At 31.8% G+C, this 40,439-nt stretch carries 44 protein-coding genes and 1 other RNA gene (1 of these 45 only partly in view); 13 read left to right on the top strand and 32 right to left on the bottom strand.

What is annotated here, in order from left to right; translation table 11 throughout:
* The first annotated feature begins 249 nt into the window (after positions 1–249).
* Positions 250–1,197, top strand: a complete 948-nt coding sequence (locus KA468_RS01655; protein WP_291241212.1) for a GSCFA domain-containing protein — start codon at positions 250–252, stop codon at positions 1,195–1,197.
* A gap of 5 nt (positions 1,198–1,202) precedes the next feature.
* Here KA468_RS01655 and KA468_RS01650 read toward each other — a convergent pair whose 3' ends face one another.
* From KA468_RS01650 to KA468_RS01630, 5 genes are all read right to left on the bottom strand, one after another.
* Complete coding sequence (locus KA468_RS01650; protein WP_291241211.1) at positions 1,203–1,514, bottom strand: rhodanese-like domain-containing protein; 312 nt, start codon at positions 1,512–1,514, stop codon at positions 1,203–1,205.
* 58 nt (positions 1,515–1,572) lie between these two features.
* Positions 1,573–3,330 (bottom strand): aromatic amino acid hydroxylase, encoded by a 1,758-nt coding sequence (locus KA468_RS01645; RefSeq protein WP_291241210.1) that lies wholly within the window; start codon positions 3,328–3,330, stop codon positions 1,573–1,575.
* Between the two features lie 128 nt (positions 3,331–3,458).
* Complete coding sequence (locus tag KA468_RS01640) at positions 3,459–3,989, bottom strand: DUF4136 domain-containing protein (RefSeq protein WP_291241209.1); 531 nt, start codon at positions 3,987–3,989, stop codon at positions 3,459–3,461.
* 10 nt (positions 3,990–3,999) lie between these two features.
* Positions 4,000–5,979 (bottom strand): urocanate hydratase, encoded by a 1,980-nt coding sequence (locus tag KA468_RS01635; RefSeq protein WP_291241208.1) that lies wholly within the window; start codon positions 5,977–5,979, stop codon positions 4,000–4,002.
* A gap of 69 nt (positions 5,980–6,048) precedes the next feature.
* Positions 6,049–6,225 (bottom strand): DUF5522 domain-containing protein, encoded by a 177-nt coding sequence (locus tag KA468_RS01630; protein ID WP_291241207.1) that lies wholly within the window; start codon positions 6,223–6,225, stop codon positions 6,049–6,051.
* An 82-nt stretch (positions 6,226–6,307) separates the two neighbouring features.
* Between KA468_RS01630 and KA468_RS01625 the strand changes: the two genes are divergently transcribed.
* Genes KA468_RS01625 through hemL form a run of 3 tightly spaced genes read left to right on the top strand, consistent with a single transcriptional unit; the run spans position 6,308 to position 9,341 of the window.
* Complete coding sequence (locus KA468_RS01625; protein WP_291241206.1) at positions 6,308–7,207, top strand: 1-aminocyclopropane-1-carboxylate deaminase/D-cysteine desulfhydrase; 900 nt, start codon at positions 6,308–6,310, stop codon at positions 7,205–7,207.
* Positions 7,204–8,055: a glucosaminidase domain-containing protein gene (locus tag KA468_RS01620; protein WP_291241205.1), complete on the top strand. Its 852-nt coding sequence runs from the start codon at positions 7,204–7,206 to the stop codon at positions 8,053–8,055. Before KA468_RS01625 ends, KA468_RS01620 begins: the two co-directional genes overlap by 4 nt.
* Positions 8,055–9,341: a glutamate-1-semialdehyde 2,1-aminomutase gene (hemL, locus tag KA468_RS01615; protein WP_291241204.1), complete on the top strand. Its 1,287-nt coding sequence runs from the start codon at positions 8,055–8,057 to the stop codon at positions 9,339–9,341. Before KA468_RS01620 ends, hemL begins: the two co-directional genes overlap by 1 nt.
* 51 nt (positions 9,342–9,392) lie before the next feature.
* On the opposite strand, the gene KA468_RS01610 is transcribed toward hemL, so the two are convergent.
* On the bottom strand, positions 9,393–9,722 hold the full coding sequence (locus tag KA468_RS01610; RefSeq protein ID WP_291241203.1) for a hypothetical protein: 330 nt from the start codon (positions 9,720–9,722) through the stop codon (positions 9,393–9,395).
* A 143-nt stretch (positions 9,723–9,865) separates the two neighbouring features.
* Between KA468_RS01610 and KA468_RS01605 the strand changes: the two genes are divergently transcribed.
* The 4 genes from KA468_RS01605 to KA468_RS01590 all read left to right on the top strand — a co-directional run bounded on the left by KA468_RS01605 (position 9,866) and on the right by KA468_RS01590 (position 13,309).
* Complete coding sequence (locus tag KA468_RS01605; RefSeq protein ID WP_291241202.1) at positions 9,866–10,288, top strand: hypothetical protein; 423 nt, start codon at positions 9,866–9,868, stop codon at positions 10,286–10,288.
* A 108-nt stretch (positions 10,289–10,396) separates the two neighbouring features.
* The gene (locus KA468_RS01600; RefSeq protein WP_291241201.1) at positions 10,397–11,200 is read left to right on the top strand and encodes an MbnP family protein; all 804 of its coding nucleotides are present in this window, start codon (positions 10,397–10,399) and stop codon (positions 11,198–11,200) included.
* A gap of 60 nt (positions 11,201–11,260) precedes the next feature.
* Positions 11,261–12,304, top strand: coding sequence for a cytochrome c peroxidase (locus KA468_RS01595; protein ID WP_291241200.1), 1,044 nt, complete (start codon positions 11,261–11,263; stop codon positions 12,302–12,304).
* A gap of 12 nt (positions 12,305–12,316) precedes the next feature.
* Positions 12,317–13,309 (top strand): transporter, encoded by a 993-nt coding sequence (locus KA468_RS01590; protein WP_291241199.1) that lies wholly within the window; start codon positions 12,317–12,319, stop codon positions 13,307–13,309.
* Between the two features lie 53 nt (positions 13,310–13,362).
* Here KA468_RS01590 and KA468_RS01585 read toward each other — a convergent pair whose 3' ends face one another.
* From KA468_RS01585 to KA468_RS01460, 26 genes are all read right to left on the bottom strand, one after another.
* Positions 13,363–14,400, bottom strand: a complete 1,038-nt coding sequence (locus tag KA468_RS01585; RefSeq protein WP_291241198.1) for a PLP-dependent cysteine synthase family protein — start codon at positions 14,398–14,400, stop codon at positions 13,363–13,365.
* A 37-nt stretch (positions 14,401–14,437) separates the two neighbouring features.
* The gene (locus KA468_RS01580; protein ID WP_291241197.1) at positions 14,438–16,570 is read right to left on the bottom strand and encodes a S9 family peptidase; all 2,133 of its coding nucleotides are present in this window, start codon (positions 16,568–16,570) and stop codon (positions 14,438–14,440) included.
* Between the two features lie 133 nt (positions 16,571–16,703).
* The gene (locus KA468_RS01575; RefSeq protein WP_291241214.1) at positions 16,704–17,408 is read right to left on the bottom strand and encodes a DUF2490 domain-containing protein; all 705 of its coding nucleotides are present in this window, start codon (positions 17,406–17,408) and stop codon (positions 16,704–16,706) included.
* A gap of 26 nt (positions 17,409–17,434) precedes the next feature.
* Positions 17,435–18,856, bottom strand: a complete 1,422-nt coding sequence (locus KA468_RS01570) for an OprD family outer membrane porin (protein WP_291241196.1) — start codon at positions 18,854–18,856, stop codon at positions 17,435–17,437.
* A gap of 142 nt (positions 18,857–18,998) precedes the next feature.
* Positions 18,999–20,696 (bottom strand): 5'-nucleotidase C-terminal domain-containing protein, encoded by a 1,698-nt coding sequence (locus tag KA468_RS01565; protein WP_291241195.1) that lies wholly within the window; start codon positions 20,694–20,696, stop codon positions 18,999–19,001.
* A gap of 28 nt (positions 20,697–20,724) precedes the next feature.
* Positions 20,725–21,144: a DsrE family protein gene (locus KA468_RS01560; protein WP_291241194.1), complete on the bottom strand. Its 420-nt coding sequence runs from the start codon at positions 21,142–21,144 to the stop codon at positions 20,725–20,727.
* 3 nt (positions 21,145–21,147) lie between these two features.
* Positions 21,148–22,188 (bottom strand): c-type cytochrome, encoded by a 1,041-nt coding sequence (locus KA468_RS01555; RefSeq protein ID WP_291241193.1) that lies wholly within the window; start codon positions 22,186–22,188, stop codon positions 21,148–21,150.
* Between the two features lie 81 nt (positions 22,189–22,269).
* Positions 22,270–22,767, bottom strand: a complete 498-nt coding sequence (locus KA468_RS01550) for a DUF6691 family protein (protein WP_291241192.1) — start codon at positions 22,765–22,767, stop codon at positions 22,270–22,272.
* Between the two features lie 10 nt (positions 22,768–22,777).
* Positions 22,778–23,341, bottom strand: coding sequence for a YeeE/YedE thiosulfate transporter family protein (locus KA468_RS01545; protein WP_291241213.1), 564 nt, complete (start codon positions 23,339–23,341; stop codon positions 22,778–22,780).
* 110 nt (positions 23,342–23,451) lie between these two features.
* Positions 23,452–23,712 carry a heavy-metal-associated domain-containing protein gene (locus tag KA468_RS01540; RefSeq protein ID WP_291241191.1) on the bottom strand — a complete coding sequence of 87 codons (261 nt, stop codon included), beginning with the start codon at positions 23,710–23,712 and terminating at the stop codon, positions 23,452–23,454.
* Positions 23,709–24,542, bottom strand: a complete 834-nt coding sequence (locus tag KA468_RS01535; RefSeq protein WP_291241190.1) for a methyltransferase domain-containing protein — start codon at positions 24,540–24,542, stop codon at positions 23,709–23,711. The genes KA468_RS01540 and KA468_RS01535 overlap by 4 nt, the downstream gene beginning before the upstream one ends.
* On the bottom strand, positions 24,535–24,840 hold the full coding sequence (locus KA468_RS01530) for a DUF202 domain-containing protein (RefSeq protein WP_291241189.1): 306 nt from the start codon (positions 24,838–24,840) through the stop codon (positions 24,535–24,537). The genes KA468_RS01535 and KA468_RS01530 overlap by 8 nt, the downstream gene beginning before the upstream one ends.
* A gap of 3 nt (positions 24,841–24,843) precedes the next feature.
* Positions 24,844–25,143: a thioredoxin gene (trxA, locus tag KA468_RS01525; RefSeq protein ID WP_291241188.1), complete on the bottom strand. Its 300-nt coding sequence runs from the start codon at positions 25,141–25,143 to the stop codon at positions 24,844–24,846.
* Between the two features lie 218 nt (positions 25,144–25,361).
* Positions 25,362–25,817 carry a DinB family protein gene (locus KA468_RS01520; RefSeq protein ID WP_291241187.1) on the bottom strand — a complete coding sequence of 152 codons (456 nt, stop codon included), beginning with the start codon at positions 25,815–25,817 and terminating at the stop codon, positions 25,362–25,364.
* A gap of 86 nt (positions 25,818–25,903) precedes the next feature.
* Complete coding sequence (locus KA468_RS01515) at positions 25,904–26,284, bottom strand: rhodanese-like domain-containing protein (protein ID WP_291241186.1); 381 nt, start codon at positions 26,282–26,284, stop codon at positions 25,904–25,906.
* A 3-nt stretch (positions 26,285–26,287) separates the two neighbouring features.
* Positions 26,288–26,602 carry a rhodanese-like domain-containing protein gene (locus KA468_RS01510; protein WP_291241185.1) on the bottom strand — a complete coding sequence of 105 codons (315 nt, stop codon included), beginning with the start codon at positions 26,600–26,602 and terminating at the stop codon, positions 26,288–26,290.
* A gap of 25 nt (positions 26,603–26,627) precedes the next feature.
* A complete protein-coding gene (locus tag KA468_RS01505) occupies positions 26,628–28,046 on the bottom strand; it encodes an MBL fold metallo-hydrolase (RefSeq protein WP_291241184.1) in 1,419 nt (472 codons plus the stop codon).
* Positions 28,047–28,136: 90 nt separating this feature from the next.
* Complete coding sequence (locus KA468_RS01500) at positions 28,137–28,799, bottom strand: carbonic anhydrase (RefSeq protein WP_291241183.1); 663 nt, start codon at positions 28,797–28,799, stop codon at positions 28,137–28,139.
* A gap of 127 nt (positions 28,800–28,926) precedes the next feature.
* The gene (locus KA468_RS01495; RefSeq protein WP_291241182.1) at positions 28,927–30,342 is read right to left on the bottom strand and encodes an MBL fold metallo-hydrolase; all 1,416 of its coding nucleotides are present in this window, start codon (positions 30,340–30,342) and stop codon (positions 28,927–28,929) included.
* Between the two features lie 226 nt (positions 30,343–30,568).
* Positions 30,569–31,213, bottom strand: a complete 645-nt coding sequence (locus KA468_RS01490) for a peroxiredoxin (protein ID WP_291241181.1) — start codon at positions 31,211–31,213, stop codon at positions 30,569–30,571.
* Between the two features lie 131 nt (positions 31,214–31,344).
* Positions 31,345–32,382: a cytochrome d ubiquinol oxidase subunit II gene (gene cydB / locus KA468_RS01485; RefSeq protein WP_291241180.1), complete on the bottom strand. Its 1,038-nt coding sequence runs from the start codon at positions 32,380–32,382 to the stop codon at positions 31,345–31,347.
* Positions 32,383–32,403: 21 nt separating this feature from the next.
* Positions 32,404–33,756, bottom strand: coding sequence for a cytochrome ubiquinol oxidase subunit I (locus KA468_RS01480; RefSeq protein WP_291241179.1), 1,353 nt, complete (start codon positions 33,754–33,756; stop codon positions 32,404–32,406).
* A gap of 114 nt (positions 33,757–33,870) precedes the next feature.
* Positions 33,871–35,142, bottom strand: coding sequence for an FAD/NAD(P)-binding oxidoreductase (locus KA468_RS01475; protein ID WP_291241178.1), 1,272 nt, complete (start codon positions 35,140–35,142; stop codon positions 33,871–33,873).
* A gap of 88 nt (positions 35,143–35,230) precedes the next feature.
* The gene (locus KA468_RS01470) at positions 35,231–36,028 is read right to left on the bottom strand and encodes a sulfite exporter TauE/SafE family protein (RefSeq protein WP_291241177.1); all 798 of its coding nucleotides are present in this window, start codon (positions 36,026–36,028) and stop codon (positions 35,231–35,233) included.
* A gap of 73 nt (positions 36,029–36,101) precedes the next feature.
* The gene (locus KA468_RS01465) at positions 36,102–36,728 is read right to left on the bottom strand and encodes a Crp/Fnr family transcriptional regulator (RefSeq protein WP_291241176.1); all 627 of its coding nucleotides are present in this window, start codon (positions 36,726–36,728) and stop codon (positions 36,102–36,104) included.
* Positions 36,729–36,763: 35 nt separating this feature from the next.
* Entirely contained in the window at positions 36,764–37,816 is a 1,053-nt protein-coding gene (locus KA468_RS01460) for a glutaminyl-peptide cyclotransferase (RefSeq protein ID WP_291241175.1), read from the bottom strand.
* Between the two features lie 87 nt (positions 37,817–37,903).
* Here KA468_RS01460 and ffs point away from each other — a divergent pair.
* The 5 genes from ffs to KA468_RS01435 all read left to right on the top strand — a co-directional run.
* Positions 37,904–38,002: signal recognition particle sRNA small type (gene ffs, locus KA468_RS01455), an RNA gene on the top strand.
* A gap of 85 nt (positions 38,003–38,087) precedes the next feature.
* Complete coding sequence (locus tag KA468_RS01450) at positions 38,088–39,128, top strand: M28 family metallopeptidase (RefSeq protein WP_291241174.1); 1,041 nt, start codon at positions 38,088–38,090, stop codon at positions 39,126–39,128.
* The gene (gene aroQ, locus KA468_RS01445) at positions 39,128–39,541 is read left to right on the top strand and encodes a type II 3-dehydroquinate dehydratase (protein WP_291241173.1); all 414 of its coding nucleotides are present in this window, start codon (positions 39,128–39,130) and stop codon (positions 39,539–39,541) included. The genes KA468_RS01450 and aroQ overlap by 1 nt, the downstream gene beginning before the upstream one ends.
* Positions 39,542–39,605: 64 nt before the next feature.
* Positions 39,606–40,358 (top strand): head GIN domain-containing protein, encoded by a 753-nt coding sequence (locus KA468_RS01440; RefSeq protein WP_291241172.1) that lies wholly within the window; start codon positions 39,606–39,608, stop codon positions 40,356–40,358.
* Positions 40,359–40,364: 6 nt separating this feature from the next.
* Positions 40,365–40,439: the 5' end (the start) of a DUF5686 and carboxypeptidase regulatory-like domain-containing protein gene (locus tag KA468_RS01435; RefSeq protein ID WP_291241171.1), read on the top strand. The gene runs 2,391 nt beyond the window's last position; the window shows 75 of its 2,466 coding nt (coding positions 1–75); its start codon is at positions 40,365–40,367; its stop codon lies beyond the right edge, outside the window.

The following is a 40,439-nucleotide window of genomic DNA, read 5'->3' as shown; positions in this document are numbered from 1 at the left end:
TCGCAATTCCCACACCACAATCCTGCATTAATTTCCCTGTAATAATCGAATCCGATAAACTAAAACATATGTTTATGGTTGCCATTAAAAGCGCAAAAAAGAGTAGTAATTTGTGTTTTTGTAAATACTTATAAAGCAATTTCATTTGTAAAAATTTAAGAGGCAAAAGTAGACAATAAAAAGACTTTATAAATTATTTTGTAACTATTTAACTTGTTTTTGTACTTTTGGTTGACGATAAATAAAGTTATGAAATTTCAAACCACCATTCCCATAAAAAAATCTGATTTTTTAATTGATTATTCTTCAAAATTAGTTTCTTTAGGTTCTTGTTTTGCTGAAAATATGGGTGATAAATTTGACTATTTTAAATTTTCAACGATTACCAATCCGTTTGGAATTATTTTTAATCCAATTTCATTAGAAAAAATAATTATTAGAAGTATTCATAAAAAATATTTTACAGAGAAAGATATATTTTTTCATAACGAAGCGTGGCATTGTTTTGAAGTACATTCCGAACTTTCGAATCCTAATAAAACGGAATTTCTTACTACATTAAATCAATTAATTGATACCACAAATTGGCACATTGAAAAAGCGACACATTGTCTAATTACTTTAGGAACTTCTTGGTTGTACAAGCATATTGAAAGCGATGCGCTTGTTGCGAATTGTCATAAAGTTTCACAAAAACAATTTGTAAAAGAGTTGCTTTCTGTTGCTGATTTAGAAGCGAGTTTGAAAAGAATTGTTTCAGAAATTCAAGTTGTAAATCCAAATTGTAAATTTATATTTACCATTTCTCCTGTTCGTCATAATAAAGACGGTTTTGTTGAAAATAACGTAAGTAAATCGCATTTAATTACTGCGCTATATCAATTTTTATCAAATACTACTTCAAGTATTTATTTTCCGAGTTATGAAATTATGATGGACGAGTTACGTGATTACCGATTTTATGCGGAAGATATGTTGCATCCAAATCAAACCGCAATTGATTATATTTGGATGAAATTTTCTGAAAATTATATAAATGAAACCGAATTTGAAACGATGCAACACGTTTCAGAAATTCAAAAAGCATTGAATCACAGACCTTTTAATCCTAATTCTGAAAGTCATTTAAAATTTCAGGATAATTTAAAACAGAAAATTAATGACATTGTAACTAAATATCCCGAAATGAAATTTTAAAGCCACTATTGTAATTTGCTTTGTAAGCTTTGCCAGCTACCGCCATTTATGCATTCAATTCCGTTTCGTTTTAGTATGTTTGTTGCCATTCCGCTTCTGTTTCCACTTCTGCAACAAGCAATTACTGGTTTGTTTAGTTTTTTTATGTCGTTAATTTTCGATTCGATAATTTGTAAAGGAATGTTTTTGGAGTTTTGAATGTGTCCTCCAGCAAATTCTTCATATGTTCTAACATCAATGATTATTGCATTTTTTTCTTTAAATGCTGCAATTTGAGCGGATTTATCACCAAATCCTAAAAAATCTAAAATTCCCATGTTGTTTTGTTTTTAGCAAATATATGGGAATCTTATAATTTTTATGTAACAAATGTTACTATGTAGTTTGTTTTTCGAAAATTAAAGCCAAACCGCCGTCAATTAAATGTGCAATTTCTTGACGTTTTGTTTTAACTTTTTCTAAATGATTTAACACTTTATCAATTAAATCCGAATGATTTTCTTTTTTAGCTAATTCGGCAATTTCAACTGAAAGTAACCAATCGTTTTCATGATTTGCAGTTACAGCACCAAAGGCTTCTTTCAGCGTAATTTCAGCAGGTTTTCCTTCTCTTAATTTTCTAATATTTAGGTATAAATTTTCAAGTTCTTCTCGTTTGCTTGATTTTTTTTGTTTTATAGTATGCGATGTTGGAACGTGGGTAATCATATCAAAACTTGAAACATCTGCAGGTCCTGAAAAAGCGGATGTTATTTTTTTACCCACAGCCATATCATAAATCCCCCATTCTGGAGCAAATAATACCGTTTCGCCGTGAGTTACAGTACAGTTTTTGAATTTAATTAGTAAAATTTCACCTTGTAAATTTCGTGTACCTGTAATAATTTCACCTGAAACTTTAATATTTCCTTCAAATTCTAATGTAATTTGTTCGCCTTCGTAAATATCATAGGCGCGTAAATCTCTTGGACCCATATCTTCTATGGCCAAGTTAATGCCTTTTAGCATTCCAATTGGTGAACCAAATCCATCTGGATGCGATGCTGTTCCGTGTCCTACTAATTCTTTTTCTCTATATGATAAAGCTGTTTTTCCTGTGGTTTGAATGTATACTGGTTTTCCTTCGTTTTCAATAACGTTAGTAAAAACACCTGAAATTTGTAAGCCAGTACTTAACTCTGCAGTACCCATAGCTTTTGAAGTAATTAATTTTTGAATTCCAGATAAACCTCCTGTTCGCAATGCCATTTTATTTGCAAATTCTTCTAAAACAGAATTTAATTTGGCGAAATCTGGCGTTACATAAAGTTGTGGTTGTGGTTTTGTGATATCAAAACTTTGGTCTGCTGCTGAAATATCGTATGGAAGTTTTTTGACTTCATCTGTCATACACCAAGCACTTTCGCCAATAGATGATAGCAAACCTGCACCATATATTTTTGGGTTTTCCACTGTTCCAATTAAGCCATATTCTACTGTCCACCAATGTAAATTTCTAATTTTTGACATTTCAGACAATTCACCCATATTGTTTTGTAATAATTCAACTTGGTCTTCTACAGCTTTAATTTCAGCTTTCGGAGTGTCTTCGGCTTCTTTTACAATAGATAATAATCGAACGGCTTCGTATAATTCGTAATCTCTTGAAGATGAAATGGCCTTGCAACCAATTTCGCCAAAACGACGTAAATATTCTGCATATTCTGGATTGGCAATAATAGGAGCGTGTCCAGCACCTTCATGAATAATATCTGGAGCGGGAGTGTATTCAATATGTTCTAATTGTCTAATATCACAAGCAATTACTAAAACATTATACGCTTGAAATTCCATAAAAGCACTTGGAGGAATAAATCCGTCAACCGCTACAGCAGCCCAACCAATTTCTTTCAAAATTCGGTTCATACCATACATGTTAGGAATATTATCAATTTCTAACCCGGTTTTTTCTAACCCTTCTAAATAAGAATTATGTGCCACTTTAGATAAATAATTTACGTTTTTACGCATTACATATCTCCAAACCGCTTGATTAATTGGCGTATAATCAGAATAATCCTGTGGAATTATAAACTGTTTTAAATGTTTAGGTAACCTGTCTATCAATGGGTTACTTTCAAAATTAGTTTCCATAATGGTATTTATGATGTTTCAGTAAAATTACGATAAATTTTATATCAAATTATGATTTTTATCATGCAAATAAAAATCCTGACAAGAATTAAAAAAACGTATCAGGATTACTATATTTGTTTGAAGTATTATTTTATTACTGGCGGGTATTTCTCTAAAATTTTAGCTACAAATTCTGCAATTCTTTCGTCTTTTTTTTCTGTATTTGTGGTTAAATAGCCCGTTCCAATACCTTGCCAAACTAACTCTTTAGTTTTTGCATCAACAATATCAATATATAACGTGCCTTCTGGAGTGGTAGTGGTTCTTGAATAGCCCATTCCCCAGTTCGGACCCCAGCCCCAGCCAAAACCGTAACCCCAGCCCATGTTGTTGTATACATCAACACGTTCACGCTCTTTGGTGAAAATATTGATTAAAACATCGGGATTTTCTGATTTTGAAAATTGTTTAGTAGGCATTACAGCATCAATTGCATATAAAATACGCTTTTTGTCTAAATCTGAAATTTCTAATTTATCTATGCTGCTTTTATTATAGGCATAGGTTTTGTAAGCTGCAAAATTTGCTTTTTTGTCATAATCTGTATTTACATATACAGACGAACAAGAAGTAAGGATTAAAAATCCTAAAACCGGAAGAAGTTTAATTAATTTCATATAATATTGTTTAAGTTAATAAATTTTCGTCAACTAAGTTCGGAAGTGTTACTTTTAATAAAGGTTGTGCTTCCATGGCGCGTTTTATTGCAAAAATTGCACCTTCATTTCTGGCCCAATTCCTTCTTGATATTCCATTATTTACATCCCAAAACAACATCATTTCCAAACGTTTAGATGCTTCTTTTGTACCATCAAGAAGCATGCCAAAACCTCCGTTTATAACTTCGCCCCAACCAACGCCTCCTCCATTATGAATAGAAACCCAAGTAGCACCACGGAAACTGTCGCCAATTACATTTTGAATAGCCATATCTGCCGTAAATCTCGAACCGTCATAAATATTAGACGTTTCTCTGTATGGCGAATCGGTACCAGAAACATCATGATGGTCTCTGCCTAAAATTACCATTCCAATTTCGCCTCGAGCTATAGCTTGATTGAATGCTTCTGCAATTTTAATTCGTCCTTCGGCATCAGCATATAAAATTCGAGCTTGTGATCCTACAACTAATTTGTTCTCTTGAGCGCCTTTAATCCACTGAATATTGTCTGCCATTTGTTGTTGAATTTCAACTGGCGAATTTTTCATCATTTCTTCCAAAACTTCACATGCTATTTGATCTGTTTTGGCTAAATCTTCAGGATTTCCTGAGGCACAAACCCAACGAAATGGTCCAAAACCATAATCAAAACACATCGGACCCATAATGTCTTGTACGTAACTATTGTATTTAAAATCGATATGATTTTCTGCAAACACATCAGCACCAGCTCTTGAAGCTTCTAATAAAAACGCATTTCCATAGTCGAAGAAATAGGTGCCTTTATCCGTATGTTTATTAATTGCCACTGCATGTCGACGCAACGTTTTTTGTACTTCTTCTTTAAATTTTTCCGGATTATTTGCCATCATTTCATTAGACTCTTCAAATGTAAATCCAATAGGGTAGTAGCCACCAGCCCAAGGATTATGAAGTGACGTTTGGTCAGAACCTAAATCGATATGTAAATTTACTTCATCAAATCGTTCCCAAACATCTACTACATTTCCTAAATAAGCAATAGAAACTACTTCATTGGTTTCCATTGCTTTTCTAACTCTCGCTACTAAAAGTGTAATGTCTTCAATTACTTCATTTATCCAACCTTGCGAATGGCGAATATGTGTAATTTTAGGATTCACTTCGGCACAAACGGTTACACAACCCGCAATATTTCCTGCTTTTGGTTGTGCACCAGACATTCCACCTAGTCCAGAGGTTACAAATAAACCGCCTTTTGGTGATTTTATTATTTTTCGAAAACCGTTTAAAACAGTAATTGTAGTGCCATGAACAATACCTTGAGGTCCAATATACATATAACTTCCTGCGGTCATTTGTCCGTATTGCGACACGCCCAAGGCATTCATTTTTTCCCAATCATCAGGTTTAGAGTAATTTGGAATTACCATTCCGTTGGTAACCACGACTCTTGGTGCTTCTTTATGAGAAGGAAATAATCCCATCGGATGACCAGAATACATTGATAACGTTTGTTCATCTGTCATTTCAGACAAATATTTCATAGTAAGTAAATATTGTGCCCAATTTTGAAAAACCGCACCATTTCCTCCATATGTAATTAATTCATGAGGATGTTGTGCAACTGCATAATCTAAATTATTTTGTATCATCAACATAATGGCTTTTGCTTGTTCAGAATTTCCTGGATATTCAGAAATTGGTCTGGCTTTCATTTCGTAATCTGGACGAAATCTATACATATAAATTCGACCATATTTTTCTAATTCGGCTTTAAATTCTGGAAGTAACGCGGCATGATGTTTGGCATCAAAATAGCGTAAAGCGTTTTTTAAAGCTAATTTTTTTTCTTCATCTGAAAGAATTTCTTTTCGTTTTGGTGCATGATTTATTGCGGCATCATAAGGTTTATGTTGCGGTAAAACATCTGGAATTCCTTGTTGTATTTGCTCTTTAAAAGTCATTTTTTTAGATTTTGGATTTTTAGATTTTGGATTTTCAGAAATTTATGTTTGAAAATCGATTGTCTAAAACTATTTTTTATTTCTTCCTGTTTTTTTGTCGAAACCATATGGGCAATGTCTACAGCCACTTTTACAGCAATATCCTCGCTTTAAATGATGTTTTTCTGTAAAACATTTATATCCTTCAGGAGTAAAATAAAAATCTTCTCCTTCTATTAAATTTTTTGGATTTATTTCATTGTTCATATTCGCAAATTTAGGAACTTTGCAGCAAATGATTGTATTAGTTTTTTAAATATTTAACTAATGAAACAATTATTTCTTTTTTATGAAATCAGAAAACCAGAAAATACCTATTCATTTTCCTAACGGAATTGAACTTTTTATCAAAAGAGAAGATTTATTGCATCCTGTAATTTCTGGAAATAAATTCAGAAAATTAAAATATAATATACGAGCTGCCAAAGACCAAAATAAAAAGAAATTATTGACCTTTGGCGGGGCATTTTCTAATCATATTGTAGCTGTTGCAGGTGCTGGAAAAGAGTTTGGTTTTGAAACTATTGGAATAATTAGAGGAGAAGAATTAGAAGAAAAGATAAATGAAAACCCAAGTTTAGCAGTGGCACAACAGTTTGGAATGAAATTTGTTTTTGTTTCAAGAGATGCATATAGGTTAAAAGTAACGCCCGAATTTTTAGAAGAAATGCAGTCTCAATTTGGTGATTTTTATTTACTACCCGAAGGCGGCACAAATGAATTAGCTATAAAAGGATGTGAAGAAATTTTAATTGAACCCGATTCGGAATTTTCATATGTCTGTACTTCTGTAGGAACTGGCGGTACTGTTTCAGGAATTATTAATAGTGCTGCTTCTCATCAAAATATTATTGGATTTTCTTCCTTAAAAGGTGATTTTTTACAAAAGGATATTGCTAAATTTGCAAATCAAAATAATTGGACTATTAATTGTAAGTATCATTTTGGAGGTTATGGAAAAGTAACAAACGAGTTAATTGAATTTATGAATTCCTTTTACATTCAATATGAAATTCCATTGGATCCAATTTATACCGGAAAAATGATGTTTGGTATTTTAGATTTAATACAAAATGATTTTTTTCCACCAAATTCAAAAATTTTAGCTATTCATACCGGTGGCTTACAGGGTATTGCAGGTATGAATTTAAAATTAGAAAAATCTGGAAAAACAAAGATAATGATATGATGAATAAAATTTTAATACTATTTTTTGCGCTGCTTTTAACAAGTTGTGGAGGTTCTAAAATCACTACTACTAAAGGAAAAAAGTATTCTAAAACATATCCTGCTTCAAAAAAGCCTGCTGCAAAACCAACACCAGTAGCAAAATCTCCAACGAAGGAAAATCCTTCTGGTAGCGAAATATTAGTAGCAACATCTAAAGTAAAAGCTACAACAGAAGATGTAAAAAAATACATTGAAAATTTTAAAGAAACGGCAAAAAATAACATGAAGGTTCACGGAATTCCTGCAAGTATTACTATGGCACAGGGTATTTTAGAATCGGGTGCAGGTTTTGGTTCTTTAGCTAAAGAAGCGAACAATCATTTTGGTATAAAATGCCATACAGGATGGACAGGTGAGTCTGTAAAATACGATGATGATGCCGAACAAGAGTGTTTTAGAAAATATAAAGACCCAACTGAATCGTACAAAGATCATTCTGCTTTTTTATCTTCAAGAAAACGATATGAAAGTTTGTTTAAATTAGATAAAGGCGATTATGAATCGTGGGCAAATGGTTTAAAACAAGCGGGTTACGCAACAGATACGTTATATCCTTCTAAATTAATTGGTATTATAGAACGGTACGAATTATATAAAATTGACAATGAAGTATTAGGAAGAAATTTTATTCCAAAACCAAGAGTTGTTACTCAAGTACAAGTTATTGGAGAGCATACCGTTGAAAAAGGAGATACATTATACTCGTTATCAAAAAAATACAATATATCTGTTGAGGAATTAAAAAGTTTAAATACTATTTTAGAATCCGGAATTTCAATCGGTCAAAAATTAAAAGTAAAAAAATAATGTTATATCAAAGAAGTAGTCAGTTATTTGTTGAAGCAAATGAAGTAATACCTGGCGGTGTTAACTCTCCTGTTCGTGCATTTAAAGGCGTAGGCGGTTTTCCGATTTTTATTAAAGAAGCTAAAGGAGCCTATTTATATGATGAAGACGGAAATAAATACATAGACTATATCAACTCTTGGGGGCCTATGATTTTAGGTCACGCCCACGAGCCTGTAGTAAATGCAATAATTGAAAAGGCAAAAAAAGGCACCTCTTTTGGAACCCCAACTGAATTAGAAACGAAAATAGCTCAATTGGCCATTTCAATGGTGCCAAATATTGATAAAATTCGATTTGTTAACTCGGGTACAGAAGCTTGTATGAGCGCAATCCGTTTAGCACGAGGCTATACCAAACGTGATAAAATTATTAAATTTTCAGGATGTTATCACGGTCATTCCGATTCGTTTTTAATTGCTGCTGGAAGTGGATTAAGTACGTTTGGTGTGCCAAATAGCCCTGGAGTAACTGAAGGCACGGCTAAAGACACGTTGTTAGCAAAATACAACGACTTAGAAAATGTAAAAGCACTTTTTGAAGCCAATAAAAATGAAATTGCAGCAATTATCGTAGAACCTGTTGCAGGTAATATGGGATGTATCCCTCCAAAAAAAGGTTTTTTATCAGGTTTAAAGCAACTTTGTGAAGAAAACGGAGCTTTGTTGGTTTTTGATGAAGTGATGACTGGATTTCGTCTTGCAAAAGGTGGCGTACAAGAATTGTATCAAGTTTCGGCTGATATAGTTTGTTTTGGAAAAGTAATTGGTGGTGGTTTGCCAGTAGGTGCTTTTGCAGCACGAAATGAAATTATGAATTTGTTATCGCCATTAGGTCCTGTTTATCAAGCAGGAACGTTATCTGGAAACCCATTGGCTATGGCGGCAGGTTATCAAATGCTTTTGGAATTAAATTCAGATAAAGAAATATTTAATAGATTAGAAGAAAAAACAGCTTATTTAGAGAGCGGAATTCAAAAAGTTTTGTCAGAAAATAATATTGAGTTTACTATAAATAGAGTAGGATCAATGATTTCAGTGCATTTTGATAAAAATGAAGTGTATGATTTTGAAACTGCAAAAAATGGAGATAACGAAAGATTTAAGAAATTCTTTCACGAATTGTTGAAACGTGGCATTTATATTGCACCTTCAGCATATGAAACGTGGTTTATTACTGATGCTTTAAGTTATGAAGATTTAGATTTTACGATTCAATCAATTCAAGAAGTGGCAAAAATATTATAAAAAAAAGCCCGTTTAGTTAACTAAACGGGCTTTTTAAAAAGTAATTTATTTTTAGTTTGTTAATTTTTTCAACAAACCTTTTTTATTTTCAATACTTTCCATTTGAGTTTGAGAAAGAGTAGCTCTTAATTTAGCTTCAATTACTTTCGCTAATTCGATTTTTCTTTCTGCTGAAAGATTTTCGTTTAAATTTCTGAATTTGTATTCAAATAATCTTGTTAAATCGTCGCTTAAAGTCCCTTCTACGGTTATCGCTTCAGAAAGTGCAACCATATTATTTTTAGCTTCAATTTTCTCGTCTACTTTTTTAAATGTTTCTTGAGCATTAGCATTAACTGTGAAAGCTAAAAACAAAACAAGAGCGCCTAATAAATTTTTCATTGTTAAATCTTTTAATAGTTTTATCAAAAATAAAAAATATTTTCAATATCAAAGCCTTTTTTACAAATAATTATTTTTTTTATTTTTTTAAGTAAGTATAAGAATTTACTTTTCTGCTTTTTTTTCTGCATTTTAATTAAAAAATGCCATCAATTTTTATCTCTATTTCGAATATTTTGTATCTTTGTATTGTGAAAAAAATAGCTATTTTAATTACATTTTTATTTCTGGTAAAACCTGTTTTACCAGTTTTAAGCTATTTTGTTAACTATGAGTATATTGCAAATGAGCTTTGTGAAAACCAAGACAAGCCAGAAATGGAATGTAATGGTAAATGTCATTTAAAAAAGGAATTGGCAAAAGCTTCTTCAGAAGAAAATTCGAATTCAAAAGATAAAAAATCAGTAAATAAACAAGAAATAGAAGTGCTTTTTTATCAAAATACTATTTATTTTGAAATCAAAAAAAGTGTTTACAAAGTAGCTGCTATTTCTACTCATTATTTTAATAACTATTTTCATTTAAATAGTTCTCAGATTTTTCATCCACCCACTAAATTAGTTTAAATACAAAAGATTTTCCGTTTTTTTCTAATCGGAAAGGACACTTATGTCCAAAAAATAATGTTTGAAACTATTCAAGCATCAATTATCTATAATTTAAACTAAAATAAAATGAAATTTCAATTAAAAAATAGTATAGCAATTTTAGCTATAGCTTTCGTATTCAATTCTTGTAATAATGATGATGCACCTGCAGCAGCAATAGACGAAAAAGGTAATTTAAAAGTAGAGTTTGACAATGTATATGGTAGTGCAGATTTAGCATTTGCTACTAACTATACAAACTCTAATGGAGAAGTTATTAAAGTTAGCAAAGCAAAATACATTGTAAGCAATATAGTTTTAACAAAAACAGATAATTCAACTTATACAATTCCAAAATCTGAGAGTTACTTTATAATTGATGAAGCAACTCCAGCAAGTACGCTATTAAATTTACCAAATATTCCAGCAGGTGATTATAAAAGCATCAAATTTGGAATAGGAGTTGATCAAACGCAATGGGCACTTGGTGCAACAGGTCAAGGTAATTTTCTTACTCAAGCACAAACTGCAGGTATGATGTGGAGTTGGAGTGCTGGCTATAAATTTGTTGCTTTTGAAGGTACTTTTACTTCACCTACGGTAACAACTGCAACAGATTATAAAGTTCATACTGGACAAACAGGAACAGACTATAATTATACTGAAGTAACATTAAATTTTCCAAACAATGCTTTAGTTAGAAGTTCAATTACTCCTCAAGTTCATATTATGGCAGATTTACAACATATAATTGATGGAACAAATAAAATAAGTCTTTCTAATAATAACATGGGAGGAATGGGCGCCATGATTATGGGAGGCGCAAATTTACCTTTAGTTACTTCAAATTTAAGTAATATGTTTGAAGTACATCATGTGCATAATGATTAACATTTAATTAAAAAGACTGTCATTTTTTCTTATGACAGTCTTTTTTAATATTTTTTCGATATGAAAGCAAAATATTTAATATTGCTTACGTTTTTGTCATTTTTTGGTTGTGAACATTCTGATGATGAGAGTGAATATGTGAATTTGCCTTTGAATCTTGTAGTTCCAAGTAATTTTCCACCTTCCACGTATAACACAATTAATAATCCTATTACTGAAAAAGGTTTCGAATTAGGGAAAAAATTATTTTATGATGGTCGATTGGCTTCAGATGGAATAATTTCTTGCGGATTTTGCCATATTCAGCAAGATGCTTTTACACATCACGGTCATTCATTAAGCCATGGTGTAGGAGATAATATTGGAACGAGAAATACACCTCCGATTCAGAATTTAGCATTTCAATCTACTTTTATGTGGGATGGCGCTGCGTCTCATTTGGATTTACAACCGATTATCCCATTTACCAGTCCGATTGAAATGAATGGTGATTTTTCAACTGCTATTGCTATGATGAAATCTGATCCCGCGTATGTAAAACTTTACAATCAAGCCTTTCCAGATAAACAAATTAATTCTGAAAATATGCTCAAAGCGTTGGGTCAATTTATGGCAATGATGGTTTCTTCAAATTCTCGTTTCGATAAGTATAGAAGAAATGAAACGGGAGGTAATTTATCTGCGCAAGAATTGCAAGGCTATGCTATTTTCAATCAAAAATGTGCCACATGTCATGCTACAGATTTGTTTACTGATAATTCATTTAGAAATAATGGTTTGCCAATTAATCCAACTTTTAATGATGTTGGGCGTTATAGGGTAACTCTTTTAGATGCGGATTTGTATAAATTTAAAGTACCCAGTTTAAGAAATATTGAACTTACAGCGCCGTACATGCATGACGGACGATTTTTTACTTTAGACGCAGTGTTAAATCATTATTCTTCGGGAATGGTAAATTCAACTACTTTGGATCCAAGTTTAAATTCGAATGGCACTTTAGGAATTCCATTGTCAAATCAAGAAAAAGCAAATCTTATTGCGTTTTTAAAAACGTTAACTGACAACGAGTTTATCACAAATCCAAAATTTGCTGAATATTAATAAATATACATTATGAAAAATATACTACTTGCTTTTTTTGTATCAACCATTTTACATGCTCACGAAAAGCCAAAACCAAATCAAAAATTTAGTTATAAACTTAGTTTACCTACAACTAATTATTTAAAAAAACACACGACTAAAAGTTTGTTTTTAGATGATTGTGATGGTTGTGGTTGTGGCGCAAGCGGAGGAAGTATGGGTTTTGCTTCAATGATTAATTCGAATTTTGTTGGTGTACGCTATTTTAATCAACAATATAAATCTAATGATGGTTTATATTCAAATTCACCTTGGTTAAATGAAAATTTTAATACCGTTCAGGTTTGGGCCAGAGTACCTGTTTTTAAAAAGTTTCAAGTTTCAGCTTTAATTCCTTATCATAATCATGAGCGTGAAACCCAGAGCGAAAATCAATCTATTAGTGGTATTGGTGATATTACAGTTTTGGCATTAACCACCGTTTTTAAATCAAAAACAGATACGGTTTCGACTTCATTTAAACACAATTTACAAGCAGGTATGGGTGTTAAACTTCCTACGGGCGCTTATAAGCAAGCAAATTCAGGTAGTGTAAATCCAAGTTTTCAATTAGGTACTGGGAGCTGGGATGTACTTTTAACATCCGAATACGTAATAAAGAAAAAGAAATTCGGATTAAATAATATGATTAACTATATCATAAAAAATGAAAACGAAAAATACTATCGTTTTGGAAATCAGTTTAATTATGCATCTACTATTTTTTATTTATTTGAGAATAAAAAATTTGCATTTGCACCACAAATTGGTCTTGCAGGCGAATTGTATGAAAGTAATTATCAATACAACCAAAAAGTAAAAAATACTTCAGGCGATGTTCTTTTTAGTAAATTTGGCTTTGAATTAGGGTATAAAAAATGGTCGTTTGGTTCTAATTTACAGTTGCCAATAAATCAAAATTTAGTGGGTGGTTTAGTTGAAGCTACCTCCAGATGGAGTGTAAATGTCAATTTTAAATTATAAAAAAAAGCGGCTAAAAAAATGTAGCCGCTTTTTTTATATGATTAAGATGTTTATTATATTATCTCAATTTTCATTGAATCATCACTATTTTCAGCATCTAAAAAACCTTGTTCTTGCATCCACTCATCACTATAAATTTTACTCATATAACGCGATCCGTGGTCTGGAAAAACAACTACTACATTACTGTCTTCGTTAAATTCTCCTAATGCGGCATATTGCTTTACAGCTTGAAATGCAGCGCCAGATGTGTAACCTACAAATAATCCTTCGGTTTTTGAAATTTCTCTGGCTGTAATAGCACTTTCTTTATCGGTAACTTTCACATATTTATCAATAATATCAAAATCAGTAGCCGTTGGAATTAAATTTTTACCTAAACCTTCTATTTTATTTGAATATATCTCGTTTGGATCTAAAATTTTTGTTTCATGATATTTTTTTAATACAGAACCAAATGCATCAACACCTAAAACTCTAATATTAGGATTTTTTTCTTTTAAATATTTCCCAATACCTGAAATTGTTCCACCAGTTCCACTACAAACTACAATATGTGTAACTTTACCATTTGTCTGCTCCCAAATTTCTTTTCCGGTATTGTGATAATGGGCATCAATATTTAATTGATTAAAATATTGATTGATATAAATAGAATTTGGTGTTTCTTTTTGAAGTCGTTTTGCTACTTCATAATAGCTTCTTGGATCATCAGCAGCAACGTTAGAAGGACAAACATACACTTTAGCGCCCATGCTTTTTAACATGTCAAACTTGTCTGGAGATGATTTGTCGCTTACAGATAAAATGCACTTATAACCTTTTATGATACTAATCATTGCCAAACTAAATCCTGTATTACCAGATGTTGTTTCGATAATAGTAGCACCAGGTTTTAAAATACCCTGCTCTTCTGCATTTTCTATAATATATTTTGCAATCCTATCCTTTGATGAATGTCCAGGATTAATTGCTTCAACTTTTGCATAAAAGTTACCTTTTAAGTTTTTGCTTATGTTATTTAATTTTACAATTGGGGTATCTCCAATTAAATCTATAATAGAATTATATACTTTTTTTTCGTGTTTCATTTTATAAGTAAAGTGCAAAAATAGTCTTTTTTTTTGACTATTTTTTAATATTTTCTAAATCGAATAGGAATGTAAACTCTTTGGCTAATTCTTTTAAGGCTTCAAATCTTCCAGAAGCACCACCGTGACCCGCATCCATATTTGTATCTAAAAATAATTGTTTGTTGTTTGTTTTCAGCACTCTTAATTTTGCCACCCATTTTGCAGGTTCAAAATATTGCACTTGCGAATCGTGTAAACCTGTTGAAACATACATATTTGGATACCCTTGTGCTTTTACTTGATCATATGGTGAATAGGATAACATATAATCATAATATTTTTTTTCATTCGGATTTCCCCATTCGTCGTATTCTCCAGTTGTTAATGGTATGGTGTCGTCTAACATCGTGGTAATCACATCAACAAATGGTACTTGTGCAATCACACCATTATACAATTCTGGAGCCATATTTACAATTGCACCCATTAACAAACCTCCGGCAGAACCACCTTCAGCATATAAATGCTCTGCAGAAGTGTATTTTTCGGCTATTAAATACTTGCTACAATCGATAAAATCTGTAAATGTATTTTTCTTTTTTAATAATTTTCCATTTTCGTACCATTCTCTTCCTAAATCTTCACCACCACGAATGTGTGCAATAACGTAGATGAATCCTCTATCCATTAAACTCAATCGAGTACTTGAAAAATATGGATCCATTGAAGAACCGTATGAACCATAAGCATATTGTAATAAAGGGTTTTTTCCGTCTTTTTTAATGCCTTTTCGGTATACTACACTCATAGGGATTTTAGTTCCATCAGTTGCAGTAGCCCAAATTCTCTCTTCAATATAGTTGTTTTTATCGAATTTTCCACCTAAAACAGCTTGCTCTTTTAATACGGTTTTTTCTTTTGTTTTCATATTGAAATCAATCACAGAAGACGGCGTAGCCATAGATTGGTAGCCATAACGTAAAACATCTGTATCGAAATCAACGTTTGAAGTCGTGTAACAAGTGTATGTTTCAATGTTGAAAGGCAAATAATAATCGCCAGAGCCATCCCAAGGCTTAATTTGAATTTTATTTAAACCATTTGAACGTTCTTCCACTACTAAATAGTTTTTAAAAATTTCAATTCCTTCTAATAAAACATCTTTTCTATGCGGAATTAAATCGGTCCAATTTTCTTTTGATGTAGCATTCTCAGGTGAAGTCATCAATTTGAAATTGGTCGCTTTATCGGCATTGGTTAAGATGTAAAAAGTGTCTTTATAAAAAGAAATAGAATATTCTAAACCACGAGTTCTCGGTTGAAAAATTCTGAATTTTCCATCAGGATTATTTGCTTCTAAGATTTGATATTCGGTTGTAAGCGTACTTCCAGAACCAATTATGATGTATTTTTTCGATTTTTCTTTATACACAAACGTACTGTAGGTATCGTCCTTTTCGTGAAAAACCAAAACATCTTCAGATGCATTTGTGCCTAATTTATGTTTGAAAATTTTATCAGAACGAAGCGTTTGTGCATCTTTTCCAGTATAAAAAAGCGTTTTATTATCTGTAGACCAGCTGGAACCACCAGTTGTGTTTTCAATTTTATCTGAAAGAATTTCACCAGTTTCTAAATTTTTAATATGAATGGTATATTGTCTTCTTGATACTAAATCCAGTCCAAAAGCCACTAATTTGTTGTCGCCACTCACACTCATTCCGCTTAAATTGAAGTAGGATTGTCCTTTTGCCATTTCGTTACAATCGAATAAAATTTCTTCTTTTGCATCTAAACTTCCTTTTTTTCTGGCATAAATTGGATAATCTTTACCCGTTTCAAAACGTGTGATGTACCAATATTCGTTATAAAAATATGGTACAGAGCTGTCGTCTTCTTTAATTCTGGATTTCATTTCAGCAAACAAATCGTCTTGTAATTGTTTGGTATGCGCTGTTGATTTTTGGTAATATTCGTTTTCTTTATTTAAATAGTCAATTACTTCTGGATTTTCTCTTTCGTTTAACCAATAGTAATTATCCGTTCTTACATCTCCGTGTTTTTCTAACTTTTTTGGAATTATTTTTGCAATTGGTGGTTGAATGGTTTTCATTTTTTGATTTTGGTTTTGTGATTGTATTTGTGTACTAAATAATAAAATAAAAGTTAATAATATTACTTTTTTCATCTGCTAAAATTGTTAGTGTGATTTCAGAGCCCATGTTTGTTATAGTGCTGAAGTCAATATTTGTAAAAAAATGCGCGAATTGATTTTGTAAAAGTAATATAACAATTAAATAAAAATACTATTTTTTTTACTTTTAGTTATCTCTTTTTTTTAGGGTATAGGTAAAATTCAAATAGAAATTGTTATCATCTATCAAATCAACATTAATCTGTGGTAGTCGTGATATGTAAATGTATCCTAAATCCAGCTTTACTGACGAGTTTAATTTATATGAAAAATTTGTAAATATTCTATTTTGATCAAAAATATGTAGTACATCAGTTCCAGTTGTATTTATCAATATTTCATCACCAATAGCTACGTTATAATTTGAATTAAAATCATATCTAAAAGCTAGTCTATTTCGCAAACGACTAGTGTTTTCTATAGAACCTTCAAAAGCTCTATATTCAATTGCAGTTCGATCTACAACATAAAATTTAGGAGCCAATTGATGTTGTAATTCTAGTGATGCTGTAAAGCGGTATTCGTTAGTAGGTTTTGCAACAGCATCACTTGCTTTTTGTATTATTTTGTAATTTGAAAAATAAGCAAATGGTGATATACCATAAACAACATCTTTGTTTGGTTTGTAATATATCCAAGTTCTGGTGGCATGCACTAAATTTTTATCGAAAAAATTATTGCTTTCAAAATCATTTTGTCTTCGATGAATTAACTCAATTTCTGTCTTAAACTTTTCGTTCAAAGGAAGGTTAACAATTGCTTTAGACCAATAATTATGATGTCTTTCTTGAGAACTTGCAACTAAAAACGCAAATAAAAAAAATGTATATATACTTGATTTTATGATAATAACAATATTTAGAAATTGAAGTTAATGATAAAATTAATAGTACTCATATTGGTTTTATTAAAAACATTTTTTGGGTCGTTGTACGTTTCACCATCATTAAATTTGTGAACATACAGAAAATGCGCATCAAAACCTTTAAGAAATCCTTGAAAATCATAACTAACATCAAAGTTCGTTTGATAGTAGGATGGTAATGCGTATTTATTCATTTTATAATTTTTAACATCTGGCATTTTATAATGTCCTACTCCTATGTATGCTTTGAATGTTTTTTTTGGACTATAATAACTTATTTTAGTCATATATGCCGTTACATCTCCAAATCCTTCATTTCGTTCTCTTGGAAGAAAAGTATAAAACGGGTCTCGTCCCCATTCTCTTGGCATTAAATAACGTCCTCTATCTGTAATTCGGTTATAGTTAAGAGTTACTTCAAAAGTTTTGCTTTTCCAACCAAGTTTTCCTCCAAAAGTTTGCGAATTAGCATTTTTTTCAAAATAGGTTTTACTTTGGTTACTATTTCCACCGTCATTAAGTGCCGTTTGATAGATGGTTTGAAAACCAAAAAGTAATTTCGAATTTTTATTCAAATCATATTTATAATCAAATTGTAATAAAGAGGTATTGAAAATATTTTCAACATATTGATTAAATATTAATGCTTTTAGGTTTTTTACAGACTCATTTTGAACGCCAAGTATATATATTCCATTGCTTTCAAGATTAGTTGCGTAGCCGGATTTTGTGCCGTCGGGGTTTACACCTGATGGATAAATTCCGATAGATTCTCCTATGTCATAATACTTATTTGTGCTTCGTGGTGATATAGCATACAAATAACCCGTATTGATAGTTGTGTTTTTTATTTCGTTAAAATCTACCAAAATTCCAGCGACTTCGGTTGGTCGCATTCTTCCGTCTTGAAGATTAATGAATGATGAGTTAAGTAATTGTTTACCTATGGTAAAAGTAGATTTTTTGAAATTAAATTTTAAATACAGCTCTTCTAATCGACTTAAATTTTCTTTTTCATCAGGATTATTAATATCAAAAAGTGCTATTTCGTATCGATTAGTTTGGTTTGTTGTTGGGTCTTTTGCCAAAAAATTAGAGGAACCAATATTATAAATATAGTAACCGCTTACACCAAATTGAAAGTTATGAAATTTTGCTGTTTCAAATTTTATTCCACCACCAAGTGCATTTGCATGGTAATCGGTTAATGACCCTTCATTGATTGTATTCATATTAAAATAACGAAAATGCCCGTTAAAACTTCCTTTTTTGAATACACTTAAAAGTGAGGTTGAATCGATATTGACATTCGTTTTCCCTTTCCAAATTTCAGGTTTCTCTGCAATTTCTTGATGTTGTGCAAATGAGTTATATATAAGTAACAGAAATGCTAATAATGTAAAATGCTTTTTCATTTTTTAAAATAGATTTAAAGCAAAATTAACAAGAAAAAAAGGTTTTGTTTGTAACTTATATCACTTTGACTTGATAAATTGTAATAAAAAAAATCGAGTATTTTCATACTCGATTTTTGAGGATTATTCAAAATCTTAAATTTTATTTAAATACATAATCTACTCCAGTAACCTGTGTAAGTAGCGTATCTGGTGCATCGAGAGCTTTTGCAGATTTTGTTGGAGTTGGAGTTATTGGAGAATTGTTTTTTAAGTAATCAATCATTACTGTGTGCAGAGTCGATGTTGTATTTTTGGGATCGACAACTCCTTTCATTCTACACAACATATCTACGGGATCTCCTTCTCGCTCACATGCAAGTATTGAATATAACTTTGAATCATCAATTGGAGCCCCATTTACTGTCACGGTTTGAACCCTTTTGCCGGTTTCGCCAAATGCGTTGAAAGTGATTTCCATTCCTTTGAATTTCACTACCCAACCTCCAAATCGTTTCGAGGCATCTTTTGCAAAAACATTGTTTAGTTCTTTTTCTAACCAATCTTTTATTTGTTTTCCTGAAGCTTTTGCAGTACGAATGGTACTATCTACAGGTAACATATCAAATATAAAACCATTTGTTATTGGAATATTTCCTGTTTGATCTGGTGTAGTTCGTGGCGGACAAAATCGGAAACCATTAGAAAGTACGATGTCTATTTCTGGGAATTTCCATTTCAATCCGTTCAAAATCATCGTGTCTATTGGGTTCTCAACTACAAAATAGCGATAAAGTGGAATCGTGCTGTGACCAATTACGGTATCAATGTGTTCTTTATATACTAATTCTTTTTCGTTTAGTAATTTTTGAATTGTTGGATCTGGTTTGATTTTTGGAGATGCAACTTCAAGCAATTCGTAATTGTCGGCGGTTACTTTTCCGTTTTGAACGGTCAAGTCGAGTTTACCAATAAATGATCCAAATGCTCCTGGTTCAACCACTTTAGCGTATTTACAAACGATTGGCTTACGGACTCTTTCGTGTGTGTCTCCACCCAAAATATAATTTACACCTTCGCATTCTGGCATGTTTGCCAATGCAATTTGTTGGCTCAATCCAAGGTGTGCAATCATAATTATATAGGAACAATTTTCTTGATTTTTTAGCACATCTATATAATGAGCTAAATTTTCTTCGGGTTTTGTATAAATAATTCCTTTGCTATACACAGGACTTTGACGAATTGGTACTAATGGATCTGTATAACCAAGAAATCCGATTTTTGCTCCTGCAACATTCCATATTTGATAAGGCTGAAAAATAAGTTCTCCTTTTTTTCCTTCACCTAAATCGTGGTACATATTAGTGCAAATTTTTGGCGCATTTAGTTTACCTAAAAGGCTTTGCATTTGTTTTTTACCGTAAATAACTTCCCAGTTTCCAGGCAAATACAAATCGTATTTTAAAGCATCCAGTATTGGCACAAATGCTTCTCCGGTGGTTTTGACACTTAACTCACTGCCTTGAAACATATCGCCAGTGTCTATAATATAGGTATTTGGATTTTTCTTTTTCAGATCATTCAGCATTGTTGCCATATAGGCATACCCACCCGTTTTGCGAAAAACGGCTTTGTTGTCTTCCCAAAAGAGCTCATCATGCGGATGAATTTGGCAATGCACATCAGTTGTTTGTAGAATAGAAATGGTTTGTGGTAGATTATTATCTACCTTATTTTGATTTTCTGTTTCTAGTAATTCTGTTTCTGTAGCAAATCCAGAAATTGGTGCGACAAATGGAATAGAAATACCGAGAGCCCCAATATTTTTTATGAAATTTCTTCGGTTGTTGTTATTCATTGGTGTTTTTTTTAAATTCATTAATTGGTTAATAACCACCTTTTATATAACTCCACCCTTGCTCTTGTTTTTCGACAATTTCGGCAATTCCTGCTGGAGTATATTCAACCAAAATTTCAGGAAATGCATCTTTGCTTATTTTACGATTTTTTAGTGTGTTTTCGCAAACTACAAATTTCACTCCTTTAGATTTAAGAGCTTGTAATCTTGATTGATATTTTGTGTTGTTTTTCATAACCAATTCCAGACCTTGGTTATATAACACAACTTCGTATTTTGCATTTGGCCAATGCTCTGTTAAATTTTCGAGTTGTTTTACAAATGCTTTTTGTTGCAAAGTGTCATTCGCATTTGTAAATTGGAATACGATTTTGTGATCTTTAGGCTCAGTCTGTGCAAACGAATTAACTGATATCATGCAGATTAGTGCTATAAATAGATTCTTCATAGTTTACTTTTTTTCTTTCTTTTTTAATAACTCTTCTGCTTCCTCGCGTTTTTTCTTTTCTTTTTTCATAGCGATGAAAGGTCCGTATTTGTGTTGTTGTTCTGAATATTTATCTTCAAAAGGACCAAACGGATGGTCAAATGGTTTTTTTCCTATTTTTGGCCAATCGGCAGATAGATCTTTATTTGGACGATCAAGACTTTCAACATAAGCCGCAATATCCCATGATTCTTCATCAGTTAATTGTGGGCTGTCATAAGTTGCACCAAGTGGCATATTGTATTTGATAAAACCTGCAAAACGGCTAATTCTAAATAAACCAGCACCTTTGTTATACGAATTTTCACCCCAAAGTGGAGGATAGGTATATTCAGTTTTGGTTTCATTTAGCACACCTTGCCCGTTGGTTTGATGACAACTTGCACATTTGGTTTCGTATAAAGGTTTTCCTTTTGCAGGACTTGCAGCACGATTCATCAACTTGATATCTCTAATTCCTGATGCTAATGCTATCGAATCTTTAGGAACGTTTTTACCAATATATTCTATATAAGCTATCATTGCTTGCATTTCTGAACTATTTTCAGGAAGTGCTTTTCCATTCAAACTTCTTTCGAAACAATCGTTGATACGCTTGAAAAGATTTTCAATTTTCCCGCTTCGAGCTCGCATTTTTGGATAGGTAGAATATACAGAGCCATAATTGTTTCCCCAAGGTTTTGTTCCAGCATCCAGATGACAATTATTACAATTCATTCCGTTTGACGTTTGCTGCACACTTCCATTTGGACCAAGATATTTGGCTGTATGCTCAATCAATTCTTTACCGTATACCACTTTTTTCTTAAAAACACTATCCGTAATTTCTTCAAGAGGTACTGGTTTCCAAAAATTTGCCATTTCTCTTTGCAAACTGTCTTTTATTGCAGCATCGGCATATATTTTTTCTATTTCAATATTTTTATATTCATTTGAATTAAAAAATGAAGTGAAATTTTGATTAAATACAATTGCTATAAACAAAAAGAATACTAACCCTATCATTGTTATGAATAGGATTAATATTTTTTTTATAGAAGATTTTAGATTTAAATCGTTACTATCTTTACTTGGCATAAAAAAAAATTAATGAGGTAATTTATCTCTAAAATAACCATATACCCATGTGCCAACAATAGCAAAGAATAAAGTGATAATCATTACGGTTACTCCGGTTCCTATTTGTGCAAAAATTGGACCTGGACAAGCTCCTGTAATAGCCCAACCTAAACCAAATATTAGTCCGCCAATAATTTGTCCTTTATTGAATGTCTTATCGTGAAATTCTATTTTCTCGCCATAAATGGTTTTTATATTAAATTTTTTAATTAAAAAAACTGAAATCGCACCAACAACAACTGCACTACCTATAACACCGTACATATGAAACGACTGAAAACGGAACATTTCTTGAATGCGGAACCAACTGATAATTTCTGCTTTAATGAATACCGTTCCGAATAATAATCCTACGATTAGATATTTAATATTATGGTACCATTTGTGTTCTAACTGACTTTCGTTTACACAAACTGTATCTAACGAACGTGTTTCAAAATCTTTGTTTGGATCTATATTGTTCATAATTTATTTTTTAAAGTGAAAGTATATAAGGAAGAATAATATTTGCCATTATTAAACCACCTATGAAAAAGCAACAAGTGGCAATTAGTGATGGTAATTGTAGATTTGATAATCCCGAAATGGAGTGACCACTAGTACAGCCACCAGCATAACGTGAACCAAAACCTATCATAAAACCTCCCGCAACCATCATTAAAAACCCTTTGATTGTGAATAGATTTTCCCAAGAAAAAATTTCTGATGGTAACATTCCGTCGATGTTTGTAATACCATAAGTAGCCAATTCTGTTCTCAAATCATCATTAATAATGATTGGGTTAGGATTGGATAAAAAGTTAAAAGCAATTACACCACCTATCAGAACTCCACCTATAAAAAACATATTCCAAATTTCTTTTTTCCAATTGTAATTAAAGAATGAAATATTTGCTGGTAAACAAGCGGCACAAGCGTGACGTAAATTGGCACTAATACCAAAATTCTTGTTACCTAAAATTAATAATGCAGGTACGGTAAGACCTACTAAAGGACCTGCAATGTACCAGGCCCATGGTTGTTTGATAAATTCTATAATTTCCATAGTTTAAATTTTTTCACAAATTTGAACTATAAATAAAAACTAGTTTGTAACATTTGTCACATAACAAAAAAAGTGCTTGATTTCTCAAGCAATTTTTTATTATTTTATTTAGTTAAATTACCAATAGCGCAACTCACAAAAGATTTTCCTTTATGTAAAAGTGTATTATATCCTTTTTCGGGATAACCTAAGTGAGATAATGTGTCTACAAAAACAATTCTATCTGAAGTTGAATTGATTGTAATGGTATCTGATTCTTTATCAATAGTAACTTCTGTTACATTTTCAATTTTAAGTAATGCCGTTTTTATACTGTTCATACAGCCACCGCATTTTATGTTTTCGACTTCTATTTTATGTGTCATTTTGATTTTTTTATTTTATAATTTTCATCATAAGAAACTATTTCTTGTAATTTTTGTAAGTTAATTTCTATTTTACTAACAATAATTAATTCTGAAAAATTAGAATTCATACTTACATTTAAAACCTCATCAATTTCTAGAAATTTATTTGAAATTGTATTCATACAACCAGAACAAGTTATACCTTCAAAATGATATAGAGTAACTTGATTGAGTTCGTTTTTCTGAAATTCAAAAAATAGTTCAGAATTAGCTCTTGAAGGTATTGAATTTCCTGCTAATGATATAGAATTGAATGTAAATGCTTTATAGAATAACGGCTCATATTCTTTTATATTCCCGCCAAATGGGGGGCTTATTTCGAACTCACGATTGAAAAGTAACCCTATTAATTTTCCGTAATCGGATAATAGTTGGTGCATTTTCCAAACATATTTTTGACGCATTGTTGGCGGCAAAGCACAGAAAAAAGTTTGCTCAATTATGTAATCGTAAGTGCCATGATGTTCAAAAAAATCGCCTAAAACAACTCTAATATTTTTATTATTTGCAAATCTCTGTTTTAGATTTTCTACTAATGATGGCGCAATATCGATTATTGTAATATTGGTAAAACCTTGTTGTATTAAATATTCAGCTTCGTAGGCATTGCCACAACCTGGAATAAGAATTTTAGCCTCTTTATTTTCTATAGTATCGATATAGCTTTTAATTGGTGGTGATACTTGTCCTAAATCCCAACCGGTCGCATTGGCTTGGTATTGGTTATTCCAATAGGTTTGGTCTAGAGGCAAATCGCAAGTAACTACACAACATTTTTCTTCACTCATAATATTCTAATTGATAATCTCCTATATTTTTTTTGTTCTCTAAAATTGATTTTTTATGTTTGAAATAATTAACAAGTCCAATTAATAAAATAATGCCAGAAACTGAGAATAAAACTATTTCAATGATAATGCTATTTTCGATCTTTAATACATTTTTTAGACTTAAACCTGCAATGAGGAAGTACATTGATGTTCTTAAAAATGCCAAAAAAGTAGATTGATTAGCAAGTATGGTTCGTTGTATTGCCAATCTTTCTCTTAAAATTAAATCTTTGTTGATGCCTTTTTGGTTGCTCATTTCTTAGTTAGTTTTATCAAGAATAATTTTGATAATTTCTTCTTTGCTAAGAACTCCTGATTGTCGCCATAGTTGTTTGCCTTCTTGAAAAAGCATCAGAGTAGGAACTCCTCTAACTTGATATTTTTGCGTTATTTCTTGGTTTGTATCCATATCTATTTTAATAATCGTAATACGATCCTTAAGGCTTTCCTTTACTTTATTAAGCGCTGGCAAAAGCATTTGACAAGGGTCACACCAAGTGGCAAAGAAATCTACCAAAACTGGTTTTTCAGAATTTATAATATCATTGAAATTATTCATTTTCTTGTTTTTTTATTGGAACTGCACAACCATTATTGCCACAACAACCCACGCTAAACAAAGCCATTATTACAAAAACCACACCCGGAATTATCATTATATATTGCTGTGATTGATAAGATTGAATTATAATATAAACTCCTAGAATTAATCGAATTGCTCGCATAAAGTTCCAGTTTGTAAAAATTGTTTTTAGCATTGTTTTGTAATATTTGTAATTAAACAAATTTTCTAATATTCATCATAAAACCAAGATGAATTCCTTCGTGATAGTTGTTAAAATTTATAGCTTCTTCAAATGTTGCCAAATGAAAACCGATATGGGTTTCGTAGGGTGTAAACGCAACAAATTTTCCATTAGCATAATCATCTTTGGTTTGTTGAATTAACGAAATTAACAATGCTTTTATTTCGTCAACTTCTTCTTGCGTTGTGGTTTGAGTCGGTACTGAACCGTATTTGTATTTGTTATGAAATTCTTTTGAAATCGAGACAGGCAAGCCCGATAGTCTATAAATTAATCCTTGTTGGGTGGTAATAATATGACCAATATTCCAAATCAAATTATTTTTAAAACCTTCCGGGATTTTATTCAGTTGTTCTAATGTATAATTTTCTAAAAACGCTAAATGTAGTTTACGATTGGTTTCCCAAATTTTGAATACTTCTTGCATAGTTTATCATTTTAATAAAAAATAGTCCAATTCAAAACAGGTATCAATCTGTTTCAAACTGAACTATTTTTCGAGTTATTTGAGACTTATTTTTTCAATTTTGCATTTACATCTTCCCAGCTACCACCATTTTTTATATTTGTAAAACCGTTTTGTTCTAAAATAACTTTAGCTTGACTGCTTCGGTTGCCACTGCGGCAAAAGACAACAATGTTTTTTTTGCCTTTAAATTTTGCTAATTGATTTTCAATTTGATCTAAAGGAATATTTATTGCTCCTTTTACACTGCCTTGAGCAAATTCTGCAGGCGTTCTAACATCAACATAAAACGTTTCGTTTTTTGTAGTTTGTTTTGTTTTTTGAGTAGTTCTACTTTTAGTCACAGGTATTTTATCTTGTGAATAAATTAAAGAACTCGAAAAAGCCATTACTAAAACAATGAAACCTATTTTAAATAAATTTTGCATCTTTTATTTATTGATTACATCATTTATATCTTGCCAAGTTCCACCATTAGTGACATTTGTAAAACCGTTTTGCTCTAATATATTTTTGGCTTGACCGCTTCGGTTTCCACTTCGGCAAAAAACTACAATGTTCTCTTTTCCCTTAAACTTATCCAAGTTTACTCCAACTTGGTCAAGAGGTATGTTTGTTGATTCTTTAACATTTCCCTCAGCAAATTCTTCAGGAGTACGAACATCTACTAAAAATGCTCCTTCATTTACTAATTTAGCTAAGTTCTCATTAGTATTTCCGCCAAATACATTATTAAAAATTCCCATATCTTATTCTTTTAAAACTATTAGATTATACATTTAAAACTTTACTTTGACAAACAAAATCGGTTTTAGGAACGGTTGTATTTGCGATAGCATTGAAACCACCTTCAACTTCGCTAAAGTTTCTGTATCCACGAGCTTGTAAAATAGACGCAGCCATCATAGAACGATAACCTCCTGCACAATGCATAAAGAAATGTTCATCAGGATTTATGTCTTTTACCCATTCGTTAATTGCAGCTAAAGGACGACTGTAAGCATCTTCTACGTGTTCTGCTTGGTATTCACTTTCTTTTCGTACATCAATAACTTTGCTTTCGCCAATTTTTACTTCATTAGCAAATTGCTCGGCTGTAATTCTGTTTATTGTATCGACTACAAGACCTGCAGCTGCCCATGCTTGAAATCCATTTTCTAAATGTCCAATTACGTTATCGAAACCAACACGAGTTAAACGTGTTACTGTTTCTTCTTCTAATCCTAAATCGGTTACTAATAAAATAGGTTGTTTTACATCCCCAATTAAAGCACCCACCCAAGGAGCAAAATCTCCGTTGATACCAATGTTTATTGATTGAGGAATAAATCCTTTAGCAAAATCTCCATTGTTACGAGTATCTAAAATCAAAGCTCCAGTTTCTTCAGCCACTACCTCAAATTCAGTTGCTTTGATGGCTTTCATACCTTGATTAAAAACAGTCTCAAAACTTTCAATTCCGCTTTTATTCATCGCTACATTCATTCCGAAATAAGCTGGTGGAGGTAATAATCCATCTGTCACTTCTTTAATAAATTCTTCTTCAGTCATAGTAGCACGCAAAGCATAATTAGTTGCTTTTTGATCACCAATGGTACCAACCGTTTCTTTACTCATGTTTTTTCCACAAGCCGATCCTGCACCGTGAGCTGGATAAACAATTACATCATCAGCCAAAGGCATTATTTTATCTCTTAAAGAATGATATAACAATCCTGCTAATTGTTCCTGTGTCATCGACGCTGCTTTTTGAGCTAAATCAGGACGACCTACATCACCTAAAAACAAGGTATCACCTGAAAAAATAGCGTGGTTATTACCATCAGCATCAATTAATAAAAACGTTGTGCTTTCCATTGTATGACCAGGTGTATGTAACACTTTTATTTTGATGTCTCCAATTTCAAAAACTTCATTGTCTTTTGCTGAAATGAATTCAAAGTCAGGTTTAGCGTTTGGACCATAAACAATTGACGCTCCTGTTTTTTTACTTAAATCTAAGTGGCCTGAAACAAAATCAGCATGAAAATGAGTTTCAAAAATGTATTTTAATTTAACGCCATCTTTTTCTAATCTATCCGTATAAGGTTGTGTTTCTCTAAGCGGATCAATGATTGCTGCTTCGCCATTTGATGTGATATAGTAAGCACCTTGTGCTAAACATCCTGTATAAATTTGTTCTATTTTCATGATTAAATTTGTTTTTATTGTTATAATATGATGCAAATGTATGTGTTGAATTTATTAAAAATTGTAACTAATGTCACATAAGTCTTTTTTTTACATTAAGACTATTTTGCCTGTGTGAACATCGTAACGCATTGCTATTATTTTTGTTTTATGCTCTTTAATTATTGGATTGTTTGCTATAGCCTTTGTCGAGTGCTCAATGTTTGCATTAATACATCCTAATATGTTTTTCTCTTTTGGATGTAATTTCTCTTCTTGTTTTTCTTCTTGCTCGTTAGCAATAGTTTCTACAATATCGTCAATGTGGTTGTGGTGTTTCTTATAGTCATTATTTTTGTCCCCTATATAAGCTTTTATAGCGCCACATTCGGTATGACCTAAAACCACAACTAGTTTTGCGTCAAGATGTTCTACCGCATATTCAATACTTCCCATATCGATATCAGAAATTAAATTTCCTGCATTTCTAATTACAAATAAGTCGCCAATACCCTGGTCAAATAGTATTTCTGGTGCAACACGACTGTCTGAACAAGTAACAATGACAGCAAAAGGGTGTTGTCCATTTTGATTTTCTAAAACAGAATTTTTATTTTGATGTGGGTGTATGGTTTTTTCCTCTAAAAAGCGTTGATTACCCGCTATTAATTTTTCTATTGGCGTTTGGTTTGCTTCAATTGAAATTGGACTTTCTTCTTTTTTACAACTTACTAAAGTTACTACAACTGTTATTGCTAGGGCTATTTTTCTCATTTTACTTATAAAATTTTTTCAAAAGTAGTATATGAATTTCGTGAAATTTGTAACATATATCACATAGTAAAAAAAAAGAGATTGTTTCATAAAAACAATCTCTTTTTGATTTTAAATATTCACCTTTTTATAAAAGCGTAGTCGGGCAAACATAATCCGTTTTTAAAAGATTGGTGTTTTTAATTTCTGTAAATCCTCCGATCACATCTTCAAAATTATCCCAACCACGTTGTTTTAAAATGGATGCTGCAATCATAGAACGATAACCACCAGCACAGTGCAAAATGAATTTTTTATCTTTTGGAAACTCAGCTAGGTGATTGTTGATTTCGTTTAATGGAACATTTATTGCATTTACAAGATGTTCTGATAAAAATTCACTTTTCTTTCTGACATCAAAGATAACTGTTTTATCAAAATCGATAGTGTCCTCTAATTCTTTGGCTGTAATTCTGTTTACAATATCTAATTCAAACCCTTCTTTTTTCCAAGTATCCATACCTCCATTTAAATAACCAATGGTATGATCGTATCCAATTCTAGATAATCGAATCATACTTTCTTCTTCTTTTCCTTCTTCAGTTACTAAAAGAATTTCTTGTTTGATGTCGGCAATCATTTCTCCAACCCACATGGCAAAACTTCCGTCTAAACCAATATTGATACTATTTGGTATAAATCCTTTTGCAAATTCAGAAGCATCACGAGTATCAAGTATTAAGGCTCTAGTTTCGTTAGCTGCCAATTCAAACTCAGATGGACTTAAAGGTGTATTAGCTTTTTTAAGAACTGCATCTAAATTTTCATATCCTTTAATATTCATCAATACATTTGCAGGAAAATAACCAGGAGGGTTTGTTAATCCTGTTAAAACAGCTGTTACGAATTCGTCTTCTGTCATTTTTGGATTTAAGGCATAGTTGGTTTTCTTTTGATTGCCAAGTGTATCAGTAGTTTCTTTGCTCATCATTTTACCGCAAGCAGAACCAGCGCCGTGATTTGGATATACAATCAAATCATCTGACAAAGGCATTATTTTTTCACGCAAAGAACGAAACAAATGACGTGCTAACTTGTCTTGCGTTAAATCAGCAACTACGTGCTGTGCTAAATCTGGACGACCAACATCACCAATAAATAATGTGTCTCCAGTAATTATGCCGTGTTCTTTTCCGTTTTCATCTATAAGTAAATAGGTTGTACTTTCCATAGTGTGCCCAGGAGTATGTATAACTTTTACTTTATATTTTCCAATTTCAAAAATTTGACCATCAGTGGCAGATATAATTTCGTAAGCTGGTTTAGCTGTTGGGCCATATACAATTTCAGCATTGGTTTTGTTGGCTAAATCTAAATGACCAGAAACAAAATCAGCATGAAAATGGGTAAGAAATACATATTTAATTTTTGCATTATCTTTAAATGCTCGGTCAATGTAAGGTTGTACTTCTCGTAATGGATCAAAAATGGCAGCTTCGCCATTACTTTCGATATAATAGGCAGCATGAGCAATACAACCTGTGTAAATTTGTTCGATTTTCATATTGATATATTTTAATTGATTAAATGATTTAATTAATAATCGAAACAAAATTAGAGGTAGTATTTTATATTGAATATGACAATTATCATAAGAAAACAACTTTTTTTTCAGTAAATACAGTATGTGACATAAGTCACAGATAAAATATCTTAGGTGTTTTTTTGTTATTAAGCATTAAAAATCACTCGTAAAACGAATGGTTTAAAGTGCTAGTTTTGAAATTTAATTATATAGATTTTTTAGCTAAATACCAATCTACCATTTCTAAATTACTACTTTTTCTTTCAGCTAAAGCTTCAACTGTTTTTGGAGCAGGAACAATTACTTTATCTCCAGGTTGCCAATCTAAAGGCATAGCTACTTTGTGTTCGTCAGAAGCTTGAAGTGCCAATAAAGCTCTTTTAATTTCTGCCATGTTTCTACCTACATTAAGTGGATAATACATAATTAAACGTACTTTTCCTTCTGGATCCATAATGAAAACCGCTCTAACGGCTGCAGTTTCGCTTTCTCCAGGTTGTAACATTCCGTATAGTTTAGAAACTTCCATAGAAATATCAGCTACTATTGGAAATTCAAATAATACGCCTGTTTTTTCGTGCACTGCATTTACCCAAGCAATATGGGCGTGAATACTATCAATACTTAAACCCATTAGTTTGGTATTGTGTTTTGCGAAAAATTCTTTTTCGTTAGCAAAACCACTCATTTCTGTTGTGCATACTGGAGTGAAATCTGCAGGATGTGAAAAAAACACAACCCAACTTCCTTTATTGTATTCTGAAAATTTTAATTTTCCAGTAGTAGTTACAGCTTCAAAATCTGGAGCCATATCGCCAATTCTTGGCATTAAAAATACTTTCTCTTCCATTGTAATATTATTTAGATTGTTAATTAATACTGCAAATTTAGGTTAGAGAAAAGTAATGGTTTGTGATATTTATCACTTAATATAAATATTTTCTATAGAATTTATATATTCGATAATAAAAAATTATTATACTAATAACTCGTATCGTCTAGTTTTACTTTTCCGTTAAACGTACTGTATAAAAAGAAAAAATACCCAGCCAGTAATGGAGTCCCGATTACAACAATAGTCAGCATTATTCCTAATGATTTTTGCGAAGATGCTGCATTGTAAATTGTAACACTATACTTGGGATCAATTGTAGATAATAATAATGTTGGGTATAATTGAATTGCAACAAGCATCAACAGGAACATCATTGTTATAGATGAGAATACCAACGCTAGCATATACCGTTTTTTTGAAACCAATCTAGGAACATTTGCAACGGCTAAAAAAGACAATAGAGGCACTACAAAATAAACAGGATTTTCTCTAAAATTTGCCGTTACTTTAGGTATAAAAACTAGGGTATATAAAGTCATTATTCCGAAAGTGATTATGAAGAATATCATGGCTCTTCTCAGTAAAAAAGTTAATCTAGCGTGCAATCTTCCTTCGGTTTTTAATAATAAGTAAATAGCTCCTTGCGTCATAAATAAAGCCAAGGTAGTGAAGCCCGTCATTATTGCATAAGGATTTAAAAAAGAGAAAAATACCCCGCCTTTGTAACTGAAATTTTCTCCTAATGGAAAGCCCTGCAATATATTCCCAAGAACAACGCCTAATAAAAATGCAATCATAATACTAGAAATACTATATACAAAATCCCAAGTCTTTCTCCACCACAACATTTCTTCGGCGCTTCTAAATTTTATGGCAGCAGCTCTAAGTATATTAAACATCAAAAACAACATAAAAGGCACATACATTGCCGATAACATTGTGGCATACATTACAGGAAAACCTGCAAATAGTGCGCCACCGCCAATAACCAGCCATACTTGATTGGCATCCCAAACTGGAGCAATTGCATTTATAGCAATTCTTCGGCTTAAATCCTTTTGAAAAAACAAGTGCCAAGCACCAGCTCCAAAATCAAAACCTTCGAGAATAGCATAACCAGAAAATAAAAGTCCGATTACTAAATACCATAACGTTGGATAATCTATCCCTAAAAAATATTCCATAATTATTGATTTTGAAGGTTTTTATAACGATTGAAAATTAACGGGTTCACTAAGTTCATCATAAGGACCGTGTTTAATTTTTTTATTGACCATATAAATAAACAGTACTAATAGAAGTGCATAAACTACTGTAAACATAATTAACGAAAACACAATTTGATGTGACGAAACTTCTTGTGAAAAAGCTTCATTAGTTCTTAAATGGCCATAAACCACCCAAGGCTGTCTACCCATTTCGGCTGCAAACCAACCCACTTGATTGGCAATTTGCGGTAAAATTACAGCAAATGAAAATATCCATAATAACCATTTAGTTTCAAATAATTTTCCTCGCCACCATAAAAAACTTGCATACAATGTTAATCCAATAAGTAGCATTCCGATAGCAATCATTATATGATAAAATTGAAATACAGCATTAATTTGGCTTGGTCTATCTTCTACTGGAAAACTATTCAATCCAGTAATGGGCGCTTTGAAATCTTGATGTACTAAAAATGATAATCCGCCAGGGATACCAATACCGGTGACTTCTTGTTTTTCTTTGTCAACCCAGCCTAAAAGGTATAAATCGGCAGGAGCTGATTTTTCGAAATGACCTTCCATTGCGGCTAATTTTGCTGGTTGATTTACAGCTACGCCATCAGCAGAACTGTGTCCAGATACTAATTGAGATAATGAAAAAACCGTCGCTACAACTAAAGCAATTTTAAATGCCTTTTTAGATATTTCAGTATAACGTCCTTTTCTTAAATAGTAGGCGTGTACACTTAAAACCAAAAATGCACCAGCTAAGAAAGAACCTTGCCAAGTATGTACCAATCTATCCATACTAGACGGATTAAAAACCATTGCCCAGAAATCGGTAACTTCTGCACGAGCATTTAATCCTTCCCCAACAATATGATAACCCGCTGGAGTTTGTTGCCAAGAATTAGCCACGACAATCCAAACAGCCGAAAACATGGAACCTAAAAAGACACCTATTGTTGAAACCAAATGAACCCAAGGTTTTACTCTATGCCAACCAAATAGTAAAACACCCAAAAAGGCACTTTCTAAACCAAAAGCAAACAAACCTTCAGCCGCCAAAGCACTTCCAAAAATATCTCCTACATATCGAGAGTAAACTGCCCAGTTGGTACCAAATTCAAATTCCATTATGATACCAGTTGCTACACCAATACCAAAAGTAATGGCAAATAATTTAATCCAAAAGCGTGTTAAAATTTCATATTCTTTTTTACCTGTTTTTAGGTAAAGACTTTCCATAATAACCATTATTAATCCAATACCAATACTTAATGGCGGATAGATATAATGAAATGCTACGGTAAAAGCAAACTGAATTCGAGCAAGAATTTCTACGTCCATATACTTTTATTTTAATCTAAATTATATAATAAGTTTTTGATAATCTATGATAAATTTTATTTAAAAAAATCCCTTTCATTGAAAGGGATATATCAAATAAGTTAACTCTAAATGTTAAGCAGTTCCTTTTAATATTTTGTTCCAGTACAACCAAGGTAAAACTTTGGTTTTTAGTAACCACATAGTCCAACGTGGTTTTGCTTGGTCGAAAGGAAAAGTCATTTTTGGCTTGTTTGTATAATCAAATTCGGCTAGCATTAACTTACCATATTGAGTAGGAATAGGACAGGCACTGTAACCATCATATGTTGCCGTTAGTGCTTTTTTATCCATTACTTCTAATAAATTGGTTACAACCACTGGCGCTTGTTTACGAATTGCTGCGCCTGTTTTACTACAAGGTGCATTCGTACAATCTCCTAAAGCGAAAACATTCGGAAAACGTGTATGTTGCATTGTGTTTTTATCAATTTCAACATAGCCAAGCGCATTTGCTTGGTCTCGTAAAGGACTATTTTTAATAAAATCAGGTGCAGATTGTGGTGGAACTGAATGGCATAAATCAAAATTCATAGTAACTCTACTTACTGAATCAGCTTCGTTACCTTCTGAAATACTATAGCATCCAGCAGCAGATTTTGAAAGACTTTGTTTTACAAATTCTGTATTTTTAGTTTCAAATTCTATTGTTTTATTGTTTCCATCAATTGCAATAGTGTTTGCACTATAATGTACTTTGATGTTTCCGTTTAGTAACACTTTTTCAAGTGTAGCTTTGTATTCTGGTACACCAAAAATAACAGTAGCTCCTGACACATAATGTACATCACATTTGTCAAGAATTCCTTTTTTACGCCAATAATCAACAGCCAAATACATTATTTTATGAGGCGCGCCACCACATTTTATTGGTGTAGATGGATTTGTAAATACTGCAGTCCCACCTTTGAAATTTTTAATCATTTCCCAAGTGTATGGGGCAGAATTAAAATCATAATTGCTGCTAACATTGTTTTTGCCTAATGTTTCTTTTAGGCCTTTTATTTTATTCCAATCGAGTTGAATTCCTGGGCATACAATCATATAATCATATGTTATTTCGGTACCCGAAGCGCATATTACTTTATTAGAGGTTGGTTCAAATTCTGAAACAGCTTCTTTTATCCAAGTAGTATTTTTTGGAATAAAGTCTTTTTCATTTCGAACTGTTTTGTTTACATCGAAAATTCCAGCACCAACAAGTGTCCAAGCTGGTTGATAATAATGTTTTTCGGAAGGATCTACAATTGCTATTTTAAGATTACTTCTTTTTCGAAGTAATTGTGAAGCTACAGAAAGCCCAGCATTTCCTCCGCCGATAATTAGTATTTGATAATGATTTGCCATTTTTGTATATTATTTATAATTTAAAACATTTAATAGTATTGATTTGTAATTTAATAGTTTTGTGCCTTTTATTACACAACTACTTTAATTAGGGAAAAAACAACTCTTTGGTTATGATATAAATACCCATTACCAAAACAAACCAGCCAAATGCAGGTTTTAGTTTTGCTCCATCTATTTTTTTAGACAATGCTGTTCCGATAAATATACCGATAATTGCAAAAGCAGAAATTGTAATTAGAAATTGCCAATCGATTGCCGTTGCTTCACCTTCACCAAAAAAACCAATCAATGATTTTGCTGCAATAATAACTAATGAGGTTCCAACAGCTTCTTTCATTGGTAATTTACTTAAAATCACTAATGCAGGAATGATTAAAAATCCGCCACCAGCACCAACTAATCCTGTAAGTATACCAACTACTGCACCTTCAATAAGAATTAATGGATAATTGAATTTTTGCTCACCATTTTCATCACTTGCTGTTTTTTTATCTTTTTTGATCATACTATATGAAGCTGTAATCATTAAAACAGCAAAAAGTAGCATCATTAAAATACTTTTGGTAACAACAAATTCACCTATAGTAAATACTTCTTTTGGTATTGCAGGAACAATTAAAGCACGAGTTGTAAAAACTGCAATAATTGATGGAATCCCAAAAACTATCGCTGTTTTAATATTGACCAAACCTTTTTTGAAATAACCAACAGAACCAATACCGCTAGTTAAACCAACAATAAATAATGAGTAAGAAGTTGCTACAACAGGCTCGATAGCAAACAAATAAACTAAAACTGGGACAGTTAAAATTGAACCACCACCACCTATTAAACCTAACGCTACACCAATAAGAATTGATGCAAAATAACCTATATATTCCATAATTGTAAAATTTTATACTGCAAATATTGGCAGTTTTAATTTATCAATTTGTAACTTTTATCACATAGTGACTTTATTTTAATAGCTCGATGTGATTTCGGTGCAATTTCAGTGTGCCGCGCTGTTCTAATTTTTTTAGCAATCGAGAAATTACTTCTCTTGATGTGTTTAATTCGTTAGCTATTTCTTGATGTGATAGTTTCAAATCTAAACAACCGCAAGCATCTTTATGTCGCTTTAAATAAAACTCTAAACGTTCATCCATTGCTCTAAACGCAATACTATTTACTACTTCTAGCACTTCTTCAAAACGACTTCTGTAAGTACCAATCACAAATTCGTACCAACTACGGTGTTGCATCATCCACTTATCCATTAATGACAAAGGAACCATAACCAATTCTACATCTTCTACCACTTTAGCCATAATTTGGCTTTGTTCATTTTTTGTAGCACAAATCATTGAAATTGCACATGCCTGTCCAGGTTGTAAATAGTACATAAAAAACTCCCCACCATCTTCGTCTTCTCGATATACTTTGATTTGACCAGATAATACTAAAACGGTATTTTTTATATATTGACCAGTTCGCATTATGACATCGCCTGCTTTAAATTCTTGAATTATCCCATTCTTATTAATATCTTCTATTAGAATTTTAGAAAATGAGGGGAATGTATTATTTATTGATGGATACATGCGGTATATATTTAATTAGTTAACTATTAATTAAATTATTTCAATTTAATTTCAAACATTTTATCCCAATTTTTACCTGTAATAAAAACGGTTTTTGTGGATGGATTGTATGCAATTCCGTTTAAAACTTCATCTCCTTCCGTTAATGCTTTTTTGTTTTTTGTTTTTAAATCAGAAAAATCGATAGCACTTTCTACGGCACCATTTTCTGGATTGATAATAACAATTACATCTTTCAAGTAAATGTTTGCCCAAATTTTTCCGTCAATCCATTCTAATTCGTTCAGTTCTGTTATGGCATTTGTGTCAGAATACACATTTATGAAACGTTCCATTTTTTGAGTTTCTGGATTTAAAAAATAAATTTTATTGGTTCCATCACTCATAATTAAATGTTTGTCATTATGCGTTAAACCCCAACCTTCAACATCTGAAAAATAATCAAATGTTTTTTCTTGCTCTAAAGTTGCAGCATTATATATAAAACCAACTTTATTTTTCCATGTCAGTTGATAAATTTTGTCATTAAAAACGGTAATTCCTTCACCAAAATAATCTGGTGATAAAGGCACGGATTTTGAAACATTTCCAGATTTATAATCCGTTTTTCTTAGTGTTGATTCGCCATTTTGACCCGTTCCTTCAAATAAAATGCCGTTATAAAATTCTAAACCTTGTGTGTAAGCATTTGCATCGTGACTATACGTGTTTAAAATAGTATAATCTTTCGATTCATATAATTTTGGGGTGATATTCGAAACCAATTCAAAAGAGGTTAAACATTCTGTTTTTTCACCTTCAGAATGCACAATTGCTTTTATGTCTTGAATACCAAATTGTAATTTTTCTAATTTTAAATTAAAAACTGCATTTTCGGTTGATTTACCTAATTTAATATCGTTTGAAAAATAAATTACAGAATCAATTTTAGCATTTTCAACATTTTCAATGCTTAAATTCACAGTTTCAGTTGGTTTGTAAACTTGTTTTAAGTCTTTTGTAGCAATAGAAAATAGGTCTTTTGTTTCGCTACAATTAAATAAAAAAGCACTTAATGATGTGATTATAAGTAAGTTAATTTTTTTCATATCTTAATTATTTAAGAATACAATATTACAATTTATTTTAAACTAATTTTTGATTTGTAGAAATAATAAAAGATTGTATATTTGCACCGGCAAGTCCTACACGACCAGCTCCCTCAAAATCCTCCAGGGTGGGAACGCAGCAAAGGTATGTGGTTGTAGCGGTGCGATGTAGGTCGCTTGCCATTTTTTACTTCTCTTCTTAAAATTCTTATAAAATTTATTGGTATCAAACTTTTTTAATTTAGATTTGTATTGTTTAAAACCAATTCAAATGAAAAAGTTATTCGTATTACTTGCAACAACAGCATTTTTGCTTAGTTGTTCTCCAAAAAAAATAATTGTAGCCAGTGCAACAAAAAAAGTTGCAGATGTTACAAAATACATCAATACAATTAACGAAGCCAGTTTGTCTAAAAACCTTCACGTAATTGCTTCCGATGAAATGGAAGGCAGAAATACTGGAGAGCCAGGACAGAAAAAAGCAGGTTTATATCTTATTGAACAATATAAAGCGTTAGGTATTTCAAATCCTCCAGGATCTACTGATTTTTATCAAAAAGTGCCTGCAGAATTTATGAAAAAAGGTTTTGCTCCTAAATTAGGAGATTCTGAAAATATTTGGGCTTTCATTCCAGGTTCAGAAAAACCAGAAGAAGTACTTGTTATTTCTGCACATTACGACCATGTAGGTATGAAAAACGGTGAGGTGTTTAACGGTGCAGATGATGATGGATCTGGAACGGTTTCTTTAGTTGAAATTGCCAAAGCTTTTTCTGAAGCAAAAAAAGATGGTTTTTCACCAAAACGTTCTATTTTATTTTTACACGTTACAGGAGAAGAACACGGCTTACACGGTTCAAGATACTACTCTGAAAATCCATTATTTCCAATAAAAAACACCATTGCAGACATTAATATTGATATGGTGGGACGTAGAGACACACTTGCCAATCATACACAAAATGGAAAATATGTGTATGTTATTGGTTCAGACCGATTAAGTTCTGAACTACATACTATTAATGAAGAAATGAATACAAAATACGTAGGTTTAAATTTAGACTACACATTTAACGCAAGAAACGACCCAAATAGGTTTTATTTCCGTTCTGATCATTACAACTTTGCTAAAAAAGGCATCCCTGCCATTTTCTTTTTTAATGGCGTACACGAAGATTATCACGGACCAAACGATACGGCTGATAAAATTGAGTACGATTTGTTAGCGATGCGTGTTAAATTAGCATTTACATTAGCTTGGGAATTGGCCAATAGAGAAAATAGAATTGTGGTTGACAAAGACGGTAAATAATGCAATTATTAATTCTAAACGGCCCTAATTTAAATTTATTAGGACAACGTGAACCAGAAGTTTATGGCAATCAAAGTTTTGATTCGTATTTTGATGAATTAAAATTACAGTTTCCTTCAATTCAATTGGATTATTTTCAATCGAATATTGAAGGCGAAATTATCAATAAATTGCAAGAAGTAGGCTTTTCTTACGATGGAATACTATTAAATGCTGGAGCGTATACACACACTTCTGTAGCCATTTCAGATTGTGTAAAGGCAATAACATCACCAGTTATTGAAGTACATATTTCAAATACATTTTCCAGAGAAACATTTCGTCATCAATCTTATATTTCTCCAAACGCAAAAGGCGTAATTATTGGTTTTGGTTTAAAAAGTTACGCATTGGCTATTCAAAGTTTTTTGTAACTTCATACAACTTTTATTTTTAAAAAAACGTCTATAATTATACATACTAAATCTACTAAAAAAAATGAAAAAAATTACGGTATTTCTTCTAGCATTTTTCGCAATGCTTTCAACATCATATGGTCAAGTTAAAGAAACTAGAGGCGTTGGAAATTTTACAGCTATTAAAGCATCTTCTGGTGTAAATGTAGTCTATACTCAAGGACCTATTCAAAATATTGAGGTGACTTGGGAAAAAGATTTAATGAAATTTTTAAAAGTGGAAACTAAAAATAATGTTTTAAAAATTTTTATTGAAAACACCAACTACTATAAAAAAATGGACACCAGTAAATTGCTTGTAACCGTTTCAAATCCAGGTATTGGAAGCGTTACAGTAAGTTCATCAGCTACGTTTTCAATCAAAAATAATTTAAATGTAAGTTTATTAAAAATTAATACTTCTTCAAGTGCTGATTTTTCAGGAACGGTAACTTGTAATTCAATTTTTATTGATGCTTCTTCAAGTTCAAATGTGGCTTTAAATATGGCTACAGATGATATCGCTGTTAACTTAAGCAGTAGTTCAAGCGTATCGTTAAAAGGAAAAACAGATAATTTGGCTATTGACGCTTCGAGTTCAGCAGATTGCGATGCAAAAGAGTTAATTTCAAATGTGGCACAGGTTTCAGCTAGTACCTCTTCAGACATACAAGTTCTGGCATTAAAGGGATTAGATGCTACCGCTTCTACAAGTGCCTCAATAAAGTATTATGGAAAATTAGATAAAGTAAAAATAACCGAGAGCACTTCTGGCTCTGTTGAACAAGTAAAATAAATTATTATGAAGCCCCAAACCTCAATTTTACTTTTTCTTTTTTCTTGTTTTTCAATGGCACAAATAAAAGGAAAAGTCACT

It is taken from the genome of Flavobacterium sp. (assembly GCF_017985075.1).
Taxonomy (GTDB): domain Bacteria; phylum Bacteroidota; class Bacteroidia; order Flavobacteriales; family Flavobacteriaceae; genus Flavobacterium.
This window is presented reverse-complemented; position numbering and strand designations above follow the sequence as displayed.

Bases quoted from the DNA above. Each gene is read 5' to 3' on its own strand.
- KA468_RS01655 (WP_291241212.1), top strand. From the start codon at position 250: ATGAAATTTCAAACCACCATTCCCATAAAAAAATCTGATTTTTTAATT.
- KA468_RS01650 (WP_291241211.1), bottom strand. From the start codon at position 1,514: ATGGGAATTTTAGATTTTTTAGGATTTGGTGATAAATCCGCTCAAATT.
- KA468_RS01645 (WP_291241210.1), bottom strand. From the start codon at position 3,330: ATGGAAACTAATTTTGAAAGTAACCCATTGATAGACAGGTTACCTAAA.
- KA468_RS01640 (WP_291241209.1), bottom strand. From the start codon at position 3,989: ATGAAATTAATTAAACTTCTTCCGGTTTTAGGATTTTTAATCCTTACT.
- KA468_RS01635 (WP_291241208.1), bottom strand. From the start codon at position 5,979: ATGACTTTTAAAGAGCAAATACAACAAGGAATTCCAGATGTTTTACCG.
- KA468_RS01630 (WP_291241207.1), bottom strand. From the start codon at position 6,225: ATGAACAATGAAATAAATCCAAAAAATTTAATAGAAGGAGAAGATTTT.
- KA468_RS01625 (WP_291241206.1), top strand. From the start codon at position 6,308: ATGAAATCAGAAAACCAGAAAATACCTATTCATTTTCCTAACGGAATT.
- KA468_RS01620 (WP_291241205.1), top strand. From the start codon at position 7,204: ATGATGAATAAAATTTTAATACTATTTTTTGCGCTGCTTTTAACAAGT.
- hemL (WP_291241204.1), top strand. From the start codon at position 8,055: ATGTTATATCAAAGAAGTAGTCAGTTATTTGTTGAAGCAAATGAAGTA.
- KA468_RS01610 (WP_291241203.1), bottom strand. From the start codon at position 9,722: ATGAAAAATTTATTAGGCGCTCTTGTTTTGTTTTTAGCTTTCACAGTT.
- KA468_RS01605 (WP_291241202.1), top strand. From the start codon at position 9,866: ATGCCATCAATTTTTATCTCTATTTCGAATATTTTGTATCTTTGTATT.
- KA468_RS01600 (WP_291241201.1), top strand. From the start codon at position 10,397: ATGAAATTTCAATTAAAAAATAGTATAGCAATTTTAGCTATAGCTTTC.
- KA468_RS01595 (WP_291241200.1), top strand. From the start codon at position 11,261: ATGAAAGCAAAATATTTAATATTGCTTACGTTTTTGTCATTTTTTGGT.
- KA468_RS01590 (WP_291241199.1), top strand. From the start codon at position 12,317: ATGAAAAATATACTACTTGCTTTTTTTGTATCAACCATTTTACATGCT.
- KA468_RS01585 (WP_291241198.1), bottom strand. From the start codon at position 14,400: ATGAAACACGAAAAAAAAGTATATAATTCTATTATAGATTTAATTGGA.
- KA468_RS01580 (WP_291241197.1), bottom strand. From the start codon at position 16,570: ATGAAAAAAGTAATATTATTAACTTTTATTTTATTATTTAGTACACAA.
- KA468_RS01570 (WP_291241196.1), bottom strand. From the start codon at position 18,856: ATGAAAAAGCATTTTACATTATTAGCATTTCTGTTACTTATATATAAC.
- KA468_RS01565 (WP_291241195.1), bottom strand. From the start codon at position 20,696: ATGAATAACAACAACCGAAGAAATTTCATAAAAAATATTGGGGCTCTC.
- KA468_RS01560 (WP_291241194.1), bottom strand. From the start codon at position 21,144: ATGAAGAATCTATTTATAGCACTAATCTGCATGATATCAGTTAATTCG.
- KA468_RS01555 (WP_291241193.1), bottom strand. From the start codon at position 22,188: ATGATAGGGTTAGTATTCTTTTTGTTTATAGCAATTGTATTTAATCAA.
- KA468_RS01550 (WP_291241192.1), bottom strand. From the start codon at position 22,767: ATGAACAATATAGATCCAAACAAAGATTTTGAAACACGTTCGTTAGAT.
- KA468_RS01540 (WP_291241191.1), bottom strand. From the start codon at position 23,712: ATGACACATAAAATAGAAGTCGAAAACATAAAATGCGGTGGCTGTATG.
- KA468_RS01535 (WP_291241190.1), bottom strand. From the start codon at position 24,542: ATGAGTGAAGAAAAATGTTGTGTAGTTACTTGCGATTTGCCTCTAGAC.
- KA468_RS01530 (WP_291241189.1), bottom strand. From the start codon at position 24,840: ATGAGCAACCAAAAAGGCATCAACAAAGATTTAATTTTAAGAGAAAGA.
- trxA (WP_291241188.1), bottom strand. From the start codon at position 25,143: ATGAATAATTTCAATGATATTATAAATTCTGAAAAACCAGTTTTGGTA.
- KA468_RS01520 (WP_291241187.1), bottom strand. From the start codon at position 25,817: ATGCAAGAAGTATTCAAAATTTGGGAAACCAATCGTAAACTACATTTA.
- KA468_RS01515 (WP_291241186.1), bottom strand. From the start codon at position 26,284: ATGCAAAATTTATTTAAAATAGGTTTCATTGTTTTAGTAATGGCTTTT.
- KA468_RS01510 (WP_291241185.1), bottom strand. From the start codon at position 26,602: ATGGGAATTTTTAATAATGTATTTGGCGGAAATACTAATGAGAACTTA.
- KA468_RS01505 (WP_291241184.1), bottom strand. From the start codon at position 28,046: ATGAAAATAGAACAAATTTATACAGGATGTTTAGCACAAGGTGCTTAC.
- KA468_RS01500 (WP_291241183.1), bottom strand. From the start codon at position 28,799: ATGAGAAAAATAGCCCTAGCAATAACAGTTGTAGTAACTTTAGTAAGT.
- KA468_RS01495 (WP_291241182.1), bottom strand. From the start codon at position 30,342: ATGAAAATCGAACAAATTTACACAGGTTGTATTGCTCATGCTGCCTAT.
- KA468_RS01490 (WP_291241181.1), bottom strand. From the start codon at position 31,213: ATGGAAGAGAAAGTATTTTTAATGCCAAGAATTGGCGATATGGCTCCA.
- cydB (WP_291241180.1), bottom strand. From the start codon at position 32,382: ATGGAATATTTTTTAGGGATAGATTATCCAACGTTATGGTATTTAGTA.
- KA468_RS01480 (WP_291241179.1), bottom strand. From the start codon at position 33,756: ATGGACGTAGAAATTCTTGCTCGAATTCAGTTTGCTTTTACCGTAGCA.
- KA468_RS01475 (WP_291241178.1), bottom strand. From the start codon at position 35,142: ATGGCAAATCATTATCAAATACTAATTATCGGCGGAGGAAATGCTGGG.
- KA468_RS01470 (WP_291241177.1), bottom strand. From the start codon at position 36,028: ATGGAATATATAGGTTATTTTGCATCAATTCTTATTGGTGTAGCGTTA.
- KA468_RS01465 (WP_291241176.1), bottom strand. From the start codon at position 36,728: ATGTATCCATCAATAAATAATACATTCCCCTCATTTTCTAAAATTCTA.
- KA468_RS01460 (WP_291241175.1), bottom strand. From the start codon at position 37,816: ATGAAAAAAATTAACTTACTTATAATCACATCATTAAGTGCTTTTTTA.
- KA468_RS01450 (WP_291241174.1), top strand. From the start codon at position 38,088: ATGAAAAAGTTATTCGTATTACTTGCAACAACAGCATTTTTGCTTAGT.
- aroQ (WP_291241173.1), top strand. From the start codon at position 39,128: ATGCAATTATTAATTCTAAACGGCCCTAATTTAAATTTATTAGGACAA.
- KA468_RS01440 (WP_291241172.1), top strand. From the start codon at position 39,606: ATGAAAAAAATTACGGTATTTCTTCTAGCATTTTTCGCAATGCTTTCA.